The following is a 57,671-nucleotide window of genomic DNA, read 5'->3' on the forward strand; positions in this document are numbered from 1 at the left end:
CCACCAATGGGAAGTCGGTTCCGGTCTGGTTGAAGACGATGGCCGGACCAGCAACCGACGCGCTCTTGCGCAGCGCCTTGGCGACCTCGAACTCCAGCGCCACGGGTCTGTCGACGTCGATCAGTTCGCCGTGTTTGCGCAACGCATCGAGGAACTCTCGAAAATCGTGGAACGGCACAGCAGTATGCCCCATACTCGTCGACAGAAGGTGAGCAGCAAATCAAGGTCAATCGTGGTTCATCTTGACAGGAGACCCCCGACCGCGCACGGAGTTCGATGATTGACACCCACGAAGACTTCCGCGGGTTTGCCGTCGGGGTGCACGGTGCCCCCGGCGTCGCCGAGGCCTGCGTGTTGCTTCAGGACCGTCGCAACCTCGACGTCAACATCCTGCTGCTGGCCGCCTTCGTCGCCACGGTGCGCGGTTCGACGCTCACGGAATCCGACGTCGCGCACGCGCGCGCCCGGGTGCGGTCGTGGCGAGACGACGTCGTCGTTCCGTTGCGTACGGTGCGGCGGCGGCTGAAGGACGGGCCGCCACCCGCCCCGAACGCCAGCACCGCGGCACTGCGAGCCCAGGTCAAGACGGTCGAACTGGACGCCGAGATGATCGAACTGGACGAACTGTCGACGGTCGTGGCTCGACTGGAGGCGCCGACGGTCTCCGGGACCGCGGGCCACCGCGCCACGGCGGCGATGACGGTCGTCGTCGGCGCCGCACTCGATGACGAAGAGCGCGACGCGATCGCCGTGATCGCCTCCGCCGCAGCACGATTCGTGGAGGATCTGATGTGAGACGCGTCATCGTGGCAATCACCGGAGCCTCGGGCGCGATCTACGGAATCCGCGCGTTGGAGTTGCTGGGCAAGGTCGAGGACGTCGAGACCCATCTGATCGTCACGCCTTCGGGTCGGCGGACCATCGCCCAGGAGACCGATTACGGTCTCGACGAGGTGCGCTCGCTGGCCGACCGCCACCACGATCCTCGCGACATCGGCGCTCCGGTGTCGTCGGGCTCGTTCGTCACGACCGGCATGCTGGTGGCGCCCTGCTCGGTGAAGACGCTCAGTGGGATCGCCAATTCCTACAACGACGAGCTTGCGGTGCGCGCGGCCGACGTATGTCTCAAGGAGCGACGCCGGGTGGTGCTCCTGTTGCGGGAGACGCCGCTGCACGCCGGTCACATCGACCTGATGGCACGGGCGACCGCCAACGGCGCGATCATCATGCCACCCGTCCCGGCGTTCTATGCCCTGCCGCGGTCACTCGACGACGTCGTCGACCAGACCGTGTCGCGGGCGCTCGAACTGCTGGACGTCGTCATTCCCGGTATCAAGCGCTGGGACGGACGGTCGGCCGCACCCGACGAGACCTAATCGCCCTCGGGATCGCCCTTGGGTCGACCGAAGTAGAGTTCCTGGGTGGCGATGCAGACCACCTCGCCCGAGCGGTTGTACATGGTGGCGGTCGCCAGTCCGCGGCCGTCGATCCCGCTGGGCGAGAACTGATCCGAGAGCACCCAGTCGGAGAGGTCGACCGGGCGATGGAACCACAGCGCGTGATCGATCAGCGCGTTGAAGGTAGTCGCCGGGGTGGCGCGACGCATCGCCACCGCGGTCTCCAGCATGGTGGTGCCCGTGAGGTAGGTCAGCAGCGCGCTGTGGAGGATGGGATCGGCCGGCACGGGTTCGGTTGGTCGCCACCACATTCGGATGTGCGGCGAGGGTTCGGGCAGTTCCAATGCCAGCCTGGGCGGCGCATCGACGTATCGCCGTTCGAAAGGCTGCGAGCGAACCCAGTAGCCACCGAGTTCGTGGGCATAGGGAGCGAGTTGCTCGTCGACCGACGGGAGCGAGTCCGGGTCGGGCACCTCGGACACTGGTGCCTGGTAGTCGAGGCCGCCGACGGGTGTGCTGAAGGACGACAGCGCCTCGAGCAGCACCTCGCCGTCCTGGCTGGCGGTGACCTTCCTGGTGGCCAGCGTCCCGCCGTCGCGGGCTCGCACGACGTGGAAGTCCACCGGCCGGGACGCGTCACCGGCGCGCAGGTAGTAGACGTGCATGCTGTGCGGCGTGCGGCCGGGCGCCGTCCGGCTCCCGGCCATCAGCGCCTGCCCGGCGATGTGACCGCCGACGATGTGATGCGCCGGATTGTCCAGTTGGGTGGCCACGAACAGGTCGTCGTCGAGCTGGTCGACCTGCAACGTGGCGACGATCTCGGCCAGCGACGGCGTGAAGGAGCTCACCCACGCATCATGCCGCAGTGCCGACTCTGACTCGGCAGGCGTCCGGGTATGGCCCGGAGAACGCGAGCGGATGACGGGATTCGAACCCGTGTAAACGGCTTTGCAGGCCGGTGCCTAGCCACTCAGCCACACCCGCGTTGGAGTCGACCTTGCCATCGCATCCGCGCGCAACCCACCGTTTGGATCGCCATGATCGTTAGGCCACGACGCGATACCTTGTGCGCATGCATCTCTGGCTGGCCGATCCGCCCTTCTTCGGCGGCCCGGGTCAAGGCACCCGGCAGATCGTCGAGTTGTTCGTGGCCTTCGGGCTGACCGCGTTGATCGGTCTGGAACGCGAGATCCAGGGCAAGAGTGCCGGACTGCGAACCCAGACCATCGTCGGCACCGCGGCGGCGTTGATCCTGCTGGTCAGCAAGTACGGCTTCCAAGACGTCCTGGTCGAGGGTCTCGTCGTCGTCGACCCGTCCCGCGTTGCGGCCCAAATCGTCTCGGGCATCGGCTTTCTCGGCGCGGGCATCATCATCTTCCGGCGCGGGTCGGTGCACGGCCTGACGACGGCGGCCGCGGTGTGGGAGTCCGCGGCGATCGGCATGGCGGCCGGCTCGGGTCTGCTGTTGCTCGCGTGCACCGTCACCGCCATGCACTTCCTCATCATCCTGGGGTTCATGCCGCTGGCTCGACGGTTGGCCAACCGTCTGAGCGGTTCGATCCGGGTGCACGTGAGCTACGACGAGGGACGCGGCGTCATGACCGCGCTGCTGCAAGCATGTGAACGACGCAACTGGCAGCTCGCCGAGCTCGAAGCCGATCCCACCGGCGGGGTGCTTCTGACCTTGTCGGGCAACGGCATCCTCAATGCGCCGAACCTGCTGGCCCGCATCGACGGCGTGACCGCGATCCGGCAGCTCGACGACGACCCGGACTAGAGGACCGTCCGCCCGCGGCTGGCGCGGAAGGAGGCGACACCCCCGAGCGCCGCGAGCAGTGCCATCGCTGCGAACAACCATCTCGCGGCGGTCGCGTCGCCACGATCGGTCAGGTTGACCACCACGCCGGCGAGGCCGGCGCCGAACGAGCCGCAGATCAGCTGGACGGTGTTGATCGCCGCGGCGGCGGTGCGACCCTCGGCCGGGTCGGCACTGCTGCCCATCGCCCATGCGGACAGATGCGGCCACGCAACACCGATACCGGTGCCGGCGATCACCAGCGCGGCTACCCAGACCGCGACCAGGAGCATCGACGCATCCTGGAACTGGCTCGCGGCGGCCATGCCCAGGCCGAGCGCCATCACCAGCGGTGCGCACGCGACGACCGTGACGACGAGGCGCACCTTGGTCAGCGACGCGCTGGCGATCTCGCCGACGGTCCACCCCACCGACAGGCACACCCCGAGGAAGCCGGCCGTGACCGGTGCCAGGTGCGCGAGCCGTTGGCCGAACAGTGGCACGTACATGTCGGCCATCGTCGCGGCCATCAGCACGCCGAGCGTCAGGTAGATCCACTTCAGCGGACCGGGCCGAAAGGTCATGGGGGGCAACACCGACGACCTGGTGTTGCGGTCCACGACGAGGAAGACGGCGACCATAATCACCCCGAGGGTCAGGAGACCGCCGGTCACGGCGAGGTTGCGGGCGATGCCGGCGGCGCTGATCGCGAGGGCCGCGGCGCCGAGAAGGGTCAACGACCACACCGGGATGCGGTCGGGAGCGGGACGTTCGACACCGACCGCGCGGCCTGGCAACGCGAACGGGACCAGGGCGGCCATCGCCACGGTCAGCACGGCCAGTAGCTCGAATGCCCAGCGCCACGAACCGAATTGCGCGAACAAGCCGCCGGCGGCGGGCCCCACCAACGTTCCCACGCCCCACATGGCCGAGACCAGCGCCGAGGCCTTCGTCCACAACGCCTGCGGCAGCGCAGTGTTGATCACCGCATATCCCAGGCCGGCGAGCAATCCACCCGCCGCGCCCTGTACCACGCGGCCCAGAAGCAGCAACTCCATGTTGGGCGCTACCGCACATGACGCGCTGCCCACGGCGAACACGCCGAGGCCGCCGAGGTAGGCCCATCGCGGACCGAGTTTGGTGAGCACCGCGCTCACGGTGGTGGCCGCGACGACCGACGCGACGAGGTAGACCGTCGTCACCCACGCGTAGAGGCGCTGGCCGCCGATCTCGGCCACCGCGCTCGGAAGCAGGCTGATGGTGAGGAACTCGTTGGTGGCGTAGAGCGCCACGCCGCCAGCCAGGACCGTCGACGCGCCGAGGTGCTTCGGTCCCAGCAGATCGCGCCAGCCCGCGGCGGGAACGTGGCTTTGCGCGTCGTCCGTCTGGGTCACCGGTTCACCGTACGAGCTCAACCGAGGTTGAGATCAAGCGCGTCGGGCGACGGCTACTTCAAGCCCGCGGCGTCCATGCCGCGCAGTTCCTTCTTCAGGTCGGCGATCTCGTCGCGGATGCGGCCCGCCAGCTCGAATTGCAGGTCCCGCGCAGCGGTCATCATCTGAGCGGTCATCTCCTTGATGAGATCGGCCAGTTCGGCCCGGGGCATGTTCGCCGTGTCGCGTCCCTCGACGATGCCGGAGCTGACCGCGCGACCGGGCTCGCCCTGGGCGCGCCGCCCGCGGGATGCGTTGCGACCGGAGCCTCCGACGTCCACGGTGGCGTCGGTGTCGTCGGCCTCGCGGTACACCTGGTCGAGGATGTCGGCGATCTTCTTCCGCAACGGCTGCGGGTCGACGCCGTGCTCCACGTTGTAGGCGATCTGCTTGGCCCGGCGACGGTCGGTCTCGTCGATGGCCTGCTTCATCGAGTCGGTCATCTTGTCGGCGTACATGTGCACCTCGCCCGAGACGTTGCGCGCCGCGCGGCCGATGGTCTGGATAAGGCTGCGGGCCGAGCGCAGGAAGCCCTCCTTGTCGGCGTCGAGGATGGAGACCAGCGACACCTCCGGCAGGTCGAGTCCCTCTCGGAGCAGGTTGATGCCGACCAGCACGTCGTACTCACCGAGCCGCAACTGGCGCAGCAACTCGACGCGGCGCAGCGTGTCCACCTCCGAGTGCAGGTAGCGCACCCGGATGCCGAGCTCGAGCAGATAGTCGGTGAGGTCCTCGGCCATCTTCTTGGTCAGCGTGGTCACAAGCACGCGCTCGTCGATCTCGGTGCGCTTGCGGATCTCGCCGATCAGATCGTCGATCTGGCCCTTGGTGGGCTTGACCACGACCTTCGGGTCCACCAGGCCGGTGGGACGGATGACCTGCTCGACGAACTCGCCGCCGGACTGACTGAGCTCGTAGGGCCCCGGGGTCGCCGACAAATAGACCGTCTGCCCGATCCGCTCGGCGAACTCCTCCCAGGTCAACGGCCGGTTGTCCACCGCCGACGGCAGTCGGAAGCCGAAGTCGACGAGGTTGCGCTTGCGCGACATGTCGCCTTCGTACATGCCGCCGATCTGCGGCACGGTCACGTGCGACTCGTCGATGACCATGAGGAAGTCCTCCGGGAAGTAGTCCAGGAGGGTGGCCGGGGCGGTGCCCGGGCCGCGACCGTCGATGTGCCGCGAGTAGTTCTCGATGCCCGAGCAGAAGCCGACTTGCTTCATCATCTCGACGTCGTAGTTGGTGCGCATCCGAAGCCGTTGCGCCTCGAGCAGTTTGCCCTGGCCCTCCAGCTCGGCGAGCCGCTCCTCGAGCTCCTTCTCGATGCTCGCGATCGCAATCGCCATCCGCTCGGGACCCGCCACGTAGTGGGTGGCCGGGAACACTCGCAGGGAGTCGACCTTGCGCACCACGTCACCGGTCAGCGGGTGCATGTAGTAGAGCGCCTCGATCTCGTCGCCGAAGAACTCGATCCGGACGGCGAGCTCCTCATAGCTGGGAATGATCTCCACGGTGTCGCCGCGCACCCGGAACGACCCACGGGTGAAGGCCATGTCGTTGCGGGTGTACTGCACGTCGACCAACAGCCGCAGCAGGGCGTCGCGCGGCACCTCGTCGCCCACGTTCAGCTCGACCGAGCGATCGAGGTACGACTGCGGGGTGCCGAGACCGTAGATGCAGGACACCGACGCCACCACCACGACGTCGCGGCGGGACAGCAGATTGTGGGTCGCGGAGTGCCGGAGCCGTTCGACGTCGTCGTTGACCGAGCTGTCCTTCTCGATGTACGTGTCGGTCTGCGCGATGTACGCCTCGGGTTGGTAGTAGTCGTAGTACGAGACGAAGTATTCGACGGCGTTGTTGGGCAACATCTCTCGAAGCTCGTTGGCCAGCTGCGCGGCGAGGGTCTTGTTCGGGGCCATGATCAACGTCGGCCGCTGCAGCCGCTCGATGAGCCACGCGGTGGTCGCCGACTTTCCCGTGCCCGTGGCGCCAAGCAGCACCACGTCGCGCTCCCCCTCGTTGATGCGGCGTTCCAGTTCGGCGATGGCCGCGGGTTGGTCGCCGGCCGGCGAGTACTCGCTGACGACCTGGAAGTCGCCGCCCACGCGCACGACGTCGTCGACCGCTCGGTACTCCGAGTGCGCGACGACTGGATATTCGGTAGCGAAAGCCATGTTCACCAGGTTAGAACCAACCACCGACAAGTTCGATTCCGCAGGCGTTACCCTGGCGAAATCCACCCACCCAAACGCGAGACCTTCGACGTCGTCGCGCGCACCAACACCGATCCCAAGGGCATCGTGCGCGACGTCGACGTCTACGACGTCCGACCCTGGGGCCTCTACATGGCCCGCCCGACCCCGGGTCGGGCGCAGTTCCACTACCTCGAATCGTGGTTGTTGCCGTCGCTGAGCCTCCGAATCTCGGTCTTCCACTTCAATCCTGGCTACGAACGTGCCCAGGATCTGTACCTCGACGTCGGGCCCGTGACCGTCGACGCCGAGGTGTGGCGCACCGAGGACCACTACCTCGATCTGGTGGTCCGGACCGGTCAGGGCGTCGACCTCCTCGACGTCGACGAATTGGTCGAGGCGGTTCGCGAGGGACTCGTCACGCCGACGGCCGCCACCGCGGCGATTGCGACGGCGGCGTCCGCGATCGACGGTCTCGCCGGTAACGGCTACGACGTCGACGCGTGGTTGGCACACCACGAAATGGCCCTCACCTGGAGGGGAGCGTAAAGTCCCTTTTCATGAGCCTGACTAAGTGTGCGCTGGTGGCTGGCGCAGCCGCGGCCCTGCTGCTCGGCGCCCAGACGCTGCCGGCCGTTGCCCTGGCCGACCCCGACGCGACCGGGCAGTCTGCCGACGCCCCCGCCCCACCACCGGACGTCACCGTCGACCTGGGCCCCGGCCCCTACAACGTCGTCTACCGGGCGCGAGTGGACGGCGTGTCGAGGGGTGCCACCATCAGCTACGCCATCGCCGACGACCAGGTGAACACCGCGACGCCGACGATGGTGCCCGGCCGCACGTTCGAGGCAACCGGCGTCGTGACCCAGACCAAGAAGGCCGGCATGCAGGTCGCCATCCAGTGGCCGTACTCCGCCAGCCTGCACTGCGAGATCATGGTCAACGACCAGATCATCGCCGAGGCCGATCAGTTCGTCGCCCCCCGACTGACACCGCAGCACGACGACCCCGGCTACGGCGTGCTCAGCTGTGGCACCGTGAGCAACTTCCCGACGGGCAACACCGCCCCGATCGACGACCCCGCACCCGCACCGGCCGAGCCGGCCCCAGCCGAGACCGCTCCGGCACCGGCCGCCTGAGCTTCGGTCAGGGCGTCCATCCCGCGGCGTCCGCCCACTCCCACGCTCGGCGGTACGCGTCGACCAGCCACGGCTCCTTCGCCTCGGCGTAGTCACCGGTGCTCTGGTGACCATCGGCGGCCACCGCCTGCTTGACGGCCAGATACTCCGCACGTGCGGTCTCGTCGGCGATCAGCCAATCGCGGAAGAGCAGTGCGAACCGCTGGTTGGGCCAGCCGTCCACGCGCAGATGCACGTTCGTCGGCCGAGCGGGATCACCGGAGGCGTGCAGTCGTTTCTGCCACGTCGAGGTCTCGTCGGTGTGCGCCACGTCCTCGGTCACGCCGTTCACCCTCGGATAGCCGGCCGCCAGTAGCGCGCCGGCGAGTTCCTCGGCGACGTCCAACGATGCGACGGTCACCTGCACGTCGACGACGTCCTTGGCGTCGAGGCCGGGCACGGCGGTCGACCCGATGTGGTCGACGCGGATCGCGTGGTGCCCGCAGGCGGTGCGGAGCCGAGCCAGAATGCGGGCCGCCTGGTCGGGCCACGTCGGATCGGCGGCCACCAACCGCGGCAGCGACGGCGCGGGGGTCTGCTCCCGTATGTTGCGCGCGAACGGCGCGATCCGGTGCTCCCAGAGCGCGTGGGCGGCCGCCGTCAACTCCTCGGCGGTGCCGGCGTTGTTGAGCCACACGTCGGCCACGGCGCGGCGCTGCTCCTCGCTGGCTTGGGCTGCGATGCGGGCGCGGGCGTCCTTCTCGGAGAAGCCGCGGTGCTGCATCAGTCGCGCCACTCGAACCTCTGGGTCGGCGTCCACGACGATGACCAACGGAAACAGTGGCGCCATCTGCGATTCCACCAGCAGCGGGATGTCCTCGACGATCACGGCGTCGGCGGGTGCCGCGTCGATCAGCTCGGCACGCCGCTTCCCGACCAACGGATGCACGATGCCGTTGAGCGTCTTGCGCTTCTCCTCGTCGCCGAAGGCGATCGCCGCCAGAGCGGGACGGTTCAGCGTCCCGTCGGGCTGCAGGATGTCCTCTCCGAACGCGTCGACCAGGGCGGCCAGGCCCTCGGCGCCGGGCTCCACCACCTCGCGAGAGATGACGTCACCGTCGACGACGATTCCGCCGAGCTCGCTGAACGTCGACGACACCGTCGACTTTCCGGCGCCGATGCCGCCGGTCAACCCGATTCGAAGCATGGGCACAGTCTGTCAGGGCGCTACGTCACGGCCCAAGGCGGCTGCGAACGTGAAGGAGTTGGCGTCAAATCCACGAAAACACGCGCATCTCTTCACTTTCGGCGCAGACCCCACGCCTCCGCAGACGACGAACGCCCCGGCTCCTGCGAGCCGGGGCGTCCTGTCGTACTACGTGTTACGCGTTGCCTGCGAGCTTCTCGCGCAGCGCGGCCAGCTGTGCGTCGCTGGCCAGCGTTCCACCGGTTGACTCGGGACCCGAGCTGGACGACGTCGAGGACGAGGAGCTGTTGGCGGTGGCAGGCCTGCTGGCCGCCTCCGCGTCGGCTGCCGCGAACTTCTCCATCTGCGCGGTGTGCATCTTGTGGCGACGCTCGGCCTCGGCGTACCGGGCCTCCCACTCGTCACGCTGCTTCTCGAAGCCTTCGAGCCATTCGTTGGTCTCGGAGTCGAAGCCCTCGGGGAAGATGTAGTTGCCCGCGTCGTCGTAGCTGTCGGCCATGCCGTACTTCGACGGGTCGAACTCCTCGGTGTAGTCCTCGTTGGCCTGCTTGAGGCTCAGCGAGATGCGACGACGGTCGAGGTCGATGTCGATGACCTTGACCATGGCGTCGTCGCCAACCTGCACGACCTGGTCCGGCACCTCGACGTGGCGCTCGGAGAGCTCCGAGATGTGCACCAGGCCCTCGATGCCCTCTTCGACGCGGACGAACGCACCGAACGGAACCAGCTTGGTGACCTTGCCGGGCACGATCTGGCCGATCGCGTGGGTGCGCGCGAAGTGGCGCCACGGATCTTCCTGAGTTGCCTTGAGCGACAACGACACCCGCTCGCGGTCCATGTCGACGTCGAGCACCTCGACGGTGACCTCGTCGCCGACCGTGACGACCTCGGAGGGGTGGTCGATGTGCTTCCAGGACAGCTCGGAGACGTGCACCAGGCCGTCGACGCCACCCAGGTCCACGAAGGCGCCGAAGTTGACGATGGAGGACACGACGCCCTTGCGGACGGCACCCTTCTGCAGCTGGTTGAGGAACTCGCTGCGCACCTCGGACTGCGTCTGCTCGAGCCAGGCCCGACGGCTCAGAACCACGTTGTTGCGGTTCTTGTCGAGCTCGATGATCTTGGCCTCGATCTCCTTGCCGATGTACGGCTGCAGATCGCGGACGCGACGCATCTCCACCAGCGAGGCGGGCAGGAAGCCGCGCAGGCCGATGTCGAGGATCAGGCCGCCCTTGACGACCTCGATGACGGTGCCCTTGACGGCCTCGTCCTTTTCCTTGAGCTCTTCGATCGTGCCCCAGGCGCGCTCGTACTGAGCGCGCTTCTTGGACAGGATCAGGCGGCCTTCCTTGTCCTCCTTGGTGAGGACCAACGCTTCGATCTCGTCACCGACGGACACAACCTCTGAGGGGTCGACGTCGTGCTTGATCGAGAGTTCACGAGAAGGGATGACGCCTTCGGTCTTGTAACCGATGTCGAGCAAGACTTCGTCACGGTCGACCTTGACGATCGTTCCCTCGACGATGTCGCCATCGTTGAAGTACTTGATGGTCTTGTCGATCGCGGCCATGAAGTCCTCGGCCGAGCCAATGTCGTTGATGGCTACTTGCGGCGAGGTGATGGAGGGGCTTGGCATGTGGTAGGTGGCTCCGGACAGGTTTCATCGTAGGGACGGGATGTGTTGGTGTGTACTGGTGCTACACGCGTCGAGCGCGCACACGGGTACCCGAAGAGACTACTCGACCGGATACACGCTGGACAAACCTGGGTCTGCACCCACCGTTACGCTGCCATCGTGACACACCCCGTCGTGCCGCCACCGCGTCCGTTCGGTCCGCCGTCGACCCGCAAGATTCGCAAGGTGGGCGCGCCGCTCGGGGCCATCATCGCCATGGGCGTCGTGGCGGGTCTGTCGGTGATCCTGTTGACGGCCGTCAACCCCGTCGGCACGTCCGTCGGCTTCGTGCTCGCCACCGTCGCCGTCGTCGTGGTGTTGCTGGCCTATCTGTGGCTGGACCGATGGGAACCCGAGCCGCCGCGCCTGCTGGTGCTGGCGTTCGCCTGGGGTGCATCGGTGGCGATCGTGGTGTCGATCGTCCTGGAACTGGTCTTCGGGTCGCTGCTGGCCACCGGCGAGGCCGCGACCGACGACTTCGTCACCCTTGCGATCGTGGCGCCCATCGTCGAGGAGGCGGCCAAGGGCGTGTTCCTGCTGATCATGATGACTGGTCGTCGCCGCAACGAACTGAACTCGCTGACCGACTGCCTGGTCTACGCGGGCATCGTGGCCGCCGGATTCGCCTGGCTGGAGAACATCGCCTACATCGGCGGCGGCGAGACCCTCGGCGGATCGCTGGCCACCGCCGGGCTGCGGCTGGTCATGGGCCCCTTCGCCCACCCGCTCTTCACGACGATGACCGCGATCGGCGTCTACTTCGCGCTGCACCGTCGAGCGCCCCTTGCCAAGGCCGGGTGCATCCTGGCCGGGTACGCCGGCGCGGTGGTGATGCATGCGCTGTGGAACGGCTCGTCGTTCTTCGGCATCGAGGCGTACTTCCTCGTCTACCTGCTGTGGATGGTGCCCGTGTTCGGTGTGGCGATCGTGCTGGCCGTGACCAGTCGGCGTCGGGAGCAGCGCGTCGTCGCCGCGAAGCTGCCCGGCATGGTGGCCGCCGGCCTGGTGACGACCAACGAGGCCAGCTGGCTGAGGTCCCTTCCGGCCAGGAAGCTGGCGCTTGGAGAGGTGACGCGCTTCGCCGGCAAGCCCGCGGCCAAGGGGGTCAAGGCCTTCGCCGCCCAAGTCGTCGAACTGGCCTTCGTGCGCGACCGCCTCGACCGCGGGTTTGGCGACGACCGCGTGCGTGCGCTGCTGACCGAGGAGACCTACGGGCTGTACGCGGCGCGGGCGGCGGCGCCGGTGCTGCAGACCTTCGCCGCCTACCGCTCCCCTCTGGCCTAGTGAGCCGCGGCGTCCCAGCTTCTGCCGTAGCCCACCGACACCTCTAGCGGGACGTCGAGCGGGTAGGCCCCGCCCATCTGCGCGCGGACCAGGTCGTCGAGACGATCCCGCTCCCCCTCGGCCACCTCGAAGAGCAATTCGTCGTGGACCTGCAGCAGCATCCGGGACTGCAGCCCGGCCTCGCGGATGGCGGCCTCGGTGTTGATCATCGCCACCTTGATGATGTCGGCGGCGCTGCCCTGGATGGGGGCGTTGAGCGCGGCCCGCTCCGCAGCCTCCCGGACGTTGCGGTTGCTGCTGTCCAACTCGGGCAGGTAGCGCCGCCGGCCCAGCACGGTCGACGTGTAGCCGTCCTTGCGGGCCTGGTCGACCACCGACTGCAGATAGTCGCGCACCCCGCCGAAGCGGGAGAAGTACGCATCCATCTGCACCTTTGCCTCCTCGGTGGAGATCTTCAGCTGCGCCGCGAGCCCGTAGGCACTCAGCCCGTACGCCAACCCGTAAGACATCGCCTTCACTCGGCGGCGCAGCTCGGCGGTCACCTCGTCGATGGGCACCCCGAAGGCGCGGGAGGCGACGAAGGAGTGCAGGTCCTCGCCGGTGTTGAACGCCTCGATGAGGCCGTCGTCCTTGGACAGGTGGGCCATGATCCGCATCTCGATCTGGCTGTAGTCCGCCGTCATCAACTCGGTGTAGCCCTCGTCGACGACGAAGCCGTTGCGAATCTCGCGACCGGCCTCGGTGCGGATCGGGATGTTCTGCAGGTTGGGCTCGGTCGACGACAACCGTCCGGTGGCCGCGATGGTCTGGTTGAACGTGGTGTGGATTCGGCCGTCGGCGCCCACCGCGGCGAGCAGACCGTCGACGGTGACCTTGAGCCGGGTGGCATCGCGGTGCGCGAGCAGGTGCTGCAGGAACGGATGACCGGTCTTGTCGAACAGTCCCTGCAGCGCGTCGGCGTCGGTGGTGTAACCGGTCTTGGTGCGCTTGGTCTTCGGCATCTCCAGCTCGTCGAACAGCACGACCTGCAGCTGTTTGGGCGAGCCGAGGTTGATTTGCTTGCCGATCACGGCGTAGGCGGCCTCGGCGGCATCGCGGATCAGATCGGCGAACTGGCTCTGCAGCTGACCCAGCAGATCGGTGTCGATCGCGATGCCCGTCGCCTCCAGCTGGGCGAGGACCCGCTGCACCGGCAGTTCCATGTCGCCCAGCAGTGCCGAGGAGTCGATCCTGGCCAGCTCCTCATCCAAGGCGTTGGCCAGATCTGCCACCGCCGAGGCCCTCAGAAGCAGAGTCTGCACCGCCTGGTCGTCGACCCCCTCGTCGTCGTCGAGCAGTGAGAGTTGTTGCTGCTCGGGGTTTTCGGCGCGGAGTTCCCGCTTGAGGTAGCGCACGGCGAGGTCGTCGAGGGCGAAGCTGCGCTGACCGGGGCGCACCAGGTAGGCGGCCAGGGCGGTGTCGGAGGTGACGCCCTTGAGGTCCCAGCCGCGACCCGCGAGATCGTGCATGGCGAGCTTGGCCTCGTGCAACGACTTTGGAATCGAGGGGTCGGCCAACCACGTGGCCAGCGCTGCCTCGTCGGCGGGATCCATTGCGGTGGTGTCCAGATAGCACCCCTCGCCGTCACCGGAGACGATCGCCAGGGCGGTCGCGTCGGAGTCGAACGCCAGGTGGTTGCCGACCACGGCGAGGCCGAAGCGTCGTCCGGTGCCGTGGTCGGCGAGCCAGGTCGCCAGCGTGCCGCGTCCGAGTGCACCACCGCGGACGTCGAAGCCCTGGTCCACCTCGGGATCGGCCGAGGCCAGGGTGTCGAAGAGGCGGTCGCGCAGGACGCGGAACTCCAGGTCGTCGAAGAGGCGGTGAATCTGGTCGCGGTCCCACGGCATCATCCGCAGCGTGTCGGGCGTCTGCGGCAAGGGGACGTCCTTGACCAACTCGGTCAGGTCGCGGTTGAGGATGACGTGAGAGAGGTTGGCGCGCAAAGATTCTCCGACCTTGCCCTTGACGGTGTCGACCCCGTCGACGAGCGCCTGCAGGGAGCCGTACTCGATGATCCACTTCGAGGCGGTCTTCTCCCCCACGCCGGGAATTCCGGGCAGGTTGTCACTGGGGTCGCCGCGCAGCGCCGCGAAGTCCGGGTACTGCCTCGGCGTCAGACCGTACTTCTCGACGACGGCCTCGGGGGTGAACCGGGTCAGCTCTGAGACTCCCTTGCGGGGGTAGAGCACGGTGACGTCGTCGCTGACGAGTTGCAGCGCGTCGCGGTCACCGGTGACGATCAGCACGCGGTAGCCCTGGCTTTCGGCCTGGGTGGCCAGCGTCGCGATGATGTCGTCGGCCTCGAAGCCCGGTTCGGCGAGCGTGGTGATGCCGAGTGCGCTCAGCACCTCCTTGGTGATGTCGATCTGACCGCGGAATTCGTCCGGGGTGGCCGAGCGGCCGGCCTTGTACTCCGGGTAGCGGTCCATCCGGAAGGTCTGGCGGGACACGTCGAAGGCCGCCGCGACATGGGTGGGTGTCTCGTCGCGCAGCAGGTTGATCAGCATCGCAGTGAAGCCGTAGACGGCGTTGGTGGTCAGGCCGCTCTGGGTCTTGAAGTTCTCGGCGGGAAGGGCGTAGAACGCCCGGAAGGCCAGGGAATTGCCGTCGAGCAGCAGCAAGGTGTGCTTTGGATCTGCCGTGTCGGCAGCGGCTGCGCTCTTCGGCGCGGTCTTGGCAGGGCTCACGCCCTCACTCTATTCGGGGCCTCCGACGCACGACCGACGCCGAGCCATTCCCACCGGCACCCGGGCCGACGGGCTGGCCGAGGCCACCGAGCACACAAACTGCAACACGTTGCAGTTCGTGCGTCTCGATCGTTTACGCTGACCTGGTGCCAGGATCAACGGACTCCCCAGCGCAACTACCGGCCATCGACGGATGGTTCGCCACCGACGACGCCGGGGACGTTCACCTCATCGCAGGCAAGTGCACGCAGTGCGGCACGTACGTGTTCCCCCCGCGGGAGAACAACTGCCCCAACCCGGCGTGCGCCGGCGAGGACCTCGAGCAGGTGCCCCTCTCCGGGCGTGGAACGCTGTGGAGTTACACCGAGAACCGCTATCCCCCGCCGGCTCCCTACCCGGCGACGGACCCGTTCGAGCCGTTCGCGATCGCCGCCGTCGAGCTCGCCGACGAGGGCCTGATCATTCTGGGCAAGGTCGTAGACGGCACCCTCGCCGCCGACCTGAAGGTCGGCATGGAGATGGAGCTGACCACCATGCCGCTCTACACCGACGCCGACGGATTCGTCCGCACGGTGCACGCCTGGAGGATCGCATGAGCGTCACCCCGCCGGCAACATCCCCCGAGTCGCTGCGCTCCCGCCCGCCGGCAACATCCCCCGAGTCGCTGCGCTCCCGCCCGCCGGAACCCCTCTACATCCTCGGCGCCGGGATGCACCCCTGGGGCAAGTGGGGACGCGACTTCACCGACTACGGCGTCGTCGCCGCCCGCGCCGCGCTCGCCGAGGCCGGTCTCGACTGGCAGCAGATCCAACTCGTCGCCGGCGCCGACACGATCCGCAACGGCTACCCCGGCTTCATCGCCGGGTCGACGTTCGCCCAGAAGCTGGGGTGGAACGGCGTACCGGTCAGCTCCAGCTACGCGGCCTGCGCCAGCGGATCCCAAGCGCTGCAGAGCGCCCGCGCCCACATCCTCGCGGGGTTCTGCGACGTCGCGCTCGTCATCGGCGCCGACACCACGCCCAAGGGTGCCTTCGCACCGGTCGGCGGCGAACGCAAGAACGATCCGGACTGGCAGCGCTTTCACCTCATCGGCGCCATGAATCCCGTCTACTTCGCCCTGCTCGCCCGCCGACGGATGGACCTCTACGGCGCCACCTCCGAGGACTTCGCTCAGGTGAAGGTGAAGAACTCGCGCCACGGCCTGCAGAACCCGAATGCCCGCTACCGCAAGGAATCCGCGATCGCCGACGTCTTGGCCAGTCCGGTGGTATCGGACCCACTGCGCCAGCTCGACATCTGCGCCACCTCCGACGGCGCGGCCGCGCTGATCGTTGCATCGAAGTCGTTCGCCGAGAAGCACCTTGGCTCGCTGAAGGGTGTGCCGTCGGTCCGCGCCGTGAGCACGGTGACGCCGCGCTATCCGCAGCACCTGCCCGAGCTGCCCGACATCGCGACCGACTCGACTGCCGTGGTCGCCGCCCCGGACCGGGTGTTCAAGGACCAGATCCTCGACGCCGCGTACGCCGAAGCGGGCGTCAGTCCCGAGGACGTCTCCCTCGCCGAGGTCTACGACCTGTCCACCGCGCTGGAGCTGGACTGGTACGAGCATCTCGGACTGTGTGCGAAGGGCGAGGCCGAGGAGCTGCTGCGTAGCGGTGCCACCACCATCGGCGGCCGGGTACCGGTCAACCCGTCCGGCGGGTTGGCATGCTTCGGCGAGGCCATCCCGGCCCAGGCCATCGCCCAGGTCTGCGAGCTGACCTGGCAACTCAAGGGCCAGGCCATCGGGCGTCAGGTCGAAGGAGCCACCGTAGGCGTCACCGCCAACCAGGGACTCTTTGGCCACGGGTCGTCGGTGATCGTCGCGCGCTAGGCGACGCCGAGGTAGGCCGCGCGAATACTGTCGTCGGCCAACAGATCTCGGGCGATGCCGGCTTTGGTGACCGAACCCGTCTCGAGTATGTAGGCACGGTCGGAGCGGCTCAGCGCCTGCTGTGCGTTCTGCTCGACCAACAGCACCGTCGTGCCCTGCTTGTTGATCTCGGAGATGATCTTGAAGATCTGCGAGATGATCATCGGCGCCAGACCCATCGACGGCTCGTCGAGCAGTAGTACCTTGGGCCGCGCCATCAACGCACGCCCGATCGCGAGCATCTGCTGCTCACCGCCCGAGAGGGTGCCGCCGACCTGGGTGCGGCGCTCCGCCAACCGGGGGAAGGTCTCCATCACCCAGTCGAAGCGCTCGCGGTGCTCGGCCTTGGTGGGGAATTTCCGCCCGTAGCAACCCATTTCGAGATTGTCCACCACCGTCATGCCGGGGAAGACCCCGCGCCCCTCCGGGGCCTGGATCAGCCCGTCGGTGACTCGTCGGTGCGCCTTGACCTTGGTCACGTCCTGCCCGTCGAACCACACCGAACCCGACGTCAGTGGCCGAAGGCCCGAGATGGCCCGCATCATCGTGGTCTTGCCCGCACCGTTGGATCCGAGCAGCGTGACGAGCTCGCCCTCGTGCACCTTCAGCGACACTCCGTGCAGCGCTTCGATTCTGCCGTAGTGCACCACGACGTCACGCACCTCGAGCAGCACCGGACGCGGATCGGCGTCGGTGGTCGTCACGTCATCCGAGTTCGTCATCGGGCACTCCCAGGTAGGCGGCGACGACCTTGGGGTCCTCGCGGATGTCGGCGGGCAGGCCGTCGGCGATCTTGCGGCCGAACTCGAGCACCACGATCCGATCGGTGACGCCCATGACCAGACGCATGTCGTGTTCGATCAGCAACACGGTGTACCCGTCGTCGCGGATGGCCTGGATGAGCTCGATCAGCGCGGACTTCTCGCTTGGGTTGAAGCCCGCGGCCGGTTCGTCGAGGCAGAGCAGCTTGGGCTCGGTGGCCAGCGCCCGGGCGATCTCGAGACGCCGCTGATCGCCGTAGGGCAGGTTCTTGGCCTTCTCGTCGGCCCGTTGTGAGATGCCCACGAATTGCAGAAGCGCTGCGGCCTTCTCGATGGCCGACTTCTCCTCGCGCCGGTGCCGTGGCGTACGCATCAGTGCCCCGGGAACCGAGGTCTCGTGTCGGGCGTCGGTGCCGACGACGACGTTCTCGAGTGCGGTCATCTCGCCCCACAGGCGGATGTTCTGAAACGTCCTGGCGATGCCCCGACGGGTGATCTCGTGGCGCTTGATCTTCCCCAGCGGCGCGCCGTCGAACATCACGGTGCCCGACGTGGGCCGATAGACGCCGGTGATGGCGTTGAAGCACGTCGTCTTGCCGGCGCCATTGGGCCCGATGAGACCGAGGATCTCACCGCGCTTGATGTCGAAGGTCACTGCGTCCAGCGCGGTCAACCCGCCGAACTTCACCGTCAAGTCCGTTGTCTGGAGCAGGGTTTCGCCCTCGGCGGCCTTCACCTCCCGGTGCAGCGCCGCCATCTCCTCGTCGATCTCGCTGCTGGTCATGCTGCCGCCTTCGAGTCGTCGGCCTTGCGCAACAGCTTCTTCGCCGACGAGGCGTAGGCGAGCAACTGTTGGCGGACCGGGAACAGGCCTTGTGGCCGGAAGATCATCAACACCACCAACGCCAATCCGAAGAAGAGGTACTTCAGGTCGCCGAGGTTGACGCCGAACAACTCGACGCCAAGCAGTCGGTTGGGCAGGTAGACCACGATGAACGCTCCGAAGATGACGCCCAGCTTGTTGCCCTGACCGCCGAGCACCACCGCGACGAGGAACAGCATCGAGTTGATGATGTTGAAGTTGGTCGGGGCGACGTACTGCACCTGCCCGGCGTACAGCGCGCCGGACAGACCGCCGATGCCGGCTCCGATCACGAAGGCCCACAGCTTGAATCGGAACGTGTCGACGCCCATCACCTCGGCGGCGTCCTCGTCCTCACGGATCGCCACCCACGCACGGCCGACGCGGCTGCGCTCCAGATTGCCGACGAACAGCAGGATGGCGATCATCAGCAGCAGACCCAGCCAGAACCACCACGTGCCGTAGTTCGCGTGGCCGGTCGAATTGCCGCTGGAGAACACGCCGTTGGGGAGCCGGTCGCTCTCGCCCACCCGCGGGTAGGCGATCTGGTTGAGACCGCGCGAACCGTTGGTGACGTCGGAGAGGTTGTCGGCGAGCAGTCGGATGATCTCGCCGAAACCCAGCGTCACGATGGCCAGGTAATCGCCGCGTAGCCGCAGCGTCGGCGTGCCGAGGATCAACCCCGCCAGCGCGGTGACCGCCATGGCGATGGGCACGCACGACAGCCACGCCCAGTCCTTGCTGAAGAAGCCGGTGGCCCCCAGCTTGTTCCACGGACTGTCCGGGCTGGTGAGCAGCGCCACGGTATACGCGCCGACGGCGTAGAAGCCGACGTAGCCGAGGTCGAGCAGACCGGCCTGGCCCACCACGACGTTGAGGCCGATGGCGATGATCGCGATCATCACGAAGGCCGCCATGGTGCCACCGAAGCTGATGCCGGGTGTGTCGATGAAACCCGGCGTGTAGAGCGGCAGCAGAGCCAACAGCCCGAAGCCGACGATGCCGACGACCCACTTGGCCGGCCGGCCGAGGCCGTCCCACCACTGCCGTAGGCCATCGCCCGGCGCCAGGAAGCGCTGCGCTGCAGTGCTCTTCGGAGTTTCGGTTTCCGCCTGATGACTCATGCGCGCGCCTTTCCGAGGCTCTCACCGAGGATGCCGGTGGGACGGATGAGCAGCACCAGAACCAGCAGCACGAAGGCGACCACGTCGCGCCACTGCGTGCCGAACACCGCCTGGCCGTAGTTCTCCATCACGCCCAGGATCAAACCGCCCAGGAGCGCGCCTCGGAGGTTTCCGATGCCGCCGAGGACCGCCGCCGAGAACGCCTTGATGCCGAGCAGGAATCCGCCGGAGTAGATGATGCCCTGGGGCACCTTCAGCGTGTAGAGCAACGCGGCCGCACCCGCGAGCAGGCCGCCGATGAGGAACGTCGTCATGATGATGCGTTCTCGCGAGACGCCCATCAGGGTGGCGGTCGTCGAATCCTGGGCCACCGCTCGGATTCCGCGGCCGAACTTGGTGCGGTTGATGGCGATGTCGGTGAGCAGGGCTAGCACCAACGCCGAGGCCACGATCACCAGTGTCACGTTGGTGACGGTCGCACCGAAGATGGTGAACTGCGCCTTGGGCTGCACCAGCAGGATCGGCTGCTGGGCGTTCGAGCCGCCATAGCCCTTGATGAGCTTGGGCAGGATGAAGTGGACGAACTCCTGCAGGACGAACGACATGCCGATCGCGGTGATGAGGAACGTCAGCGGCCGGGCGTTGCGACGCCTCAGCGGCCGGTAGGCGATGAACTCCAAACCGACTGCCGCCGAACCAGATACCAGCATCGCGAAGATCATGGCGATCGCGAGGTAGAGGATCGTCAGCAGGACGCCCTTGTTGTAGGCGTTGCCGCTGGGAGTGAATCCCAAGATGATGTCCAGGCAGAAGTAGGTGCCGAACATGCCCAGCATGAAGATCTCGGAGTGGGCGAAGTTGATCAGTCGCAGAACGCCGAAGACCAGCGTGTAGCCGACGGCCACGAGCGCGTAGATGGCACCCCACGACAGACCGTCGACGGTCAACTGCCAGAAGCCGTTGACGAGGCCGTCGACGTTGAAGTTGATGTTGGCGGCCATTAACACCGGCGGCGGCTCCTTGCAGCTAAATGGATACGAGGCGCGCCCGGGCCGGCTGGCCGCGGACGCGCCTCGTGTCGGGGACTACTGAACCTTGAAGATCCAGATCAGGTTGGTGGTCAGCTCACCGGTGGGCGACCACTGGTAGTTGCGTGCCACGCCCTGACCGTTGTAGTTCTTGACATAGTCCAGCAGCGCCGGTCGGGTGATCGCACCCGAGTCGATGCCCTTCAGCATGATGGTGCCGAGGTCGTAGCCCTCGGTGCTGTAGGTGCCGGGCTCCTGCCCGAACTTCTTGCTGTACTCGTCGGCGAACGTTCCGGTCGCCGGCCCGCACGGGCAGGACAGGATGGAGCCCTTCGAGGACTCGCCCGCCTGCTTCACGAACTCCGGATCCTTCGTGCCGTCGGCGCTGACGAACGTCGCCGACACCCCGCCGTCCTTCAGCTGCTGGACGAACGGCGCCGCCTCGGAGTAGTAGCCGCTGTAGAAGACCGCGTCCGGGCTGACTCCCTTGATCTGCGTGACGGCCGCAGAGAAGTCCTTGTCACCCTTCTTGACCTGGATGTTGCACGCCGAGTCGGCCACCGGGCCGAGGGTCTCGCGCACCGGGATGGCCAAACCGAGGCCGTAGTCGGTGCTGTCGTCGACGACGCAGATCTTCTTGTAGCCGAGCGTGTTCTTGAGGTAGTTGGCCACCGAGGGCCCCTGCACGCCGTCGTTCGCCAGACCGCGGAAGAAGGTCTTCCAGCCGTTCTCGCTCAACGTCGGGTTGGTCGCCGACGCCGTGGCCGCGACGAGGCCGGCCTGGTCGAACACGGTGCCGGTGGCCTTGGTCTCGCCGGAGAACGCCGGACCGACCAAACCGATCGTGTACTGGTCGTCGACGATCTGAGGCGCGATGCCCGTCGCCTTCTGCGGATCGCCCTCGGTGTCGAACGGCTTCAACTGCACCTGGCAGCCGGGGTTGGCGGCGTTGTGCTTGTCGATGGCCAGTTGCACGCCGTTCTTGATGTTGATGCCGAGCGCCGCGTCGGGCCCGTTGAGGGCACCAGCCATGGCGATCGACACCGGCGGGCAGGTCGCCTTCCCGTCACCGGTGGGATCGGCGGGCTTGGCGTCCCCGGCGGCCTTCACCTCGGCGCCGTTCTCGTCGATCTGCACCTGCTCGACGATCTTCAGGTTCGACTGGGACGAGCTCTCCTCGGGTGCCGACTGGTTACAGCCGGCAATACCGAACACGAGCAAGCCCGCGCTCCCGAGAGCAAATGCATTGCGTGCCATGCGACTGCGCACGTGTCACCTCCGTGTCAACGTTGTCATTGGCACCGGCGTCGCAGGTCACGTCCCCCGGGGCGCCAATGCTTCCGGTAGAACATAGCCAACCCGGGGCCCCGGTGCGCGATGTTGACGAACGCGGACTGGGTGTCGCCTGTGTGACTGGGCGAAACCCGGTCCGATGACACGCATTCGTTACGTCTCGGGGGTGTCCAGGGTCTCCAGGACGACCTCCGCCACGCGGCGCATGGTGGTGCGGCGGTCCATGGCGGCGCGCTGAATCCACTTGAACGCCTCGGGCTCCGACATCTTCTGCTTGGCCTGGAGCAAACCCTTTGCGCGCTCGACCAGTTTGCGGGTCTCCAGCCGATCGGACAGTGAGTTGACCTCCGCCTCCAGGGCGGCGATCTCACCGAACCGGCTGACGGCGAGCTCGATCGCCGGAATCAGATCGGTGATCGAGAACGGCTTCACCAAGTAGGCCATCGCACCGGCGTCACGCGCCCGCTCGACGAGCTCGCGCTGGGAGAAGGCGGTCAGGATGAGGATGGGTGCGATGCGCTTGGACGCAATTTCGGCGGCGGCGTCGATGCCGTCCCGGCGAGGCATCTTCACGTCCATGATGACGAGGTCGGGGCGAAGGCTCTCGGCGAGCTCCACGGCCTCCTGGCCGTCTCCGGCCTCGCCCACCACCTCGTACCCCTCCTCGCGAAGCATCTCGGCGAGGTCCATTCGAATGAGTGCTTCGTCCTCGGCAATGAGGACACGGTGCGGTGTGGCGGCGTCCGCCGGTGACCCGGTCATGGGGTCATTGTCGCGTGACTCGGGCCCGACGGCGACCTCGGGGCCATGACGGCCCGCTCGGCCGAATCCTCTAAGGTGGAAATCCGCGACGCGATGCCCTCGTATCCCAATTGGCAGAGGAAACGGATTCAAAACCCGTGCAGTGTGAGTTCGAGTCTCACCGAGGGCACCAGAAATGGTAGCTCGCGCGCCGCGGCCGGACGACGAAACCGTTAATGCACTCGGCAGTTGACGACCAGGTTGTAGTTGGTCGAGCATGGGCTCCTTGACGCACGGACCGCCGCGACCCTGCGGTGGCAGGAGTCGCGGCGGTCGCAGTGGTTTAGGCGGACGGTGGCTACCCCTCGTCTCCGCCGCCGCCAAATTCACTGGCGCTTCGTGATTCCGACACCCGTGACTATCCCGTGGACGTCGACCACGACGGGCACCACAACATGCGTTGCTGTTCACACCCTCTCGACCAAATTACTCGCAGGTCGACGAATTGACGCCGCTATTCGAAGTTCTTTGCGTCATTTGCCGGTGGGGTCTGCTCTAACCGCATGACACCGCGGGAGCACACCTAGGCCTCGCTCTGGTGACCGTCCCGTTGCGCGAGCACGCGGGCGTAACCCGTGCCCATGCCCAGAAGCAGCAAGCCCACCGCGATGAAGCCCACCACCCGGAAGATCCCGTCGAGCGTGCCCAGGTCGAACGTGAACAGTTTGGCCAACGCAGCAGTCGCCATGACCATGCCCCCGCCGACCGTCAGAGGGCGTTCGTCGCGTGGCATCGTCAACGCGTATCGCAGGACCGATGCCGCCAGGGAGATCCAGCAGAGGGTCGCGAGCACGTGTCCGGCGAAGAAGCCCTCGTCTCTACCCCCGATCGCCACACCAGTGATCACGGCAATGGTGGTGACGGCGTACATCGCGACCAGGGCTGCTGAGGCCCACGCCCACTCGGTGCGCCACGACCGCGCGACCGTACCGGCGACGGCCACCAGCAGCAGGCTGGCAACCAGCGTCGAGGTGGCAATTGCCGCGCTCACCTCCGTAGCCGTCGTCAGGTGTGACGACGGAGCGTAGGCGAGATGGATCACGCCACCGGCGACTCCGAAACCCACGCTGCACCAGCGAGCCGCCGTGCTGCGCCGACCGCCCACCGCCACGACGACGGCCATCGCCAACAGGACGGGCCCCGCCACCGGGCCGTCGAACGCCACCGTCACCGCGACCCATGCGGACCCCGCGGCCAAGGCCGCCCAGGTTCTCCGCACGCCCGCGCCGGCGGAGAGGCGGCCGCCGGCGAGCACGATGCCCGTCAGCGCCATCGACAACGCAGCGGCCAGTGTCGCCGCCACGGCTGCGTTCACGACGAGCGAGGCGGCGAGGACGGGAATGGTGCCCACGGCGCTCAGCAGGGCCGTGGCGGTCTGGTGCCTCGTGTGCGGCAGCAGAATCAAGGCGCTGCCAATCGCGAGCACGGCAGCCAGCGTGCTGGCGACCGCCAGCATAGGTGACGTCCCGGCGTCGACACTCGTCACGACGATCGCGAGGAGCAGCGGAAGGGTGGTCACCGCCGTGCGTGCGGCATGCCACCCGGTCCAGTCCCGGCCCACCTGCACGGGCACCGACGCGGCGCCCAGCGTCAGCATGAAGCCGACGAGCGCGATCGTGATTCCGTCGGCCACCACCGGTCCCAGACCGATCAGCGGCACCAGCACCAGAAGCCCAAGATGTTCGGCGTTCCAGCGACGCGACAGCAGGAGGCCCGAGACCGCGACGACCGCCGCGATGGCGAGTCCGACGGGTGCCGACACCCAGTGATGGATCGTCGTCACCGCGATGACGTCGATGTAGGCCGCAGCGACGCCGGTGGCGGCCAGCGCGGTCGCGCCAACACGTCCGCCGGGCCGGTCGACCAGCCGCCATGCCACCGCGATCAGACCTGCCGCCAACACGGCACCGGCGATCACCCGTACGCCCGGGCTCAGGAGCCCGGCCTGTGCGGCGAGGACGAGCAAGAGTGCGACGCCGACCAACGTCACTGCGACTCCGGCTGTCGCGAGCGCCTTTCCGACCCACCCGTCCGACGGAGGCGTCGACGGAGCATGGAGGGCCGCCGGCTGGGGTAGCGGCGGCTGCCATTGCGCCTGCCACACCGGCGAGGCAGGTGCCGCGGATCGTTCGGCGACATTGCGTTCGAGCTGACGCAGGTCGGCTGACACTCGCGCCAGATACGCGGTGATCGAAGCGAAGTCGGACGACATTCTGGCGATGACGGCGTGATCCGGTTCGGTCATGGTGCCATCGTGGCAGCCATCACGGGGAACGGAATGAGTAGTACTACCCGTCCTCTATTCGTCGAGCCCGTGTTCGATTGCGTAGCGCGCAAGCTCGACGCGGTTGGCTACCTGCAACTTTCGGAACGTGGCCTGCACGTGGTTCTCCACCGTGCGGTGGCTTAGCGAGAGTCGTTCGGCTATCTGCTTGGCAGTCAACCCCTTCGCGACGTACCGGAGGATCTCGGTCTCCCGCTCGGTCAAGCTTGGAGTGGAGTCGTCACCCCGCGGCGACCGCGCGATGCGCCGGTATTCGCCGAGTACCAGACCGGCGAGGCCCGGCGTGAACACCGCCCGGCCCTCCCCGGTGGACCGAACCGCTTCGGCCAGGTCATGTTTCGAGGCACTCTTGACCAGATACCCGGTGGCCCCCGCCTTCACCGCCTCCAGTACGTCGTCGCGTTCGTCGGAGGCCGACAGCACCAGGATGCGCGACGACGGCGACGCGGCCAGCACCTCCGCGGTGGCAGTCGCCCCGCTGCCGTCCGACAGGCGCATGTCCATCACCACTACGTCGGGTCTGACGACGGCGGCCCGTCGGCGCGCCGCGCCCACCCCGTCCGCGGTGGCGACGACGGTGAAACCCTCCTCGGCGAGGTCACGGGCGACTGCGTCGCGCCAGATCGGATGGTCGTCGACCACCATCACCGTGAACGTGGAATCGTCAGTTCCCATTCCGTGCCCCTTCCCGGTCCCGTCGTCAACCGCGCCGTGCCGCCCAACCAATTCAGGCGTCCGACAATCGACTTGGACACTCCCACCCGGCCTTCGCCGGCGGCCTCCTCGAGTCGCCCGTCCGGGATTCCCGGCCCGTCGTCACGGACGCTGACCACCACCGAGTCCTCCAGATCCTCCACCAGGACGAAGGCGTGCGCGTCGGCGCCGACGTGGGCCGTGACGTTGGCCAACGCATTGGCCACCGCCGCGTCGACCTCCCGTGCCACCTCGGCGGGCAGCATCACCGGTTCCGGCGGGAGGCTCACCGACACCCGGTCGGCGGCACGGTCTCGCAGCAGCGTCACGAGGTCGAGGTTCAGGCCCGTCGGCACCGAGGATCCCGCGGCGCTGACCCAGCGCCGCAGGACCCGTTCCTGCTCCCCCGCCAACTCGGCCAGTTCGGTTGTCGGACCGCCGATCTCAAGGCCACGCCGGGCCACCAGCGCCAGCACTTGGATGGCGCCGTCGTGGACCTCCCTCGACAGTCGCTCCCGTTCCTCCAGCGATGCCGCCAGTCGTGCGGCCCGTTGCAACTCGTCGTGAGCGCGCCGGGCCGTCTGAGCCGCAAGTCCGATCGCCAGACCGACCGCGAGTTCGATCACGACGGTGGCGTTGCGCCCGACGTCGACGCTCACGTGGCCCTTCAGCGCCGCGTTGCCCGCCGTGACCAACAACCCGGCCGCCATGCCTGCGACCGGCCCGAGCAGGATGGCCGCCGAAATCGTTGCGTTGGTGGCCCACAACGTCGTCGGCCAGGATTGGTTGTCCAGTGCCCACTGTTCGGAGGCGACGATCTCCGTCGAGAGCACGAGTGCGAGGACCACTGCGACCTCGGCACCTACCCAGGTGATGCGCCGGCCGTACCCGTGCAGGTAGGCCGCTGCGCAGGCGATACTCCACGCGACGAGCACCGCGAACAACGCCCACCCGACGGCTGGACGGTCTAGGTCGTCGTTGACGGCGATCTGAAACCCGAGCGCATAGACGCAACTCACCAGTCTGAAGAGTTGCGCTGCCCGCCACAACGGGGTGGTCGGATCAACTCCCGCTACGTGACCGCCCAACTACATCACCTTGGACAAGAATGCCTTCGTGCGTTCGTGCTGCGGATTGCTGAGGACGTCCCGGGGCTTGCCGCTCTCGACGATCACTCCTGCGTCCATGAACACCAGCTGGTCGGCGACCTCACGGGCGAAGCCCATCTCGTGGGTCACCACCACCATCGTCATGCCCTCGCTGGCGAGCTTCTTCATGACACCCAGCACCTCGCCCACCAACTCGGGGTCGAGCGCCGAGGTGGGCTCGTCGAACAACATCAACTTGGGGTCCATCGCCAAGGCGCGGGCGATCGCCACGCGCTGCTGCTGGCCGCCGGACAGTTGAGCCGGATACGCAGTTGCCTTGTCCGACAACCCGACCTGGTTGAGCAGATCCTTGCCCCGTTCGATCGCCGCGGCCTTCTTGACGCCCTTGACCTGGATCGGCGCCTCTACGATGTTGGCCAGTGCGGTGCGATGCGGGAACAGGTTGAAGTGCTGGAAGACCATGCCGATGTCGCGGCGCTGCCGGGCGGCTTCGCGCGGCGGCATCTCGAGCAGCTTGTCGCCCTTCTCGCGGTAGCCGATCAGCTCGCCGTCGACGTAGAGCCGACCACCGTTGACCTGCTCCAGGTGGTTGATGCACCGCAGGAACGTCGACTTGCCCGACCCGGAGGGGCCGACCAGGACCAGCACCTGTCCCCGGCCGATCTCCAGCGTCACGCCCTTGAGCACCTTGAGCGCCCCGAAGTTCTTGCAGACGTTCTCGGCCTTGACCATGGGGGTCTCCACGGCGCCAGCGGTCATGTGTGCCCGGCCTCTCCAAGTGTCTGCGCCTCGGCCAGAGCGCCGAGTTGTTTGGCGGTGAGCTTGCGGGAGGCGCCCCGGGAGAAGTAGCGCTCCAGGTAGAACTGGCCCACCATCAGGATGCTGGTGATGAGCAGGTACCACGCCGCCGCGACCAGCAGCAGCGGGATCGGCTGGAACAGCACCGCCGAGATGTCACGCTGGCGCCCGAACAGGTCGAAGGTGAACGGCACCGCGGCGACCAGCGACGTGGTCTTGAGCTGCCCGATGAACTCGTTGCCGGTGGGCGGGATGATCACCCGCATCGCCTGTGGCAACACCGTGCGGCGCATCGTCATCAGCCAGGACATGCCCAGCGCGGTGGACGCTTCGGTCTGCCCCTCCGGGACCGAGGAGATGCCGGCCCGGATGATCTCGGCCAGATAGGCGGCCTCGTTGAGGCCAAGGCCGATCACCGCCAGCAGGAAGTACAGCGACAGATCCTGGATGTTGAAGGTGAAGAACGTCGGCCCGAACGGGATGCCCAGTTGGATGTTCTTGTAGATCGTCGGGAAGAGGCCCCAGAACACCAACTGCACGTAGACCGGGGTTCCGCGGAAGATCCACAGGTACACCCACGACACCGACCGGAACACCGGGTTCGGGGACAAACGCATGACCGCCAGCAGCACCGCCAGCACGATCGCGAGGATCATCGACAACACGGTCAACTCGAGGGTGACCACCACCCCGGAGAAGATGCGCTCGTCGAGGATGTACTTGCCGAAGGTGCCCCAGCCGTACGCGTCGTTGGTCGCCGCGCCGTAGAGGAACAGCGCGACGACGATGACGATGACGATCGCCGCCACCCACCGCCAGGGGTGCCGCAGAGGGACGGCATCGATGACGGCTGGACTGTCGGGTGGCGTGCGAACGTCGACGCTCATCAGTGAACTCCGGTCGTCAGCTGGTCGCGCCGTTGATGACCGGTTTGTCGATCATGCCGGCCTCGACACCCCAGTTCGAGGCGATCGTCTTGTAGTCACCGGTTTCGATCAGGTGCTCGAGTGCCTTCTGCAGCGATGCGGCCAGCGGAGAGCCCTTGGCGACGGGCCAGCCGTAGGGCGCCGCATCGAACGTCTCGCCCGCCTGCTCGAGCTTGCCGGCGCTCTGCTTGATGGCGTATAGCGTCACCGGTGAGTCCGCCGACATGGCGTCGGCCTGGCCGAGGACGACGGCGTTGGTGGCCTGGTCCTGGCCGTCGAACTTCACGATGTCGATCGCCGGCTTGCCCGCGTCGGTGCACGCCTTGCTCTTGGCGGGCAACTCGTCGACTTCCTGCGTGGTCGTCGCCTGAACCGCGACCTTCTTGCCGCACGCGTTGCTCGGGTCGACGTCGGAACCCTTGGGCTTGGCCCACAGAGAGCCGGCCGAGAAGTAGGTGACGAAGTCGACGGTCTGTTCGCGTTCCTTGGTGTCGGTGAACGACGACATGCCGACGTTGAAGGTGCCGCCCTGGATGGACGGGATGATCTTGGAGAAGTCGGCCTCGCGGTACTCGGCGGTCAGGCCGAGGGTGGAGGCGATCGCGTTCATCAGGTCGACGTCGAAGCCGACGATCTTGCCGCTGGAATCCTTGAACTCGTTGGGCGTGTAGGGAACGTTGACGCCGACGACCAACTTGCCGGAGGACTTGATGTCCTCGGGCACGGTGTTGGCGATGTCGTCGACCTTGGCGGCCTTGGCCGCGGTGGTCTCCTTGGCGGGCTCGGCGGAGTCGGTGTTCTTGGTACAGCCCGACAGCACGAGCGCTCCCGACACGGCGATGACCGCAGCACCGCGCCACCAGCGTGAGCTCGCTCGACGGTCCTTGATTCCAGCTACCACGTTGTCTCTTCTCTCTGCATCGGGTCGCCTTCACTCCTGGCGGGCGACGACCTCAGGAACACTAGCGGGATGTACGCGCCGTAGTAGGTGAAACTTAACGCCGGTCGACGATCTGCGCTGTGCGAAGCGGCAACGCGGTGAATTGAGCCGTCCCGGTGCGTCGCCGTGCGACACTGCCCCTCGTGACCATGCCGTCTGCCCCAAGTCTGTTGCCCCATCTGTGGAAATCAGCCGTCGTGTCCGGCGTGCTCGCCATTGCGATCGGCGTCGCGATCCTAGCCTGGCCCGGCATCTCCATCACCGTCGCGGCCATCTTCTTCGGTGCCGGCTTGCTGCTGACCGGAATTCAGCAAGTGTTCTTCGCCTTCAGCCTCCACGTGTCCGCCGGTGGCCGGGTGCTGCTCTTCGTCAGCGGCGCAGCGTCACTCATTCTCGCGATCATGGCCTTCCGCCACCTGTATGACGCAGTGTTGTTGCTAGCCATCTGGATCGGGGTCGGCTTCATCTTCCGCGGGGTCGCCACGGCGGTGTCGGCGATCAGCGATCCGACCCTCCCGGGTCGGGGCTGGAACGTGTTCGTGGGCGCCGTCAGCTTGATTGCCGGCGTAGTCATCCTGGCCTCGCCCTTCGAGTCGATCGCCACGCTGGCCCTCGTCGTCGGAGTCTGGCTGATCGTCATCGGGGTGGTCGAGGTCGCCTCCGCCGTCGCCATCCGACGGGCGACGCGGCAGACCGCGCCCGAAAGGGGTCAGCCAGCTCACTAAGAATGCCCTGGGCTGGGAGAAACCTACCTACTACACTGTGTCGTAGGTAAGACTCGGCAGCGGGGAGATGATGCTCGTGAACGCACTCGACGTCTCGAGATGGCAGTTCGGAATCACGACCGTCTACCACTTCGTCTTCGTCCCGCTGACCATTGGCTTGGCGCCGTTGATCGCCGTCATGCAGACGGCCTGGGTCGTCACCGGAAACCCCTCCTGGTACCGGTTGACCAAGTTCTTCGGCAAGTTGTTCCTCATCAACTTCGCCCTCGGTGTCGCCACCGGAATCGTGCAGGAATTCCAATTCGGCATGAATTGGAGCGAGTACTCCCGCTTCGTCGGTGACGTGTTCGGCGCACCCCTCGCGATGGAGGGTCTGGTCGCCTTCTTCTTCGAGTCGACCTTCATCGGGCTGTGGATCTTCGGCTGGACCCGACTGCCGCGCCTGGTGCATCTCGCCTGCATCTGGATCGTCGCTCTCGCGGTCAACGCCTCGGCGTTCTTCATCATCGCCGCCAACTCGTGGATGCAGCACCCGGTCGGTGCCCGCTTCAATCCGGAGACCGGACGCGCCGAATTGACCAGCATCGTCGCCTTGTTCACGAACAACACTGCCACGGCGGCGTTCTCGCACGCGGTGTTCGGAGCCTTCCTCACCGCGGGAACGTTCGTGGCCGGCGTCTGCTCGTGGTGGTTGGTGCGAGCCCGCGCGACCGACGAGGCCCGCACGATGTACCGCCCCGCCACGATCCTCGGCTGCCTGGTGACGCTGGCCGCGGCGGGCGGGCTGTTCCTGACCGGCGACGTCCAGGGCAAGCTGATGTTCCAGCAGCAGCCGATGAAGATGGCGTCGGCGGAATCGTTGTGCCACACCGAGACCGATCCCGACTTCTCCGTCCTGACGGTGGGCACCCACAACAACTGCGACGCGGTCGACCACGTCATCGAGGTGCCCTACGTGCTGCCCTTCCTCGCCGAGGGCAGATTCGACGGGGTGACGCTGGAGGGCGTCAAGGACCTCCAGGCCAGATATGAGGCGACCTACGGGCCTGGTGACTACCGGCCCAACCTCTTCGTCACCTACTGGTCGTTTCGGGCGATGATCGGCCTGCTCGCCGTCCCGGTGCTCTTCGCGATGGTCGCGCTGTGGTCGACCCGGCGCGGGCGCATTCCCGACGAACGGTGGTTCGCCAGATTCGCGCTCCTGACCCTGCCAACACCGTTCCTGGCCAACAGCGCCGGGTGGGTCTTCACCGAAATGGGCAGGCAGCCTTGGGTGGTGGTGCCCAATCCGACCGGCGACCAGATGATCCGGCTCACCGTCGGCGAGGGCGTCTCCCACCACTCCGCGGCCATGGTGTTCACGTCGCTGACGGTGTTCACCCTGCTCTACGCCGCGCTCGCCTGCGTCTGGTTCTGGTTGATCCGGCGATACGTCGTCGAGGGTCCACTCGAGCACGACGCCGAACCTGCGCCACCCACGCCACCCGGGGACGCCGACGTCGCACCGTTGTCGTTCGCCTACTAGGAGGTCGTCATGGGTCTCGAGGACTTCTGGTTCATCGCACTGGCGGCACTGTTCGTTGGCTTCCTACTACTCGAGGGTTTCGACTTCGGCGTCGGAATGCTGATGGCGTACTTCGAGCGAAGCGCACCCGCAGGCAGCGGCGAGCGGCACCGGCGGGCAGTGCTCAACACCATCGGGCCGGTCTGGGACGGCAACGAAGTCTGGCTGATCACCGCCGGCGGCGCCATGTTCGCGGCGTTCCCCGAGATGTACGCCACACTCTTCTCCGGTCTGTACCTTCCGTTGCTGGCCATCCTGGTCTCGATGATCGTGCGCATCTGCGCCATCGAATGGCGCGGCAAGGTCGACGATCTCAAGTGGCGCTCCTGGGCCGACGCCGCGATCGCCGTGGGTTCCTGGGTGCCTGCGGTGCTGTGGGGCGCCACCTTCGCGGCACTGGTTCACGGGCTACCGGTCAACGGAGACAAGCAGATCGAGCTGTCGGTCGGCGATCTGCTGGACCCGTACGTCCTCCTCGGCGGGCTCGCCACGGCCGGGCTCTTCGCCTTTCACGGCGCGGTGTTCGTCATGCTCAAGACGGCCGGGCCGGTGCGCGACGACGCGGTGCTCTTCGCAGCGCGGCTGGCCCTGCCCGTGACACTGGTCGTCGGCGTGTTCGGCGCATGGACCCAATTGGCCCACGGCAAGGACTGGACGTGGTTGGTGCTCGGTGTCGCAATCGTCGCCCAACTCTCGGCCGTCATGTTGGTGTGGAGCCGCGGTGGCGACGGCTGGGCCTTCGCCTGCACGGCGACCGTCGTCGTCGCGGTGGTCACCCTGCTGTTCGGTTCGCTCTACCCCAACCTGATCCCCTCCACGCTGAACCCGGCCTGGAGCCTCGACGTCCACAACGCGTCGTCCTCGCCCTACACCCTGACCGTCATGTCATGGGCCGCGCTGATCTTCGCACCTCTGGTGATCGCCTATCAGGGGTGGACGTATTGGGTCTTTCGCCAACGCATCTCGGCTGACCGGATCCCGGCGCCGATCGGCCTGCGTCCGAGATGACGCGCCGCCACCTGGTGCTGACGACGAGCTGCGGCGTGGTCATCACCGGCTCGGCCATCGCGGCCGCGGTGGTGCTGGCGCACCTGCTGGCGGGTCTGATCACCGACCCCGCCTCCCGCAGCATCGGTCACTGGTCGCTGCCGTTGTGGGCGCTGCTGGCGCTGTGGGTGATTCGGGTGCTCGCCCAGTGGGGCCAGGCGAGGGTGAGCCAGCGTGGTGCCACCGCGGCGATCGCCGAGTCGAACCGGGAACTGCTCGACGGCGTCACCGCGCTGTCGCCCCGCGAGCTGGCGGCACGACGCGATGACGCGGCCGTCCTGAGCACCCGGGGCCTGGATGCCCTGCGGCCGTATTACACCCGGTATCTACCTGCGGTGGTACAAGCCGCCGTGCTGACTCCGGCGGCGGTGGCGACGATGGCGTGGTACGACCTCCAGGCCGCCGTCGTCGTCCTGGTCGCGTTGCCTCTGGTGCCGTTGTTCATGGTGCTCATCGGCCTCGTCACCGCCGAACGCTCCGCGGCGGCGCTGACGGCGATGACCACGCTGCAGTCGCGACTGCTGGACCTCATCACCGGCATCCCCACCCTGCGGGCACTCGGCCGTGCCGACGGGGCGCGCCGGCGAATCACCGAACTCGCCGACGCGCATCGCCGCTCGACCATGGCGACGCTGCGAATCACGTTCCTCTCGTCGCTGGTGCTCGAATTGCTGGCCACGCTCGGGGTGGCACTGGTCGCAGTCAGCGTCGGTTTGCGGCTGGTGTACGGGCAGATCGAACTGAGCTCGGCGTTGACGGCCATTCTGCTTGCCCCAGAGGTCTTCTGGCCACTACGACGCGTCGGAGCCGAGTTCCACGCGGCGCGCGACGGGCGAACCGCCCGACAGAAGGCGACCACGCTGCTGGCCGCCGCGCCGCCGCCTGCCCACGGGACGCTCGCCCCGCCGTCCACCTCCATCAGCGTTCGCGAGCTGAGCGTCACCGCGCGCAACGGCACTGCACCACATCGGTTGTCCCTGGACGTGGAACCGGGCTCGGTGACCGTCCTGACCGGACCCAACGGGGCAGGCAAGTCCACCGCGCTGCACGCCGTGCTCGGTCTCACCACGCCCACCGAGGGCCACGTCCTGGTCGGCGGGGTCGACGTCGGCGACCTCGACCCCCGGCAGTGGTGGAGCCGCATCGCCTGGTTGCCGCAACGGCCCGCCCTGATCCCCGGCACCGTGCTCGAGAACCTCGAACTCTTCGGACCGGTCTGCGACGTCGAGGACGCCTGCCGCAAAGCCGGTTTCGACGAGGTCCTGGCGGCGTTGCCGAACGGGTTGGACACCGTCCTCGGCCGCGACGGAGCCGGGTTGTCGCTCGGTCAGCGTCAAAGACTCGGCCTGGCCCGGGCGTTCGGTGCGCGTCGGCCGATCATGCTGCTCGACGAACCGACGGCCCATCTCGACCACCAGCGCGAACGGATCGTCCTGCGGTCGATCAGGGACGTCGCGAACGACGGCGCCGCCGTCCTGGTGGTCGGGCACCGGGAGGCCGTCCGCGCCATCGGCGACCGCGTCGTCACCGTCGGAGGCGAGCATCGTGTCGCCGCGTGACCCGCTCCTCTCGGGGCTCGCACTGCTGCGCCCCCGCCTGCCGCGCCTCGTGCTGGCCGTGGTCTTCGGCGTGTTCGCGCTGGGCAGCGCGCTGGCCCTGGCGGCAGTGTCGGCATGGCTCATCGCCAGGGCGTGGCAGATGCCGCCGATCCTCGATCTGTCCGTCGCGGTCGTCGCCGTCCGCGCCCTCGGCATCTCCCGGGGTGTGCTGGGCTATTGCGAGCGCCTGGCGTCCCATGACACCGCCCTGCGCGCGGCCGGCACCGCGCGCGCCGGGCTCTACCAGGCCCTAGCCCATGGGCCCGCCGAGACCGTGATGCGACTCCCCCAGGGCGACATCGCGTCTCGCGTCGGGGACTCCGTAGACGAACTCTCCGACGTCCTGGTGCGCGCCGTGCTCCCGATCGCGGTCGCCACGATCCTGTCCACCGCGTCCGTCGTCGCGGTGGCCCTGATCTCACCAGTCGTCGGCGCCGTGCTGTTCGTCTGTCTGCTGGTGGCCGGTGTCGCCGCTCCGTGGATGGCCGCCCGCGCTGCGGCGACCGCGGAACACGTTGCGGCAGGTCACCATTCGGACCGCGACACGGCCACGATGCTGGCACTGGACCACGCTCCCGAATTGCGGGTCGCCGGGCGCCTCGACGAGGTCGTCGCCGAGGCGTCGCGACGACAACGCGAGTGGGGGACCGCTGCCGACCGCGCGGCGTTGCCGGCTGCCTTCGGTGCGGCGGCACCCACCGCCGCAACGGCGGTCGCCGTGCTCGGCGCCGTGGTCGTCGCCATCGGCCTCGCCGGTCAGATGGCTCCGACCACCCTGGCGATCCTGGTTCTGCTGCCGCTCTCGGCATTCGAGGCCACTGCGGCACTGCCCGCCGCCGCCGTGGCACTCACCCGAGCCCGCATCGCCGCCGCGCGGCTGCTGGACCTGACCGCGCCCGACCCCGCGGCCAGAACACGCCCCCCGGTTTACGTACCCGAGCTGTGCGACGGTGACCGGGTCGCGATCGTCGGCGACAGTGGCAGCGGCAAGACCTCGACGCTGATGGCGATCGCCGAAGATCACACGGCGGGCTTCTTCCCGGAGGACGCGCATCTGTTCGACACCACCGTGCGGGACAACCTCCTGGTGGCACGCGGGGATGCGACGGACGACGAGCTGCGCGCCGCTCTGGATGCCGTCGGCCTGAGGGACTGGCTCGACGGGCTGCCGGACGGATTGGCCACCATCCTCACCGGGGGCGCGGCCGCGGTGTCGGCCGGACAGCGGCGGCGCCTGCTGCTCGCCCGCGCCCTGGTCTGCGATCGGCCCCTGATCCTGCTCGACGAGCCGACCGAACATCTCGACACCGCCGACGCCGACCGGCTCCTGCGCGCGGTGTTGGCGCCGAACGGGCTGTTCTCCCCCAGCCGCACCATCGTCGTCGCCACGCATCACCTGCCCCCCGGGGTCACCTGCCCGGTGCTCTACCCTCGGCAGACATGACGGGCCCCAGAAACGGAACGGGTACCGCGGCGCTCGCCGTCGCAGTCGCCGGCCTCGCCCTGTGCTGGTCGGTCGTCGGTGGCCTGGCCTGCGGCGTGGTCGCGCTGATCCTCGGCGGGGTCGCCCGGGGCCGTGCCGCCCGCCGGGAGGCCGACAACGGTCCCATCGCCGTCGCGGGGATGGCCCTCGGAACGGCTGCGGTGGTGGCGTCGGTGGCGTTCGCCGTCATCTGGGGGTTGGCGTGGCGGGACTCCGGCGGCGCGGACTACCTGAATTGCGCGATGAAGGCCGGCAATGATCAGGCCGCCGCGCAGGCGTGTACGCAGAGGTGGTTCGACGGACTTCAGTCGAAGTTCGGCGTCAGTCCGCGGCCGACTCGGGAAAGTACTTGACGATCCCCTCCTGAACCACCGTGGCGATCAGGTTGCCGTCGCGGCCGAAGAAGTGACCGGTGCCGAGCCCGCGCGACTCCGCGGCCACGGGCGACGTCGTCGAGTACAGCACCCAGTCGTCGAAGTGCACGGGGCGGTGGAACCACACCGAGTGGTTCATCGTCACGGCGAAGATGCGGTCGAAGCCCCACGACAAGCCGTGGGTGGTGATGATCGAGTCGAGAACCGTGGTGTCCGACGAATAGACCAGTGCCGCAGCGTGAATCACCGGATCCTCGGGCATCGCGCCCTTGGCGGTGAGCCACACCCGGTTGTGTGGCAGCCGGTCCCCCTTGTCGCGCATCACCCATGCCGGATCGTTGGTGTACCGCCACTCGATCGGCTTGAGCGCCTCGACGAACAACGGCACCGTGTGCTCGTAGCCGATGAGCAGGTCCTCGATGCTGGGCACCGACAAGGGCTCGGCGACCACCGGCGCCTCGACACCGTGCTCGAGGTTGCCGCGCCCGCCGGCCATGTGCGACACCAAGGCCGAGGCCAGCAGTACGTCGCCCTGCCGCACGTCGACCCGCCGGTTGGCGAAGCGGCGCTCGTCACGGAGGCGCACCACGTGGAACTCGAGGTCACGCGCCGGGTCACCCCCGGCGATGAAGTGCACCGACAGGGTGCTCGGCGGCAGCCCGGTGCGCACCGTGCGACTGGCGGCGACGAAGGCCTGCGCCATCATCTGCCCGCCGAAGGTGCGGACCGGGTTCCTACTCGGATGCGACCCGGTGAACAGGTCGTCGCCGACGCGGGTGAGCTCGAGAACCGCGAGCAGCTCGTCGAGGTCGGACGAACTCAGTGGTCGTCCTCGCCGATCCGATGCACGTGGATCATGTTGGTCGAACCGACCGTGCCGGGAGGAGCGCCGGCGACGATGATCACGAGGTCGCCCCGCTTGTAGCGACCAAGGGCCAACAGCGACTCGTCGACCTGGCGGATCATGCCGTCGGTGGTCTGGATGTGCGGCACGATGAACGTCTCGGTGCCCCAGGTCATCGCGAGTTGACTGCGCACCTCGGGCAACGGCGTGAAGGCCAGTAGCGGCAGCGGTGTGTGCAACCGGGCGAGCCGCTTGAGCGTGTCGCCGGACTGCGTGAACGCCACCAACGCCTTGGCGTCGAGCCGCTCGCCGATGTCGCGGGCGGCATAGGAGATGACGCCGCGCTTGGTGCGGGGCACGTGAGCCAGCGGCGGCGCTGCAGTCGAGTTCTCCTCGACGGCGGCGATGATGCGCGCCATGGTCTTGACGGCCTCGAGCGGGTACTTGCCGACCGAGGTCTCACCGGAGAGCATCACGGCGTCGGCGCCGTCGAGCACGGCGTTCGCCACGTCGGAGGCCTCCGCGCGGGTGGGCCGGGAATTCTCGATCATCGACTCCAGCATCTGCGTGGCGACGATGACCGGCTTGGCGTTCTCCCTGGCCATCTGGATGGCGCGCTTCTGAACGAGCGGCACCTCCTCCAACGGCAATTCGACGCCCAGATCGCCGCGGGCCACCATGATGGCGTCGAACGCGAGCACGATGGCCTCGAGGTTCTCGACGGCCTCGGGCTTCTCCAACTTGGCGATCACGGGGACGCGACGGCCCAACTCGTCCATCACCTCGTGGACCAAATCGATGTCGGCGGGTGAGCGCACGAACGACAGCGCGACGAGGTCCACGCCGAGCCGCAGGGCGAACTTGAGGTCGTCGATGTCCTTCTCGGACAGTGCGGGCACCGAGGTGTTCATGCCCGGCAGCGACAAGCCCTTGTTGTTGCTGACCTTGCCGCCCTCGGTGACGATGCAGACCACGTCGTTGCCGTCGACCTCGCTGACGGTGAGGCCCACGTTGCCGTCGTCGACCAGCAGGCGGTCACCGGCGACGGCGTCCTTGGCCAGCTCCTTGTAGGTGGTGGACACCCGATCGTGGGTGCCTTCGATGTCCTCGACGGTGATCCGCACCGTCTCACCCGCAGCCCACACCGTGGGACCGTCTGCGAACCGGCCGAGCCGGATCTTGGGTCCCTGCAGGTCGGCGAGGATGCCGACGGCACGCCCGGTGCCGTCCGACGCCGCCCGGACCCGCTTGTAGGCAATCTCGTGGTCGGCGTGGTCACCGTGGCTGAAATTCAGCCGGGCGACGTCCATGCCCACTTCGACCAAGGCCTTGATCTGCTCCTCCGAGGACGAAGCCGGACCAAGCGTACAGACGATCTTTCCGCGTCTACTCACGTTGACCCACCATAGTCGTGATCGATTCAGAAGACGATTCAGACGGCGGCGAGTGGCAACGCACCGGGCCTGACCGGGGCCGGAAGATCCGACTCGCCCATGAGGTAGACGTCCACGGCGTGCGCCGCGCTGCGACCCTCCGCGATCGCCCACACGATCAGCGACGCACCGCGGTGGGCGTCGCCGCACACGAAGACCCCCGGCGCATCGGTCTGCCAGTCCGAGCCACACGACAGCGCCCCGCGGCCGTTGAGCACGAGACCAAGCCCGTCGAGCAAGGCCATGTGCTCCACGCCCTCGAATCCGATCGCGAGCAGGGCGAGCTCGCATGGAAGCTCGATCTCGGCACCCACCGGGATGATCGAGCGCCGGCCGTCGGCCCCGCGCTCCACCTTGACCTCGGCGACGACCATCGACTTGAGCCGACCCTGGTCGTCGCCGACGAAGCGCTGCACCGCGACTTCGTAGCGGCGTGCCCCACCCTCGGCGTGTGCGGGCGAGGTCCGCAGCACCAACGGCCACGTCGGCCACGGTGAGCGGGTCTCGTCGCGTTGCCCGGGCGGCTCGGCGTTGTAGTCCAACTGGGTCACCGAAGCCGCACCCTGGCGGTGGGCCGTGCCCAGGCAGTCCGCGCCCGTGTCTCCCCCGCCGATGATCACGACGTGCTTGCCCGCCGCCGAGATGGGCGAGGGACCGTCACCCTCGCGCTCCTTGTTCGCGGGCACCAGGTGCTCCATGGCGAGGTGGACGCCGTCGAGCTCACGGCCCTGCACCTCGTTGTCCCGCGAGCGCAGCGCTCCCACCGCCAGCACCACGGCGTCGTGCTGCTGGCGCAGCCGCTCCACCGAGAGGTCGACCCCGACCTCGCAGTCGGTGACGAACCGCGTTCCCTCGGCTCGCATCTGGGCCAGCCTCTGATCGAGTCCCACCTTCTCCAGCTTGTACTCCGGGATGCCGTAACGCAGCAGCCCGCCGATGCGGTCGTCACGCTCGTAGACGGTGACGTGATGGCCCGCGCGGGTGAGTTGTTGCGCCGCGGCCAGCCCCGCCGGCCCCGAGCCGACGATGGCGACGCCCTTGCCCGTCGAGATGGCCGCCGGCTGCGGTTCGATGGTGCCGTCCATCCACGCCTGGTCGACGATGGACTGCTCGATGCGTTTGATGGTGACTGCGCCGCCGGTCTGATCCTCGGAGATCGAGAGCACGCAGGCCGCCTCACACGGCGCCGGGCACAACCGGCCGGTGAACTCCGGGAAGTTGTTGGTCGCGTGCAGTCGGTCGCTGGCGGCGTCCCACCGTCCCCGGCGCACGAGATCGTTCCACTCCGGAATGAGATTGCCGAGCGGGCAGCCGGCAGACCCGGAGTGACAGAACGGAATTCCGCAGTCCATGCATCGCCGGGCCTGTTGTGAGACCTCGCCCGCGCGCTCGTGGGGATCCTGGCGTTCGTACACCTCGTGCCAGTCCCCGACCCGCTCGTCGACGGGCCGCTTGGCCGCTTCTACCTTGGGCACCTTCAGGAATCCGCTGGGATCAGCCACGCGTCGCCTCCATGATCGCCGTGTCCACGTCTCGGCCCTCGGCCTTGGCCATGCGGGTGGCGTACAAGACCTTCTCGTAGTCGACGGGCATGATCTTGGTGAAATCTGCACTGCGCCTCGGCCAGTCCGACAACAGTGACCGTGCCACCGTGCTTGCGGTGTGCGCTTCGTGCCGTGTCACGACGTCGTGCAGCCATGCCAGATCCTCGGGTTCGAGGCGTTGCAGCAGCACCATGTCGGGGTTGACCTTGGCCGGGTCGAGGCCCAGTACATAGGCGATACCGCCCGACATGCCGGCCGCCATGTTGCGACCCGTCGGCCCCAGCACCACGACGCGGCCGCCGGTCATGTATTCACACGCGTGGTCGCCGACACCCTCCACCACGGCCAGCGCGCCGGAGTTCCTGGCGCAGAAACGCTCACCGACGCGGCCGCGGAGGAACACCTCGCCGGACGTCGCACCGAACAGCAACGTGTTGCCGGCGATCACGTTGTCCTCGGGTAGGAAGAGAACGTCGTCCTCGGGCCGCACGATCACCCGGCCGCCAGAGAGCCCCTTGCCCACGTAGTCGTTGGCGTCGCCGACGAGGTCGAGGGTGATGCCGGGCGGCAGGAACGCGCCGATCGACTGTCCTGCCGACCCGGTCAGGGTGACGTGGATGGTGTCGTCGGGCAGGCCGTGGGCGCCGTAGCGCCGGGTCACCTCGGAGCCGAGCAGGGTTCCGACGGTGCGGTTGACGTTGCGGACGGGGAGTTCCAGACGCACGGGATGCGCGTCTTCGAGCGCACCCTCGGCCAGCGCGACCAGCGTCTGGTCCAACGCGTGTTGCAACGCGTGATCCTGGTCGCGAAGCCTGCGCCGCTGCGTCAGCTTGGCGCCGTGCGCGTCGGTCGGGATCGCGAAGATGGGAGTCAGATCCAGGCCCTGGCTCTTCCAGTGCGCGACACCCGGTGCGGTATCCAGCACCTCGGCCCGCCCCACCGCTTCGTCGACGCTGCGAAAGCCCAACTGCGCCAGGTACGTGCGGATGTCTTCGGCGACGAATCGGAAGAAGTTCTCGACGAACTCCGGCTTGCCGTTGAACCGGGCGCGCAACTCGGGGTTCTGCGTGGCCACCCCCACCGGGCAGGTGTCGAGGTGGCAGACGCGCATCATGATGCAACCCGCCACCACCAGAGGCGCGGTTGCGAAGCCGTACTCCTCGGCTCCGAGCAACATGGCCACCATGACGTCGCGCGCGGTGCGCATCCCGCCGTCACACTGCACCGTGATCCGGTCTCTGAGGCCGTTGAGGACGAGCGTCTGCTGGGTGTCGGCCAGGCCGATCTCCCACGGTGCACCGGCGTGCTTGAGCGATGTCAGCGGGGCGGCGCCGGTGCCTCCGTCGTACCCGGAGATCAGAACGACGTCGGCGTGCGCCTTGGAGACCCCGGCCGCGACGGTGCCCACGCCCACGGAGCTGACGAGCTTCACATGGATGCGGGCCTGGGAATTGGCGTTCTTCAGATCGTGGATGAGCTGCGCCAGGTCCTCGATCGAATAGATGTCGTGATGCGGCGGAGGCGAGATCAACCCGACGCCCGGCGTCGAGTGCCGGGTCTTGGCGATGTTGGGATAGACCTTGTACCCCGGAAGTTGACCGCCCTCACCGGGTTTGGCGCCCTGGGCCATCTTGATCTGAATGTCGGTGGCGTTGACCAAATAGTCGCTCGTCACCCCGAAGCGGCCGGATGCGACCTGCTTGACGGCGCTGCGTCGCCGCGGATCATAGAGCCGGTCGACGTCCTCGCCGCCCTCGCCGCTGTTCGACCGGCCGCCGAGCGCGTTCATCGCGATCGCCATCGTCTCGTGAGCCTCGGTGGAGATCGAGCCGTAGCTCATCGCACCGGTGTTGAAGCGGGTGACGATCGAGTCGACGGACTCCACCTCGTCGAGCGGCACGGGCTCCCGCACACCGGACTTGAACTCGAAGAGCCCGCGAAGCGCACCTCCGTCGCGGGCGAGCCGGTCCACCTCGTCGGCGTACTGCCGGAACACCTCGTGCTTGCCGGTCCGCGTCGAATGCTGCAGCAGGAAGACCACTTCCGGGGTGAACAAGTGAAGCTCACCCTCCCGCCGGAAGGCGTACTCGCCGCCCACCTCGAGCCGACGGTGGACACGCTCGGTGGGGTTCTCCGGATAGGCCCTGCGGTGGCGCAACTTGACCTCCTCGGCGAGGACGTCGAGTCCGACCCCGCCGAGCTGGCTCGGTGTACCGGTGAGGTACTCGTCGATTACGTCGCGGTTCAATCCGATGGCCTCGAAGGCCTGTGCACCGGTGTAGGACGCGACGGTGGAGATACCCATCTTGCTCATCACCTTCATCACGCCCTTGCCGAGCGCCTTGAGGTAGTTGCGCACCGCGGTCGAAGGTTCGATACCGGTGAGCTCGCCCTCACGGATGAGGTCCTCGATGGATTCGAAGGCCAGGTACGGATTCACCGCCGCGGCACCGAAACCGATGAGCATGGCGATGTGGTGCACCTCGCGGGCGTCACCGCTCTCGACGACGAGTGCCACCGTCGTGCGTTCCTTGGTGCGGACCAGATGGTGGTGCACCGCCGACACCGCCAGCAGGGACGGGATCGGAGCCTTGGTGTGATCGGAGTCGCGGTCGGAGATGACGAGGGTCCGATAGCCCTTCTCGATGGCCAGACACGCGCGAATCCGGAGATCCTCCAACGCGTCGGCGAGGCCTTCACCGCCGCGTTCTACGTCGTAGAGCGCCCGTAGCACCTTGGTCTTGAGCCCGGGCTGTTCGCCGTCGTCGTTGATGTGGACGATCTTGTTGAGCTCGTCGTTGTCGAGGACCGGCCACCTGAGCCCGATCTGGCGACAGGACGCTGCGGTGGGTTCGAGCAGGTTGTGCTCGGGTCCCATCACCCGCGACATCGACGTGACGATCTCCTCGCGGATCGCGTCCAGCGGCGGATTGGTCACCTGGGCGAAGAGTTCGACGAAGTAGTCGTAGAGCAGCCGCGACCGCTGCGAGAGCACCGCGGTCGGGGTATCGGTTCCCATGGAGCCCAGGGGTTCTGCTCCCGAGGCCGCCATCGGGGTGAGCATGATGCGCAACTCTTCCTCCGTGTAACCGAAGGAGATCTGTCGCCTGACGACCGAATCGTGATTGGGTTGCACCCGAACACGTTCCGGCAACGTCGCAAGATCCAACAGGCCCGAGTGCAACCATTCGTCGTACGGTTCCGCCTCGGAGAGCTCGGACTTGATCTCGTCGTCGGAGACGATACGGCCGGCGGCGGTGTCGATCAGGAGCATCTTGCCGGGCTCGAGCCGACCCCGCGCCACGATCTGAGACGGCGGCACGTCCAGCACGCCGCTCTCACTGGCCAGGATGACGCGGTCGTCGAGAGTGCGCCACCACCGTCCTGGTCGTAATCCGTTGCGGTCCAGGACCGCACCGACCACGGTACCGTCGGTGAAGGTCACGCAGGCCGGGCCGTCCCACGGTTCCATCAGGGATGCGTGGAACTGCCAGAACGCCCGACGGGCAGGGTCCATGTCGGAGTTGTTCTCCCACGCCTCGGGGATCATCATCAGGACGGCGTGGGGCAGGCTGCGGCCGCCGAGGTGCAGCAGTTCGAGAACCTGGTCGAACGAGGCCGAGTCGGAGGCCTCCGCGGTGCAGATCGGCGACAGCCGGGCCAGATCGCCGGGGATCCGCGCACTGGCCAACATCGCCTCGCGCGCGTGCATGCGGTTGCGGTTGCCGCGGACGGTGTTGATCTCGCCGTTGTGGGCGACGAACCGGAACGGATGCGCCAGCGGCCAAGAGGGAAACGTGTTCGTCGAGAATCGGCTGTGAACGATGGCGATGGCGCTCGTGCAGCGTTCGTCGCGCAAATCCGAGAAGAACTGCGGCAGTTGCATCGTCGTGAGCATGCCCTTGTAGGCAATGGTCCGGCTGGAGAGCGAGGCGAAGTAGACCTCGCCCTGCTCGGCGAGTTTGCGCACCGGGTATACGCGGCGGTCGAGGTCGAGACCGCCTGGCCTGCTGCCGTCCACCTCGGGCGCGGCGAGGAACACCTGCGTCATGAACGGCATGCAGCCCAGCGCCGTCGCTCCTACGTCGGCACCGTCGGGATCGACCGGAACGGTGCGCCAACCAAGGACTTCCAGGCCCTCCTCGACCGCGATGGCCTCGATTCGGCGGCGTTCGGCATCCCTGGCCACGGGATCCTGCGGAAGGAAGCAGATGCCGGCGGCAAAGGTGTTGTCGCCGTTGGCGGTTGGCTTCGGAAGATCGAAGTCGATGGCGGCGGCGAGCAGTTCGACGGGCAGTTGCAACAGGATCCCGGCGCCGTCACCGCTGTTGGGTTCGGCGCCCGCTGCCCCGCGGTGTTCGAGATGCTCGAGGGCGGTCAGGCCGTCGGCGACGATCGAATGCGATCGCCGGCCCTTGATGTCGGTGACCATGGCAACGCCACAGGAATCCGCCTCGTTCTCAGGGTCGTACAGACCCTGAGCTGTTGGCAACGCCGAGAACAACACTCGTGGCACCTCCGCAGTCCGAAAAGACGTGTCAGGGACTGCGGCGGCCCGAACTGCGAGTGTATCAGCGGGGCTGCGAAGCTACCCGCCGAGAAAGGTCGGGACCAGCGGGAATCCGGGAAGATTGCGGACGATCGTCCACGCCACGGTCGCGGTCAGGACGACCGCAATGGCTGACGTGGGCATCAATTGTCGGCCGCTTTGCCAGCGTATGAATAGCCAGAGGGCCAGCATCGGGAGGGCTACGAGCATGAAGGCGTTGTCGACGACTGCTGCGGCGAAATCGCCGTGAAGCACGTCGTGGGTCATTCGGAGGCCGCCGCAGCCGGGGCAGTTCCACCCGGTCAACATCCGGAAGGGGCACGCGGGAAAGCCGAAGCCCGCGGCGTGCGGGTCACGCAGACCGATGTAGGCGAGCGCGCCGGTGAGGGCGCCTGCGGTGGCGACGACGCCGGGTGAGGGCCGGCGGGTAGTCGGGCGAATGGGTGGCATGGCCAAACCAGGATGCCCGACCGCACGCTCGCCGTCACCCCCCCCTGGCCACCGATCGTCGGGGTCTAGCACATCGGTGCGACATATTCGACCGCCCGTGACCGGTTGTACACAGCGCAAATCGGTTAATCCCCAACTTCTTTCGGCCCCTTCTCAGGGCCCCGCCCCGCGCCTAAGTTAGAACGTATGTTCGATGATCTGGTGGGCGCGACGACTGGTACCCGCGGGGCCGACGCGTTGTCGGCGTGGACTCGGACGGAATCAGCCGCCTGCGCCCGCAAGGTCGCCGTGATGGCCGCCATGCTCGACGAGGCCTATGCGCTGTCCGGGTCGGCGGATCGCGACCAATGGTGTCTGGACAATTTCGACGCCGTCGCCGCGCATATCGGCGCCGCACAGAGAATCACGTCTGGTGCGGCCAGTCACCAGCTATTGGTCGCGGTCGCACTGCACGAACGGTTCCCGAAGGTGGCGGCGGTCTTCGCCCAAGGGCTCATCACCTATGCGTTGGTGAAGACGGTGGTGACGCGGGCCGCTCTGGTCGTCGACCCCGACGCCCTACGGACCCTGGACGCATCGTTGGCCGAGGCGTTTGGTTCGTGGGAGCCCATGTCGGTGGACAAGACCGAGAAGACGATCGACGCGCTGGTGGCGCAGGTCGACCCGCAGGCCGTGCGGCGCACCGAGACCAAGGCGCGGAGTCGGTCGGTGGAGATCACCATCGACGAGGACGGCAGCGGTATGGCCACCCTGTACGCCACCCTCTTCGCCCATGATGCGAAGGCGTTGCAGGCCCGGCTACGAGCCCTGGCCGCCACCGTGTGCCCCGCCGACCCGCGGACTGCCGATCAACTCCGGGCCGACGCCTTCGGCGCTGGTGGGAACGACCGCATGGCCTGCCTCTGCGGCACCGACGACTGCCCCGCCGCCCAAACCCCACCCGCGTCGGGAGTGGTGGTCTACGTCATCGCCAGTGAAGAGACGCTGGCCGACCCCGAGCCCGAGACTCCCGCACCGCCACCGCCGACACCGCCAGCGCCCGAGACACCCGCACCGCCGGCGCCCGAGACGCCCGCACCGCCACCGGAAGTACCCGCCGCCGAGGCCGCACCGGAACCCGATGCCGCATCGGAGCACGACCCCGCTGCGCCACACGACGACTCGAGGCCGACCACGACTCCGACTCCCGCCGACGAATCCGCCGCCCTCGACGGCCACCACCCACCGCTATTCGACAAGCCCCTGCGCGACCTCACCCTCACCGAGGCCATGACCCCCAATCCCGGCACCCTGGCCAACTTGCGGCCCGCGGCCCTGATGGGCGGTCAATTCCTCCCCGGGGCGATCGCCCGCCGCGCCACCATCGGAGCGATGATCACCCCGATCACTCACCCAGGGCAAGCCCCACCCGAACAGCGGTACCGACCATCCAAGAAGCTGGCCGACTTCATCCGCTGCCGCGACATCACCTGCCGCTTCCCCGGCTGCCGTGCACCCGCCACGAATTGCGATGTGGATCATACGATTGCGTGGCCACACGGACCCACCGCCGCATCCAACCTCAAATGCCTATGCCGTCGACACCACTTGCTCAAGACGTTCTGGGGTGGCGAGAATGGTTGGCGGGACCGGCAACTCGACGACGGCACCGTTCTGTGGACCGCGCCAGATGGCCGCATCCACACCACCACACCCGGTAGCCGATTGCTGTTCCCCGAACTCAGTGAGCCCACCGCACCGGTGACCACGACCCAGAGGCCAGCGGCGCACACCTCCGGCCTGACCATGCCCCGCCGCAAGACCACCCGCACCCAAGACCGAGCCCAGCGCATCCATCGCGAACGCCAACTCGATAAATGAGAAGAATGCGTAGGGGCGGAAACGAAGGCCTCGCCTCCGTCCGTCGACCCATCGGATGGGCCACCGGCACCGCTCTAGGGTGGGCTTAGGTTCGCTTCCACCAACGCCGCTTGGGCGTCTTGCTCGGCGCGAGCGCCGGGGTAGCTGGCTTCTCGGCGGCAGCCTCAGCGGTGGCTTCGGCGGACTCGGTGCCCTCGACCGCGGCGTCGTGGACCTCGGCGGCGTCGGCTTGGGCGGCTTCGACTTCGTCGCCGTCAACTGAGCCTAGGCCGTCTTCGGGGGCGGCGGTGGACTCCTCAGCGTTTGTGGTGTCGGCGGCGGCAGCCTCAGCGGATTCGGTGCCCTCGACCGCGGCGTCGTGGACCTCGGCGGCGTCGGCTTGGGCGGCTTCGACTTCCTCGCCGTCAACTGAGCCTAGGCCGTCTGCGGGGGCGGCGGTGGACTCGTCAGTGTTTGTGGCCTCAGCGGCAGCCTCGGCTGACTCGGTGCCCTCGACCGCGGCGTCGTGGACCTCGGCGACGTCGGCCTGAGCCGCTTGGACTTCACCGCCGTCAACGGACCCTAGGCCGTCTTCGGGGGCGGCGGTGGACTCGTCTTCGGGGGCAGCGTTGGCCTCGACGGCTTCGGCAGTTTCCGCGGCGGAAGCAGCGCCCTCGACGGCCGCCTCGTGGGCTTCGACGGCTCCGAGTTCAGCCTCCACGGCCTCGTCGCCCTCCACCGATCCCAACCCGGCCTCGCGCTGCTCCTCGGCTTCCTCGCCAGCCTCGGCGAACGCCTCGGCCTCCGCGATGTCCTCCGACGGCGCGTTCTCGACCTGTTCGACCAGATCCTCAGTCTCCGCGGCGGCCTCCGATTCAGTGTCGGCGCCGCCGGTGAACTCGAACGAAGAACTAGGCCCAGAAGAGTCCGCAGACTCCTTCTTGTCCTCGTCACCGGCCGCCTTCGCGGCCGCGACGACACCCGACGTGGCGGCGACGGCCACCAACTCCTCGCCGATCTCGTCGACGAGCGACCCGTCGGCATCCTTGCCCCGTAGCGACGCTGGATCCTCCCGGCCCTTCGGCGCCACCATGATGTAGATGACCGCGCCGATGAAGACGAACGTCGACGTGAACGTGTTGACCCGGATACCCGCGATCAGGGTCGCGGTGTCGCTGCGCATCAGCTCTACCCAGAATCGCCCGACGCAGTAACCCGCGACGTATAGCGCGAACAGTCGGCCGTGGCCCAACTTGAATCGTCGATCTGCCCACAACAGAACTGCGAAGATCAGCAGGTTCCACAGCAACTCATAGAGGAACGTCGGATGGACGATCGCATACACCTGACCCGTCGACACCCCGTCGAGCGAGTGCGGACTGATCACGCCGGACGGATCCAACCGGTCGTAGATCGTCAGGCCCCAGGGTAGGTCCGTCTCGCGGCCGTAGAGCTCCTGGTTGAAGTAGTTGCCGAACCGCCCAATGGCCTGCGCCAGCACGATGCCCGGGGCGATCGCGTCGCCGAACGCCGGCAGGGGTATCCCCCGTCGTCGGCACGCAATCCATGCACCCACGCCACCGAGGGCGACCGCACCCCAGATGCCAAGGCCACCATCCCAGATACGCAGGGCGGCAAGGAAGCCCGCGCCGTCGGCGCCGAAGTACTTCGGCCAGTCGGTCATCACGTGGTACAGCCGGCCGCCGATCAGACCGAACGGCACCGCCCAGAGCGCCACGTCGTAGATGACGCCACGCTCACCGCCGCGCGCCTCCCACCGGCGATCGCCGATGACCAGGGCGGCCACGATGCCCGCGATGATGCACAGTGCGTACGCCCGGATGGGGAGCACGCCGAAGAGATGCCACACCCCCTGCGACGGACTGGGAATGTAGGCCAGAACTGTCGTGGTCACGCAGAAATCCTCTGTCGAACGCCTTCGGCGAGTTCCTCGGTCAACGCTCGCACCGCGGGCAGCCCGTCGGACAACGCCGTCACCAGCGCCGACCCCACGATCACGCCGTCGGCGTACGAACCGATCTGGGCAGCTTGTTCACGCGAGCGCACCCCGAGTCCGACGCCGACCGGGATGTCGGAGACCTCGCGCACACGCCGCACCAATTCCGGCGCGGCATCGGACACCGCGTCGCGGGCGCCGGTCACACCCATCGTCGACGCGGCGTAGACGAACCCGCGCGACACCGACGTCGTGGCCGCCAAACGCTCGGGCGTCGACGACGGTGCCACCAGGAAGATGCGATCCAGGCCGTGGGCGTCGGAGACCTCGACCCACTCCTCGGCCTCGTCGGGAATCAGGTCCGGCGTGATGAGTCCGAGGCCGCCGGCCGAGGCGAGGTCGCGGGCGAACGCGTCCACCCCCCACCGCAGCACCGGATTCCAGTAGGTCATGACGACGGCCTTGCCGCCGGCGTCGCTGATCGCCTCGACCGCAGCCAAGGCGTCACGCACCCGCACGCCGTTGCGCAGGGCGACCTCGGTGGCGGCGGCGATGGTGGGGCCGTCCATGCCGGGATCGGAGTACGCGACGCCGACTTCGATGATGTCGCAACCGGATTCGACCATTGCCGTCATCGCCGAGATGGACGTGGCGACATCGGGGAACCCCGTCGGAAGATAGCCGATCAGCGCAGATCGGTCCTCGGCCCGACAGGCGGCGAAGACGTCGGACAGCCGTTGGGTCGTCACAGTGCCGCCTCTTGCTCGTCGAGCAGGTCGAACCACTTGGCCGCCGTCGCGACGTCCTTGTCGCCGCGGCCGGAGAGGTTGACCAGGATGATGGCGCCTGGCCCCAACTCGCGACCGAGTTCGAGGGTGCCCGCGATGGCATGAGCTGATTCGATGGCCGGGATGATGCCCTCCGTGCGGCACAGCAGCGCGAACGCATCCATCGCCTGGGTGTCGGTGATCGGTCGGTAGACCGCGCGCCCGAGGTCCTTGAGATACGCGTGTTCGGGACCGACGCCCGGGTAGTCCAGACCCGCTGAGATCGAATGCGATTCGATCGTCTGACCGTCCTCGTCCTGCAACAGGTAGGAGAACGAACCCTGGAACGCACCCGGCGAACCGCCGGTGAAGGTGGCCGCGTGCCGACCGGTCTCGACGCCGTCGCCGGCCGCCTCGTAGCCGACGAGTCGCACGTCGGAATCGTCGATGAAGGCGTGGAAGATGCCGATCGCGTTCGAACCGCCGCCGATGCAGGCCGTGACCGCATCGGGCAGGCGCCCCGCCTGATCCAGCATCTGGGCCCGTGCCTCCATGCCGATCACGCGCTGGAAGTCACGCACCATGGTCGGGAACGGATGCGGACCGGCCGCCGTGCCGAAGCTGTAATACGTGTCGTCGGCATGGGCGACCCAGTCGCGGAAGGTCTCGTTGATGGCGTCCTTCAACGACTTCGAGCCGGATTCGACCGACACCACCTCGGCGCCCAGCAGGCGCATCCGGGCGACGTTGAGTGCTTGCCGGGCGACGTCGACCGAGCCCATGTAGATCACGCACGTCAGGCCGAGCAACGCACACGCCGTGGCGGTGGCCACGCCATGCTGGCCGGCGCCGGTCTCGGCGATGACGCGCGTCTTGCCCATCTGCTTGGCGAGCAGGCCCTGCCCCAGGGCGTTGTTGATCTTGTGAGAACCGGTGTGGTTCAAGTCTTCCCGCTTCAGGAACACCCGGGCGCCACCGGCATGCTCACTGAGCCGCGTCGCTTCGTAGAGGGGCGAGGGCCGACCGGTGTAGTGGCGCTGCAGGCGGTCGAGTTCGTCGAGGAACGCCTGGTCCGTCCGGACCTTCTCGTAGGCGGCGGTGACCTCTTCGATGACGGCCATCAGTGCCTCTGGCACCAATCGTCCACCGTAGGTACCGAAGTGGCCCTTCGCGTCGGGTTCGTGAGTCGATGGTTCGGCGACGGCTGCGCTGGAACGCGGCAGCTGCGGGCCTACGAGATCTCCCACTAGTTCAGCGCGACGGTTTCGGGCAGGACGGATGCGTGCCTGCGGTGACGAGGTCGGCGACGGCACTGCGAGGGTCACCGCTGGTGACCAGGCCCTCCCCGACGAGGACGGCATCGGCGCCGGCACCGGCGTACGCGAGCAGATCCGCGGTACCCCGGACGCCGGACTCGGCGATGCGGATGACGTTGGACGGCAACCCGGGGGCGATCCGCGCGAAGCAGTCCCGGTCCACCTCGAGGGTCTTGAGGTCACGGGCGTTGACCCCGATGACGCGAGCGCCGGCCTGCAGAGCCCGGTCGGCCTCTTCCTCGGTGTGCACCTCGACGAGCGCGGTCATGCCGAGGGACTCGGTGCGGTCGATCATCGACACCAGGGCCGATTGCTCGAGCGCCGCGACGATCAGCAGCAGCATGTCGGCGCCGTGGGCGCGCGCCTCGTGGATTTGGTAGGGCCCGACGATGAAGTCCTTGCGCAGCACGGGGATCGTCACCGCCGCGCGCACGGCGTCCAGGTCGTCGAGCGAACCGTGGAACCGGCGCTCCTCGGTCAGGACGCTGATGACGCGGGCGCCACCGTCCTGATACGCGCGAGCCAGTTGGGCCGGATCGGCGATGTTGGCCAGCGCGCCACGCGACGGGCTGGCCCGCTTGACCTCGGCGATGACGCCGATGCCGTCGGCGCGCAACGCCGCCAACACGTCCAGCGCTGGGCGGGCGTCCTTGGCTCGCTGCTTCACGTCGGCGAAGCTCACGACGGCCTCGCGCGCGGCCGCGTCGGCACGAACTCCCTCGATGATGGAGTCGAGCACGGTCCCCGAACTCATCAGCCGTCGCTCCCCTTCACGCCCTCCGGAAGTACCCAAATAATCACTTCCACGAAGGGTAGTCGCCAGCGCCGCACGGGCCGTCACCGCCCCTCGTCATCCTTCGGCGGCGAATCCGTGGTCGGGTCGCGACCGTCGTCGAGGGCATCCCAGATCATTCGTTCCGACATTCCGTCCTCTGGCGATTCCTGGCGCGCAGCCTCGCGCTTCGCCGCCGGAGCCAGGTACTTGCCAGGATCCTTCGTTCCCGTCTTGGCCGTGGCCGCCGACCGGACCAGCAGCACGGCACCGGTGAGCGCGCACACGGCGGCCACCAGCGTCAGGACCGCCCCGGCGTGGTGGCGCTGGGTGTCGATCAGCGCGGTCACCGGAATCTGCGCCAGATCGGCGGCGCGGGCCGCGACGTCGGGCACGACCCACAGGCCGATGCCCAGGTAGCCCATCCCGACCGTCGCCACCGCGACCAGGACCCCGACCAGTCTCAGCACCCAACCGCGCACCGCCAGGACGGCCACGGCCGCCGCCAGCGCGACCAGCGCCAGCGGCACCAGGGCCGTCGACCAGGTGGCTCCGTCGAGCGTCGTCGACTTGGGCTGACCGAGACCGTCGAACGAGGTCACGTCCACCCACGACATCCGCGACGCCACCCACAGCGCCAGCGCCGACGCCACCAGCAGAAGCTGCGCGATGCGGGTCACGGCGTCGTCAGGGTTTCCGCCGCAGCGATGGCGTTCAGAACCGCGCGGGCCTTGCTGGCGGCCTCGTTGAACTCGTACGGGCCGTTGGAGTCGGCGACGACCCCGCCACCGGCTTGCACGTACGCCGTGCCGTCACGCATGAGGGCGGTCCGGATGGCGATCGCGAAGTCGGCGTTGCCGGCGAAGTCGAGATACCCGAGCACGCCGCCGTAGAGACCGCGACGCGTCTTCTCCACCTCTTCGATCAGTTCCATCGCCCGCACCTTCGGGGCGCCAGACAGCGTCCCCGCCGGGAAGCACGCGGTCACCGCGTCCAGGGCGGTCTTGCCCTCCGCGAGACGACCGGTCACCGTCGACACCAGGTGCATCACGTGGCTGTAGCGCTCGATGTGGCTGTAGTCCTCGACCCGCACGGTGCCCGGCACGCAGACCCGGCCAAGGTCGTTGCGCCCGAGGTCGACCAGCATCAGGTGCTCGGCGCGCTCCTTCTCGTCGGCGAGGAGTTCCTTCTCGAGCAGGACGTCTTCCTCCTCGTCGGCGCCCCGCCAGCGGGTGCCCGCGATCGGGTGCGTCGTCGCCTTGCCGTCCTGCACGGTGACCAACGCCTCCGGGCTGGATCCCACGACCGAGAAGTCGAGTCCACCTTCGGCATTCGGTACGTTCAGCAGGTACATGTACGGGCTGGGGTTGGTTGCGCGCAGCATCCGGTAGACGTCGATGGGGTCGGCGGCAGTGTCCATCTCGAAGCGCTGCGACGGCACCACCTGGAAGGCCTCGCCCGCCTCGATGTCCCCGACGAGCTTCTCCACGATCGCCGAGTACTCCTCGACGGTGCGCTGCGCACGGTGCTCGGGCACGGGTCGGCTGAAGGTCGCGACCGCAGACGACAGGGGTTCGCCGAGGGCGGTGGTCATCACGTCGAGCCGCCGCACGGCGTCGTCGTAGGCCTCGTCGACCCGTTCGTCGGTGCCGTTCCAGTTCACCGCGTTGGCGATCAGGGTGATGGTGCCCTCGTGGTGGTCCACGGCGGCGATGTCGGTGGCCAACAGCAGCAGCATGTCGGGTAGCGCCAGATCGTCGACGGCGAGTGCGGGCAAGCGCTCCAGCCGTCGCACCATGTCGTAGGCGAAGAAGCCGACCAGCCCGCTCGACAGCGGCGGAAGCCCGGGCAGCGTCGCGGTGGACAGCACCTCGAGGGTGCTGCGCAGGGCCTCCAGCGGGTCGCCGCCGGTGGGAGCGCCCTGCGGGGTGACCCCGAGCCACACCGCGCGGTCGTCGCGGACCGTCAGCGCGGACGGGGCGCCGGCGCCGATGAACGACCATCGAGACCAGGACCGCCCGTTCTCGGCCGACTCGAGCAGGAACGTGCCGGGGCGATTGGCGGCGAGCTTGCGATACGCGGACAACGGCGTCTCGCTGTCCGCGAGCACCTTTCGCGTCACGGGGACCACGCGGTGATCCGCGGCCAGCGCCCGGAAGTCCTCGCGTGAGGTGGTGGTGGCCAGGTCGGCATGAGCGAGCACGGGACAATCCTCCCAGACGGCGTCGACCGGGCGGGCGTAGCGTAGGCGGCCATGAAGCGTGGTGACGTGGTCGATGAATTCGAACTTCCCGATCAGAACGGCACCGTTCGCAGTCTGACGAGCCTGCTCGCCGACGGCCCGATCGTGCTGTTCTTCTATCCGGCGGCGATGACCCCGGGGTGCACCAAGGAGGCCTGCCACTTCCGCGACCTGGCTGCGGAGTTCACCTCCGTGGGTGCCAGCCGCGTCGGCATCTCCACCGACGCCGTGGACAAGCAGGCCAAGTTCGCGCAAGAGCAGAAGTTCGACTATCCGCTGCTCTCGGACGTCGACGGCGCCGTGGCGACTCAGTTCGGCGTCAAGCGTGGCCTGCTCGGCAAGCTGATGCCGGTCAAGCGCACCACGTTCGTCATCGACACCGACCGCAGGGTGCTCGACGTGATCGCCAGCGAGATCAGCATGGACAGCCACGCGGACAAGGCACTCGAGGTGCTGCGTTCCCGGTGAAACCCGTTCTCCAACTTGACGACGTCACGTTCCGCCGCGACGGAAAGCAGATCGTCGACGGCATCTCGCTGACCGTCGACGAGGGCGAGCACTGGGCGCTGCTGGGTCCCAACGGCGCGGGCAAGAGCACGCTGCTGGGCTTCTGCGGCGCCATCACCTTCCCCAGTTCGGGCACCGTCCGCATCCTCGGCGAGCAGATGGGCCGCACCGATCTGGCGGCGTTGCGACGCCACATCGGCCACGTCAACCCGCGTCACCGACTGCAGCACCCCAGAACCGTTCGCGAGGTGGTGCTCACCGGCATCACCGGCACCAACGACTTGCCGCTGCGCTGGACGCCCACCGACGACGAACTCGAGCGCGCCGAGGCCATGATCGAGACCGTAGGGCTGACGCGCATCGCGGAGGGCTTGTGGCCCACCCTGTCCCAGGGTGAGCGCGGGCGGACTCTGATCGCGCGGGCGTTGATCTCGGGTCCGCGGCTGCTGCTGCTCGACGAGCCGTCCACCGGGTTGGACGTCGCCGCCCGCGAGCAACTCCTGGAGACGGTCGACTCACTGGGCCACGCCCATCCCGACGTCGCATCGATTCTGGTGACCCATCACCTCGAGGAACTGCCCACGACGACGACACATGCCCTCTTGATCGCCGAGGGCCGGACCGTGGCCAGCGGCCCGGCCCGGGAGACGATCACCACCGACACCGTCACGGCGGCCTTCTCGCACCCCGTCGAGGTCGGCTACCACGACGGCCGGTGGACCGCCCGCGCCAAGGCAACCCGGATGGAGGTCTGACCACGATGGCCCGACACGATGCGCACCACTACCGAACCGCCGAGGGCACGGGACTTCCGCACGACCCGCTCAACGCCATCATCGGGCCCCGGCCCATCGGCTGGATCTCCTCGGTCAGCGCCGACGGCGTGTTCAACCTGGCGCCCTACAGCTTCTTCAACGCGTTCAATTACCGGCCGGCCATCATCGGGTTCTCCTCGATCGGCTGGAAGGACACCGTCGCCAACGTCGAGGCCACCGGCGAATTCGTCTGGAATCTGGCCACCGCACCGCTCGCCCGGCAGATGAACGAGACCTCGGCGTCGATCCCCGCCGACCGCGACGAGTTCACCGTGGGCGACTTGACGGCCGTCCCGTCGTCGACGATCACGCCGCCGCGCGTGCTGGAGAGCCCCGTCAACTTCGAATGCCGCCTCACCCAACTAATTCGGTTGCACGACGTCGACGGCGAGGACGTTCCGACGTGGCTGGTGCTCGGCCAGGTCGTCGCCGCGCACATCGACCGGCACCTGCTGGTCGACGGCGTCTACGACACCGCGAAGGCGCGACCGATCCTGCGCGCCGGCGGACCCGCGGCGTACGCCGAGATCGGCCCGGAGGCGATGTTCGACATGGTCCGGCCCGACGACCGCAGCTAGCCCCTAGCCCTCGGGCGTCAGGAGCTGGTCGGCGTCGAAGCAGGTGTGCGCGCCGGTGTGACACGCCGCGCCGACCTGGTCGACTTCCAGCAGCACGGTGTCGCCGTCGCAGTCCAGCCGCACCGAGTGCACGAACTGGGTGTGACCGGAGGTCTCGCCCTTGACCCACTGTTCGCCGCGCGAGCGCGAGTAGTAGGTCGCCTTGCGGGTGGCCAGGGTCTGGGCCAGCGCGTCGTCGTCCATCCACGCCACCATGAGTACGTCCCCGGTGCCCCGCTCCTGGGCCACCGCGGCGAACAAACCGTTGGCGTCGCGCTTGAGGCGGCTGGCGATGGCCGGGTCGAGTGTCGTCACCTCACCACGATTCCCTCCGCGGCCATGGCCGCCTTCACCTGACCGATGGTCAGCTCCTTGAAGTGAAAGATGGTGGCGGCCAACACCGCATCCGCACCGGCCTGAACCGCGGGCGCGAAATGCTCCACCGCGCCCGCCCCACCACTGGCGATCACCGGAACGGTCACCGCCGCACGGACCGCCCGCAGCATCGCCAGGTCGAAACCCGCCTTCGTGCCGTCGGCGTCCATCGAGTTGAGCAGGATCTCGCCGACGCCGAGTTCGGCGCCGCGACGGGCCCATTCGACGGCGTCGATCCCCGTGCCGCGGCGCCCGCCGTGGGTGGTGACCTCCCAGCCCGAGGGCGTGGGTTGCGAACCCGCCGGCACGGTGCGGGCGTCGACGGAGAGCACGATGCACTGCGAGCCGAACTGCCGCGACAACTCGGCCAGCAGTTCGGGCCGGGCGATCGCCGCGGTGTTGACCGACACCTTGTCGGCGCCGGCGCGCAGCAACACGTCGACGTCGGCGACCGAGCGCACTCCCCCGCCGACGGTCAGTGGAATGAACACCTGCTCGGCCGTGCGCCGGACCACGTCGAGCATCGTCGAGCGACCCGCCGAGGACGCCGTCACGTCGAGGAACGTGAGCTCGTCGGCCCCCTCCGCGTCGTAGACCGCGGCGAGCTCGACCGGATCACCTGCGTCCCTGAGGTTCTCGAAGTTGACGCCCTTGACCACCCGGCCGGCGTCGACGTCCAGACACGGGATGACGCGCACTGCGACGTCCATGGTCAGTACTCCCCCGGTGAACCGACCGCGGCGGCGATCTCCAAGATCCGGGCGTGCACGCTGGGCACCCCGGCCAGGGCCGACTGCGAGGTCGGCGTCCAGTCCTCACCGGCGAGATCGGTGACGACGCCACCGGCGGCGCGAACCAGGGCAACCCCGGCTGCGTGGTCCCACACGTGGTGACCGAAGCTGATGGCCCCGCCCAGTACTCCGGCGCCGGTGTAGGCCAGGTCGATTCCCGTCGAACCATGCATGCGGATGCGGGAGCACCTGCGGCTCAACTGTTCGAGGAATGCCACCCGATAGCGGCCGGGGAACGCGCCGCGGGAGTCGACGTTGAACGTGCCGACGCCGACGATGGAATCCTTCAGCTCCGCGTTCTTCAGCGCAGGTTGGGCAACACCGTTGGCGTACAACGGGTCTCCCACCACGGCGGTGTAGCGAACGTCGTTGAACGGCAGCCAGGTGAGGCCGGCGATCGGCACCCCGTCGCGCAGCAAGCCCAGGAGAATGGCGGCCGTCGGCAACCCGGCGGCGTAGTTGAACGTCCCGTCGATCGGGTCGAGCACCCACACCAGGTGCGAGTCGATCGGCGCGCCACCGAACTCCTCGCCGTGCACCCCGATGCCGGTGGCCGTCTCCAGCGCCGTGACGACCTGGCGCTCGATGGCCAGGTCGACCTCGGTCGCGAAGTCGTTGCCCTTCTTCTTGACCGCGGACTGCGCCCCGTGGCCGGCGACGAAGGGCTTGGCGGCGGCGTCGAGGATCACCGACGCCTCGGC

General features: G+C 67.9%; 51 protein-coding genes and 2 tRNA genes (2 of these 53 running past the window's edge). 19 read left to right on the forward strand and 34 right to left on the reverse strand.

All coding sequences use genetic code 11. The annotated features are described in order from the left end of the window. Positions 1-193 carry the beginning of a UbiD family decarboxylase gene (locus ABZ195_RS12315; protein WP_355217984.1) on the reverse strand. The gene continues 1,253 nt to the left of window position 1, outside the view, so the window shows 193 of its 1,446 coding nt (coding positions 1-193); its start codon is at positions 191-193; the stop codon falls past the left edge of the window. 83 nt (positions 194-276) lie between these two features. On the opposite strand from ABZ195_RS12315, the gene ABZ195_RS12320 reads away from it, so the two are divergent. Both ABZ195_RS12320 and ABZ195_RS12325 read left to right on the forward strand, forming a co-directional pair. Continuing rightward, positions 277-795: a TIGR02444 family protein gene (locus tag ABZ195_RS12320; RefSeq protein ID WP_355217985.1), complete on the forward strand. Its 519-nt coding sequence runs from the start codon at positions 277-279 to the stop codon at positions 793-795. Beyond that, positions 792-1,376: a UbiX family flavin prenyltransferase gene (locus tag ABZ195_RS12325; protein ID WP_355217987.1), complete on the forward strand. Its 585-nt coding sequence runs from the start codon at positions 792-794 to the stop codon at positions 1,374-1,376. Before ABZ195_RS12320 ends, ABZ195_RS12325 begins: the two co-directional genes overlap by 4 nt. On the opposite strand, the gene ABZ195_RS12330 is transcribed toward ABZ195_RS12325, so the two are convergent. Next, on the reverse strand, positions 1,373-2,245 hold the full coding sequence (locus ABZ195_RS12330) for an acyl-CoA thioesterase domain-containing protein (RefSeq protein ID WP_355217989.1): 873 nt from the start codon (positions 2,243-2,245) through the stop codon (positions 1,373-1,375). The genes ABZ195_RS12325 and ABZ195_RS12330 overlap by 4 nt on opposite strands. Before the next feature lie 65 nt (positions 2,246-2,310). Further along, a tRNA-Cys gene (locus ABZ195_RS12335) sits at positions 2,311-2,381 on the reverse strand. 88 nt (positions 2,382-2,469) lie between these two features. On the opposite strand from ABZ195_RS12335, the gene ABZ195_RS12340 reads away from it, so the two are divergent. Then, entirely contained in the window at positions 2,470-3,174 is a 705-nt protein-coding gene (locus ABZ195_RS12340) for an MgtC/SapB family protein (protein ID WP_355217991.1), read from the forward strand. Here ABZ195_RS12340 and ABZ195_RS12345 read toward each other — a convergent pair. Beyond that, a complete protein-coding gene (locus ABZ195_RS12345; protein WP_355217993.1) occupies positions 3,171-4,586 on the reverse strand; it encodes an MFS transporter in 1,416 nt (471 codons plus the stop codon). The genes ABZ195_RS12340 and ABZ195_RS12345 overlap by 4 nt on opposite strands. A 53-nt stretch (positions 4,587-4,639) precedes the next feature. Continuing rightward, positions 4,640-6,802 (reverse strand): excinuclease ABC subunit UvrB, encoded by a 2,163-nt coding sequence (gene uvrB / locus ABZ195_RS12350; protein ID WP_355217994.1) that lies wholly within the window; start codon positions 6,800-6,802, stop codon positions 4,640-4,642. A 60-nt stretch (positions 6,803-6,862) separates the two neighbouring features. Here uvrB and ABZ195_RS12355 point away from each other — a divergent pair, with 60 nt between their 5' ends. Then, positions 6,863-7,369 carry a DUF402 domain-containing protein gene (locus tag ABZ195_RS12355; RefSeq protein ID WP_355218518.1) on the forward strand — a complete coding sequence of 169 codons (507 nt, stop codon included), beginning with the start codon at positions 6,863-6,865 and terminating at the stop codon, positions 7,367-7,369. Between the two features lie 11 nt (positions 7,370-7,380). After that, positions 7,381-7,959, forward strand: a complete 579-nt coding sequence (locus tag ABZ195_RS12360) for a hypothetical protein (RefSeq protein ID WP_355217996.1) — start codon at positions 7,381-7,383, stop codon at positions 7,957-7,959. Between the two features lie 7 nt (positions 7,960-7,966). On the opposite strand, the gene coaE is transcribed toward ABZ195_RS12360, so the two are convergent. Together coaE and rpsA are read right to left on the reverse strand one after the other, a co-directional pair. After that, a complete protein-coding gene (coaE, locus tag ABZ195_RS12365) occupies positions 7,967-9,145 on the reverse strand; it encodes a dephospho-CoA kinase (protein ID WP_355217998.1) in 1,179 nt (392 codons plus the stop codon). Positions 9,146-9,320: 175 nt separating this feature from the next. Further along, positions 9,321-10,781: a 30S ribosomal protein S1 gene (gene rpsA / locus ABZ195_RS12370; RefSeq protein WP_264040809.1), complete on the reverse strand. Its 1,461-nt coding sequence runs from the start codon at positions 10,779-10,781 to the stop codon at positions 9,321-9,323. A gap of 159 nt (positions 10,782-10,940) precedes the next feature. Here rpsA and ABZ195_RS12375 point away from each other — a divergent pair, with 159 nt between their 5' ends. Next, entirely contained in the window at positions 10,941-12,104 is a 1,164-nt protein-coding gene (locus tag ABZ195_RS12375) for a PrsW family intramembrane metalloprotease (RefSeq protein WP_355218000.1), read from the forward strand. Here the strand turns inward: ABZ195_RS12375 and polA are convergent. Then, positions 12,101-14,764: a DNA polymerase I gene (gene polA, locus ABZ195_RS12380; RefSeq protein WP_355218520.1), complete on the reverse strand. Its 2,664-nt coding sequence runs from the start codon at positions 14,762-14,764 to the stop codon at positions 12,101-12,103. The genes ABZ195_RS12375 and polA overlap by 4 nt on opposite strands. Before the next feature lie 212 nt (positions 14,765-14,976). Between polA and ABZ195_RS12385 the strand changes: the two genes are divergently transcribed. Continuing rightward, positions 14,977-15,426 carry an OB-fold domain-containing protein gene (locus tag ABZ195_RS12385; protein WP_355218002.1) on the forward strand — a complete coding sequence of 150 codons (450 nt, stop codon included), beginning with the start codon at positions 14,977-14,979 and terminating at the stop codon, positions 15,424-15,426. 68 nt (positions 15,427-15,494) lie between these two features. After that, a complete protein-coding gene (locus tag ABZ195_RS12390; protein ID WP_355218522.1) occupies positions 15,495-16,703 on the forward strand; it encodes a lipid-transfer protein in 1,209 nt (402 codons plus the stop codon). Here ABZ195_RS12390 and ABZ195_RS12395 read toward each other — a convergent pair. The 6 genes from ABZ195_RS12395 to ABZ195_RS12420 form a co-directional block, all read right to left on the reverse strand. After that, positions 16,700-17,464 carry an ABC transporter ATP-binding protein gene (locus ABZ195_RS12395; RefSeq protein WP_355218003.1) on the reverse strand — a complete coding sequence of 255 codons (765 nt, stop codon included), beginning with the start codon at positions 17,462-17,464 and terminating at the stop codon, positions 16,700-16,702. The two genes, ABZ195_RS12390 and ABZ195_RS12395, sit on opposite strands and share 4 nt — an antisense overlap. Beyond that, positions 17,448-18,287, reverse strand: a complete 840-nt coding sequence (locus tag ABZ195_RS12400; RefSeq protein ID WP_355218005.1) for an ABC transporter ATP-binding protein — start codon at positions 18,285-18,287, stop codon at positions 17,448-17,450. Before ABZ195_RS12400 ends, ABZ195_RS12395 begins: the two co-directional genes overlap by 17 nt. After that, a complete protein-coding gene (locus ABZ195_RS12405) occupies positions 18,284-19,489 on the reverse strand; it encodes a branched-chain amino acid ABC transporter permease (protein WP_355218007.1) in 1,206 nt (401 codons plus the stop codon). The genes ABZ195_RS12400 and ABZ195_RS12405 overlap by 4 nt, the downstream gene beginning before the upstream one ends. Then, positions 19,486-20,490, reverse strand: a complete 1,005-nt coding sequence (locus tag ABZ195_RS12410) for a branched-chain amino acid ABC transporter permease (protein WP_355218524.1) — start codon at positions 20,488-20,490, stop codon at positions 19,486-19,488. Before ABZ195_RS12410 ends, ABZ195_RS12405 begins: the two co-directional genes overlap by 4 nt. Positions 20,491-20,574: 84 nt before the next feature. Beyond that, entirely contained in the window at positions 20,575-21,786 is a 1,212-nt protein-coding gene (locus ABZ195_RS12415; RefSeq protein ID WP_355218009.1) for a branched-chain amino acid ABC transporter substrate-binding protein, read from the reverse strand. A gap of 177 nt (positions 21,787-21,963) precedes the next feature. Continuing rightward, positions 21,964-22,572: an ANTAR domain-containing response regulator gene (locus ABZ195_RS12420; protein WP_355218011.1), complete on the reverse strand. Its 609-nt coding sequence runs from the start codon at positions 22,570-22,572 to the stop codon at positions 21,964-21,966. A gap of 95 nt (positions 22,573-22,667) precedes the next feature. Between ABZ195_RS12420 and ABZ195_RS12425 the strand changes: the two genes are divergently transcribed. Then, positions 22,668-22,744 (forward strand) — tRNA-Leu (locus ABZ195_RS12425). 390 nt (positions 22,745-23,134) lie between these two features. Here the strand turns inward: ABZ195_RS12425 and ABZ195_RS12430 are convergent. Genes ABZ195_RS12430 through ABZ195_RS12455 form a run of 6 tightly spaced genes read right to left on the reverse strand, consistent with a single transcriptional unit; the run spans position 23,135 to position 29,322 of the window. After that, entirely contained in the window at positions 23,135-24,856 is a 1,722-nt protein-coding gene (locus ABZ195_RS12430; RefSeq protein WP_355218013.1) for a DUF2339 domain-containing protein, read from the reverse strand. Positions 24,857-24,910: 54 nt separating this feature from the next. After that, positions 24,911-25,570 carry a response regulator transcription factor gene (locus tag ABZ195_RS12435; RefSeq protein WP_355218014.1) on the reverse strand — a complete coding sequence of 220 codons (660 nt, stop codon included), beginning with the start codon at positions 25,568-25,570 and terminating at the stop codon, positions 24,911-24,913. Further along, positions 25,540-26,637, reverse strand: coding sequence for a DUF5931 domain-containing protein (locus ABZ195_RS12440; protein WP_355218526.1), 1,098 nt, complete (start codon positions 26,635-26,637; stop codon positions 25,540-25,542). Before ABZ195_RS12440 ends, ABZ195_RS12435 begins: the two co-directional genes overlap by 31 nt. 39 nt (positions 26,638-26,676) lie before the next feature. Beyond that, complete coding sequence (locus ABZ195_RS12445; protein WP_355218528.1) at positions 26,677-27,429, reverse strand: amino acid ABC transporter ATP-binding protein; 753 nt, start codon at positions 27,427-27,429, stop codon at positions 26,677-26,679. A gap of 23 nt (positions 27,430-27,452) precedes the next feature. Continuing rightward, a complete protein-coding gene (locus ABZ195_RS12450) occupies positions 27,453-28,382 on the reverse strand; it encodes an amino acid ABC transporter permease (RefSeq protein WP_355218016.1) in 930 nt (309 codons plus the stop codon). Positions 28,383-28,398: 16 nt separating this feature from the next. Next, positions 28,399-29,322, reverse strand: a complete 924-nt coding sequence (locus ABZ195_RS12455; RefSeq protein ID WP_355218018.1) for an ABC transporter substrate-binding protein — start codon at positions 29,320-29,322, stop codon at positions 28,399-28,401. A 188-nt stretch (positions 29,323-29,510) separates the two neighbouring features. Here ABZ195_RS12455 and ABZ195_RS12460 point away from each other — a divergent pair, with 188 nt between their 5' ends. From ABZ195_RS12460 to ABZ195_RS12485, 6 genes are all read left to right on the forward strand, one after another. Next, positions 29,511-30,086 carry an HdeD family acid-resistance protein gene (locus ABZ195_RS12460; RefSeq protein WP_355218530.1) on the forward strand — a complete coding sequence of 192 codons (576 nt, stop codon included), beginning with the start codon at positions 29,511-29,513 and terminating at the stop codon, positions 30,084-30,086. Between the two features lie 76 nt (positions 30,087-30,162). Continuing rightward, positions 30,163-31,611 (forward strand): cytochrome ubiquinol oxidase subunit I, encoded by a 1,449-nt coding sequence (locus tag ABZ195_RS12465; RefSeq protein WP_355218020.1) that lies wholly within the window; start codon positions 30,163-30,165, stop codon positions 31,609-31,611. Between the two features lie 9 nt (positions 31,612-31,620). Further along, the gene (gene cydB / locus ABZ195_RS12470; protein WP_355218022.1) at positions 31,621-32,658 is read left to right on the forward strand and encodes a cytochrome d ubiquinol oxidase subunit II; all 1,038 of its coding nucleotides are present in this window, start codon (positions 31,621-31,623) and stop codon (positions 32,656-32,658) included. Then, entirely contained in the window at positions 32,655-34,256 is a 1,602-nt protein-coding gene (gene cydD, locus ABZ195_RS12475) for a thiol reductant ABC exporter subunit CydD (protein WP_355218024.1), read from the forward strand. The genes cydB and cydD overlap by 4 nt, the downstream gene beginning before the upstream one ends. After that, a complete protein-coding gene (locus ABZ195_RS12480) occupies positions 34,243-35,739 on the forward strand; it encodes an ATP-binding cassette domain-containing protein (protein ID WP_355218026.1) in 1,497 nt (498 codons plus the stop codon). The genes cydD and ABZ195_RS12480 overlap by 14 nt, the downstream gene beginning before the upstream one ends. Continuing rightward, positions 35,736-36,131 (forward strand): DUF4190 domain-containing protein, encoded by a 396-nt coding sequence (locus ABZ195_RS12485; RefSeq protein WP_355218028.1) that lies wholly within the window; start codon positions 35,736-35,738, stop codon positions 36,129-36,131. The genes ABZ195_RS12480 and ABZ195_RS12485 overlap by 4 nt, the downstream gene beginning before the upstream one ends. Here ABZ195_RS12485 and ABZ195_RS12490 read toward each other — a convergent pair. The 5 genes from ABZ195_RS12490 to ABZ195_RS12510 form a co-directional block, all read right to left on the reverse strand. After that, on the reverse strand, positions 36,100-36,975 hold the full coding sequence (locus ABZ195_RS12490) for an acyl-CoA thioesterase II (RefSeq protein ID WP_355218532.1): 876 nt from the start codon (positions 36,973-36,975) through the stop codon (positions 36,100-36,102). The genes ABZ195_RS12485 and ABZ195_RS12490 overlap by 32 nt on opposite strands. After that, positions 36,972-38,390 (reverse strand): pyruvate kinase, encoded by a 1,419-nt coding sequence (pyk, locus tag ABZ195_RS12495; protein WP_355218029.1) that lies wholly within the window; start codon positions 38,388-38,390, stop codon positions 36,972-36,974. Before pyk ends, ABZ195_RS12490 begins: the two co-directional genes overlap by 4 nt. Positions 38,391-38,428: 38 nt before the next feature. Further along, entirely contained in the window at positions 38,429-39,931 is a 1,503-nt protein-coding gene (locus ABZ195_RS12500) for a glutamate synthase subunit beta (protein ID WP_355218031.1), read from the reverse strand. Then, entirely contained in the window at positions 39,924-44,480 is a 4,557-nt protein-coding gene (gene gltB, locus ABZ195_RS12505; RefSeq protein WP_355218534.1) for a glutamate synthase large subunit, read from the reverse strand. Before gltB ends, ABZ195_RS12500 begins: the two co-directional genes overlap by 8 nt. An 81-nt stretch (positions 44,481-44,561) precedes the next feature. Then, positions 44,562-44,972 carry a DUF2752 domain-containing protein gene (locus ABZ195_RS12510; protein ID WP_355218033.1) on the reverse strand — a complete coding sequence of 137 codons (411 nt, stop codon included), beginning with the start codon at positions 44,970-44,972 and terminating at the stop codon, positions 44,562-44,564. Between the two features lie 186 nt (positions 44,973-45,158). On the opposite strand from ABZ195_RS12510, the gene ABZ195_RS12515 reads away from it, so the two are divergent. Next, on the forward strand, positions 45,159-46,832 hold the full coding sequence (locus tag ABZ195_RS12515; RefSeq protein ID WP_355218034.1) for a DUF222 domain-containing protein: 1,674 nt from the start codon (positions 45,159-45,161) through the stop codon (positions 46,830-46,832). An 85-nt stretch (positions 46,833-46,917) separates the two neighbouring features. Here ABZ195_RS12515 and lgt read toward each other — a convergent pair whose 3' ends face one another. The 6 genes from lgt to ABZ195_RS12545 all read right to left on the reverse strand — a co-directional run bounded on the left by lgt (position 46,918) and on the right by ABZ195_RS12545 (position 53,826). After that, positions 46,918-48,726 (reverse strand): prolipoprotein diacylglyceryl transferase, encoded by a 1,809-nt coding sequence (gene lgt, locus ABZ195_RS12520; protein ID WP_355218036.1) that lies wholly within the window; start codon positions 48,724-48,726, stop codon positions 46,918-46,920. Beyond that, positions 48,723-49,517 carry a tryptophan synthase subunit alpha gene (gene trpA, locus ABZ195_RS12525; RefSeq protein ID WP_355218038.1) on the reverse strand — a complete coding sequence of 265 codons (795 nt, stop codon included), beginning with the start codon at positions 49,515-49,517 and terminating at the stop codon, positions 48,723-48,725. Before trpA ends, lgt begins: the two co-directional genes overlap by 4 nt. Beyond that, a complete protein-coding gene (gene trpB, locus ABZ195_RS12530) occupies positions 49,514-50,782 on the reverse strand; it encodes a tryptophan synthase subunit beta (protein ID WP_355218040.1) in 1,269 nt (422 codons plus the stop codon). The genes trpA and trpB overlap by 4 nt, the downstream gene beginning before the upstream one ends. A gap of 4 nt (positions 50,783-50,786) precedes the next feature. Beyond that, a complete protein-coding gene (gene trpC, locus ABZ195_RS12535) occupies positions 50,787-51,605 on the reverse strand; it encodes an indole-3-glycerol phosphate synthase TrpC (RefSeq protein ID WP_355218042.1) in 819 nt (272 codons plus the stop codon). 83 nt (positions 51,606-51,688) lie between these two features. Next, entirely contained in the window at positions 51,689-52,303 is a 615-nt protein-coding gene (locus ABZ195_RS12540) for a TIGR02234 family membrane protein (RefSeq protein ID WP_355218044.1), read from the reverse strand. Then, positions 52,300-53,826 (reverse strand): anthranilate synthase component I, encoded by a 1,527-nt coding sequence (locus tag ABZ195_RS12545; RefSeq protein ID WP_355218046.1) that lies wholly within the window; start codon positions 53,824-53,826, stop codon positions 52,300-52,302. The genes ABZ195_RS12540 and ABZ195_RS12545 overlap by 4 nt, the downstream gene beginning before the upstream one ends. Before the next feature lie 51 nt (positions 53,827-53,877). Between ABZ195_RS12545 and ABZ195_RS12550 the strand changes: the two genes are divergently transcribed. From ABZ195_RS12550 to ABZ195_RS12560, 3 genes are read left to right on the forward strand one after another with little or no spacing between them, the layout of a single operon-like run. Further along, positions 53,878-54,333, forward strand: coding sequence for a peroxiredoxin (locus ABZ195_RS12550; protein ID WP_355218048.1), 456 nt, complete (start codon positions 53,878-53,880; stop codon positions 54,331-54,333). After that, positions 54,330-55,127, forward strand: a complete 798-nt coding sequence (locus tag ABZ195_RS12555) for an ATP-binding cassette domain-containing protein (protein WP_355218050.1) — start codon at positions 54,330-54,332, stop codon at positions 55,125-55,127. The genes ABZ195_RS12550 and ABZ195_RS12555 overlap by 4 nt, the downstream gene beginning before the upstream one ends. A gap of 5 nt (positions 55,128-55,132) precedes the next feature. Then, entirely contained in the window at positions 55,133-55,765 is a 633-nt protein-coding gene (locus ABZ195_RS12560; RefSeq protein ID WP_355218052.1) for a flavin reductase family protein, read from the forward strand. Positions 55,766-55,768: 3 nt separating this feature from the next. On the opposite strand, the gene hisI is transcribed toward ABZ195_RS12560, so the two are convergent. The 3 genes in view from hisI to ABZ195_RS12575 are tightly spaced (at most 2 nt apart) and all read right to left on the reverse strand, a layout consistent with a single transcriptional unit that may run on beyond the window. Then, positions 55,769-56,119 carry a phosphoribosyl-AMP cyclohydrolase gene (gene hisI / locus ABZ195_RS12565; RefSeq protein WP_355218054.1) on the reverse strand — a complete coding sequence of 117 codons (351 nt, stop codon included), beginning with the start codon at positions 56,117-56,119 and terminating at the stop codon, positions 55,769-55,771. Continuing rightward, positions 56,116-56,889 (reverse strand): imidazole glycerol phosphate synthase subunit HisF, encoded by a 774-nt coding sequence (hisF, locus tag ABZ195_RS12570; protein ID WP_355218056.1) that lies wholly within the window; start codon positions 56,887-56,889, stop codon positions 56,116-56,118. The genes hisI and hisF overlap by 4 nt, the downstream gene beginning before the upstream one ends. A gap of 2 nt (positions 56,890-56,891) precedes the next feature. Then, a protein-coding gene (locus tag ABZ195_RS12575; protein WP_355218058.1) for an inositol monophosphatase family protein crosses the window boundary here: on the reverse strand, positions 56,892-57,671 show its 3' portion. 36 nt of this gene lie beyond the right edge of the window; the window shows 780 of its 816 coding nt (coding positions 37-816); its start codon lies beyond the right edge, outside the window; it ends in the stop codon at positions 56,892-56,894.

Source organism: Mycobacterium sp. NPDC006124, from assembly GCF_040614235.1.
Lineage (GTDB): Bacteria > Actinomycetota > Actinomycetes > Mycobacteriales > Mycobacteriaceae > Mycobacterium.

What these genes read in the sequence shown, in the direction of transcription:
- ABZ195_RS12560 (WP_355218052.1), top strand. Translation starts at nt 55,133, where the DNA reads ATGGCCCGACACGATGCGCACCACTACCGAACCGCCGAGGGCACGGGA.
- ABZ195_RS12485 (WP_355218028.1), top strand. Translation starts at nt 35,736, where the DNA reads ATGACGGGCCCCAGAAACGGAACGGGTACCGCGGCGCTCGCCGTCGCA.
- ABZ195_RS12435 (WP_355218014.1), bottom strand. Translation starts at nt 25,570, where the DNA reads ATGGGAACTGACGATTCCACGTTCACGGTGATGGTGGTCGACGACCAT.
- ABZ195_RS12515 (WP_355218034.1), top strand. Translation starts at nt 45,159, where the DNA reads ATGTTCGATGATCTGGTGGGCGCGACGACTGGTACCCGCGGGGCCGAC.
- ABZ195_RS12430 (WP_355218013.1), bottom strand. Translation starts at nt 24,856, where the DNA reads ATGACCGAACCGGATCACGCCGTCATCGCCAGAATGTCGTCCGACTTC.
- hisF (WP_355218056.1), bottom strand. Translation starts at nt 56,889, where the DNA reads ATGGACGTCGCAGTGCGCGTCATCCCGTGTCTGGACGTCGACGCCGGC.
- trpC (WP_355218042.1), bottom strand. Translation starts at nt 51,605, where the DNA reads ATGAGTTCGGGGACCGTGCTCGACTCCATCATCGAGGGAGTTCGTGCC.
- ABZ195_RS12460 (WP_355218530.1), top strand. Translation starts at nt 29,511, where the DNA reads ATGCCGTCTGCCCCAAGTCTGTTGCCCCATCTGTGGAAATCAGCCGTC.
- uvrB (WP_355217994.1), bottom strand. Translation starts at nt 6,802, where the DNA reads ATGGCTTTCGCTACCGAATATCCAGTCGTCGCGCACTCGGAGTACCGA.
- rpsA (WP_264040809.1), bottom strand. Translation starts at nt 10,781, where the DNA reads ATGCCAAGCCCCTCCATCACCTCGCCGCAAGTAGCCATCAACGACATT.
- ABZ195_RS12405 (WP_355218007.1), bottom strand. Translation starts at nt 19,489, where the DNA reads ATGAGTCATCAGGCGGAAACCGAAACTCCGAAGAGCACTGCAGCGCAG.
- ABZ195_RS12550 (WP_355218048.1), top strand. Translation starts at nt 53,878, where the DNA reads ATGAAGCGTGGTGACGTGGTCGATGAATTCGAACTTCCCGATCAGAAC.
- coaE (WP_355217998.1), bottom strand. Translation starts at nt 9,145, where the DNA reads ATGCTTCGAATCGGGTTGACCGGCGGCATCGGCGCCGGAAAGTCGACG.
- ABZ195_RS12395 (WP_355218003.1), bottom strand. Translation starts at nt 17,464, where the DNA reads ATGACGAACTCGGATGACGTGACGACCACCGACGCCGATCCGCGTCCG.
- ABZ195_RS12420 (WP_355218011.1), bottom strand. Translation starts at nt 22,572, where the DNA reads ATGACCGGGTCACCGGCGGACGCCGCCACACCGCACCGTGTCCTCATT.
- ABZ195_RS12400 (WP_355218005.1), bottom strand. Translation starts at nt 18,287, where the DNA reads ATGACCAGCAGCGAGATCGACGAGGAGATGGCGGCGCTGCACCGGGAG.
- cydB (WP_355218022.1), top strand. Translation starts at nt 31,621, where the DNA reads ATGGGTCTCGAGGACTTCTGGTTCATCGCACTGGCGGCACTGTTCGTT.
- ABZ195_RS12360 (WP_355217996.1), top strand. Translation starts at nt 7,381, where the DNA reads ATGAGCCTGACTAAGTGTGCGCTGGTGGCTGGCGCAGCCGCGGCCCTG.
- ABZ195_RS12445 (WP_355218528.1), bottom strand. Translation starts at nt 27,429, where the DNA reads ATGGTCAAGGCCGAGAACGTCTGCAAGAACTTCGGGGCGCTCAAGGTG.
- ABZ195_RS12340 (WP_355217991.1), top strand. Translation starts at nt 2,470, where the DNA reads ATGCATCTCTGGCTGGCCGATCCGCCCTTCTTCGGCGGCCCGGGTCAA.
- ABZ195_RS12510 (WP_355218033.1), bottom strand. Translation starts at nt 44,972, where the DNA reads ATGCCACCCATTCGCCCGACTACCCGCCGGCCCTCACCCGGCGTCGTC.
- ABZ195_RS12450 (WP_355218016.1), bottom strand. Translation starts at nt 28,382, where the DNA reads ATGAGCGTCGACGTTCGCACGCCACCCGACAGTCCAGCCGTCATCGAT.
- cydD (WP_355218024.1), top strand. Translation starts at nt 32,655, where the DNA reads ATGACGCGCCGCCACCTGGTGCTGACGACGAGCTGCGGCGTGGTCATC.
- ABZ195_RS12410 (WP_355218524.1), bottom strand. Translation starts at nt 20,490, where the DNA reads ATGGCCGCCAACATCAACTTCAACGTCGACGGCCTCGTCAACGGCTTC.
- ABZ195_RS12320 (WP_355217985.1), top strand. Translation starts at nt 277, where the DNA reads ATGATTGACACCCACGAAGACTTCCGCGGGTTTGCCGTCGGGGTGCAC.